At 69.1% G+C, this 55713-nt stretch carries 53 protein-coding genes (2 of these 53 only partly in view); 25 read left to right on the top strand and 28 right to left on the bottom strand.

Features of this window, described 5'->3' with window-relative positions:
- Together J8I82_RS07455 and J8I82_RS39055 are read right to left on the bottom strand one after the other, a co-directional pair.
- On the bottom strand, window positions 1-266 hold the 5' portion of the coding sequence (locus J8I82_RS07455) for an N-acetyltransferase (RefSeq protein WP_209755876.1). The gene continues 367 nt to the left of window position 1, outside the view; the window shows 266 of its 633 coding nt (coding positions 1-266); the start codon lies at window positions 264-266; its stop codon lies beyond the left edge, outside the window.
- A 9-nt stretch (window positions 267-275) separates the two neighbouring features.
- Window positions 276-407: a hypothetical protein gene (locus J8I82_RS39055; RefSeq protein ID WP_255519863.1), complete on the bottom strand. Its 132-nt coding sequence runs from the start codon at window positions 405-407 to the stop codon at window positions 276-278.
- 416 nt (window positions 408-823) lie between these two features.
- Here J8I82_RS39055 and J8I82_RS07450 point away from each other — a divergent pair, with 416 nt between their 5' ends.
- The 3 genes from J8I82_RS07450 (at window position 824) to J8I82_RS07440 (ending at window position 3360) form a co-directional block, all read left to right on the top strand.
- A complete protein-coding gene (locus J8I82_RS07450) occupies window positions 824-1972 on the top strand; it encodes a beta propeller repeat protein (RefSeq protein WP_245179517.1) in 1149 nt (382 codons plus the stop codon).
- Between the two features lie 14 nt (window positions 1973-1986).
- A complete protein-coding gene (locus J8I82_RS07445; RefSeq protein WP_209755874.1) occupies window positions 1987-2247 on the top strand; it encodes a MoaD/ThiS family protein in 261 nt (86 codons plus the stop codon).
- A gap of 156 nt (window positions 2248-2403) precedes the next feature.
- Window positions 2404-3360, top strand: a complete 957-nt coding sequence (locus J8I82_RS07440) for a chemotaxis protein (protein ID WP_209755872.1) — start codon at window positions 2404-2406, stop codon at window positions 3358-3360.
- A gap of 354 nt (window positions 3361-3714) precedes the next feature.
- On the opposite strand, the gene J8I82_RS07435 is transcribed toward J8I82_RS07440, so the two are convergent.
- Together J8I82_RS07435 and J8I82_RS07430 are read right to left on the bottom strand one after the other, a co-directional pair.
- A complete protein-coding gene (locus tag J8I82_RS07435) occupies window positions 3715-4371 on the bottom strand; it encodes a peroxiredoxin (protein ID WP_133095899.1) in 657 nt (218 codons plus the stop codon).
- 82 nt (window positions 4372-4453) lie between these two features.
- Window positions 4454-4891: a universal stress protein gene (locus tag J8I82_RS07430; RefSeq protein ID WP_209755870.1), complete on the bottom strand. Its 438-nt coding sequence runs from the start codon at window positions 4889-4891 to the stop codon at window positions 4454-4456.
- 289 nt (window positions 4892-5180) lie between these two features.
- Here J8I82_RS07430 and J8I82_RS07425 point away from each other — a divergent pair, with 289 nt between their 5' ends.
- Window positions 5181-6890: a SulP family inorganic anion transporter gene (locus J8I82_RS07425; protein ID WP_209755868.1), complete on the top strand. Its 1710-nt coding sequence runs from the start codon at window positions 5181-5183 to the stop codon at window positions 6888-6890.
- A gap of 1 nt (window position 6891) precedes the next feature.
- Here J8I82_RS07425 and J8I82_RS07420 read toward each other — a convergent pair whose 3' ends face one another.
- The 5 genes from J8I82_RS07420 to J8I82_RS07400 all read right to left on the bottom strand — a co-directional run bounded on the left by J8I82_RS07420 (window position 6892) and on the right by J8I82_RS07400 (window position 11600).
- Window positions 6892-7086: a CopG family transcriptional regulator gene (locus J8I82_RS07420; protein WP_209755866.1), complete on the bottom strand. Its 195-nt coding sequence runs from the start codon at window positions 7084-7086 to the stop codon at window positions 6892-6894.
- A 204-nt stretch (window positions 7087-7290) separates the two neighbouring features.
- Entirely contained in the window at window positions 7291-8409 is a 1119-nt protein-coding gene (locus J8I82_RS07415) for a dihydrolipoamide acetyltransferase family protein (RefSeq protein WP_209755865.1), read from the bottom strand.
- A gap of 55 nt (window positions 8410-8464) precedes the next feature.
- The gene (locus J8I82_RS07410) at window positions 8465-9442 is read right to left on the bottom strand and encodes an alpha-ketoacid dehydrogenase subunit beta (RefSeq protein WP_209755862.1); all 978 of its coding nucleotides are present in this window, start codon (window positions 9440-9442) and stop codon (window positions 8465-8467) included.
- 46 nt (window positions 9443-9488) lie between these two features.
- Window positions 9489-10574, bottom strand: coding sequence for a pyruvate dehydrogenase (acetyl-transferring) E1 component subunit alpha (gene pdhA / locus J8I82_RS07405; protein ID WP_209755859.1), 1086 nt, complete (start codon window positions 10572-10574; stop codon window positions 9489-9491).
- A 210-nt stretch (window positions 10575-10784) separates the two neighbouring features.
- Entirely contained in the window at window positions 10785-11600 is an 816-nt protein-coding gene (locus tag J8I82_RS07400; RefSeq protein WP_209755857.1) for a MetQ/NlpA family ABC transporter substrate-binding protein, read from the bottom strand.
- Between the two features lie 193 nt (window positions 11601-11793).
- Here J8I82_RS07400 and J8I82_RS07395 point away from each other — a divergent pair, with 193 nt between their 5' ends.
- The 3 genes from J8I82_RS07395 to J8I82_RS07385 all read left to right on the top strand — a co-directional run bounded on the left by J8I82_RS07395 (window position 11794) and on the right by J8I82_RS07385 (window position 14406).
- Window positions 11794-12135 carry a hypothetical protein gene (locus J8I82_RS07395; protein ID WP_209755855.1) on the top strand — a complete coding sequence of 114 codons (342 nt, stop codon included), beginning with the start codon at window positions 11794-11796 and terminating at the stop codon, window positions 12133-12135.
- 64 nt (window positions 12136-12199) lie between these two features.
- Window positions 12200-13417: a cardiolipin synthase ClsB gene (gene clsB, locus J8I82_RS07390; protein WP_209755853.1), complete on the top strand. Its 1218-nt coding sequence runs from the start codon at window positions 12200-12202 to the stop codon at window positions 13415-13417.
- Window positions 13417-14406, top strand: coding sequence for a lysylphosphatidylglycerol synthase domain-containing protein (locus J8I82_RS07385; protein ID WP_209756188.1), 990 nt, complete (start codon window positions 13417-13419; stop codon window positions 14404-14406). The genes clsB and J8I82_RS07385 overlap by 1 nt, the downstream gene beginning before the upstream one ends.
- A gap of 44 nt (window positions 14407-14450) precedes the next feature.
- Here J8I82_RS07385 and J8I82_RS07380 read toward each other — a convergent pair whose 3' ends face one another.
- The gene (locus J8I82_RS07380; protein ID WP_209755851.1) at window positions 14451-15725 is read right to left on the bottom strand and encodes an O-acetylhomoserine aminocarboxypropyltransferase/cysteine synthase family protein; all 1275 of its coding nucleotides are present in this window, start codon (window positions 15723-15725) and stop codon (window positions 14451-14453) included.
- Window positions 15726-16077: 352 nt separating this feature from the next.
- Between J8I82_RS07380 and J8I82_RS07375 the strand changes: the two genes are divergently transcribed.
- From J8I82_RS07375 to J8I82_RS07355, 5 genes are all read left to right on the top strand, one after another.
- On the top strand, window positions 16078-17013 hold the full coding sequence (locus tag J8I82_RS07375; protein WP_209755849.1) for a TauD/TfdA dioxygenase family protein: 936 nt from the start codon (window positions 16078-16080) through the stop codon (window positions 17011-17013).
- A gap of 78 nt (window positions 17014-17091) precedes the next feature.
- Window positions 17092-18102, top strand: a complete 1011-nt coding sequence (locus tag J8I82_RS07370) for an ABC transporter substrate-binding protein (RefSeq protein WP_209755847.1) — start codon at window positions 17092-17094, stop codon at window positions 18100-18102.
- A 2-nt stretch (window positions 18103-18104) separates the two neighbouring features.
- The gene (locus J8I82_RS07365) at window positions 18105-18944 is read left to right on the top strand and encodes an ABC transporter ATP-binding protein (protein WP_209755845.1); all 840 of its coding nucleotides are present in this window, start codon (window positions 18105-18107) and stop codon (window positions 18942-18944) included.
- Between the two features lie 27 nt (window positions 18945-18971).
- Window positions 18972-19889: an ABC transporter permease gene (locus tag J8I82_RS07360; protein WP_245179516.1), complete on the top strand. Its 918-nt coding sequence runs from the start codon at window positions 18972-18974 to the stop codon at window positions 19887-19889.
- Between the two features lie 60 nt (window positions 19890-19949).
- On the top strand, window positions 19950-20720 hold the full coding sequence (locus J8I82_RS07355) for a class I SAM-dependent methyltransferase (RefSeq protein WP_209755843.1): 771 nt from the start codon (window positions 19950-19952) through the stop codon (window positions 20718-20720).
- 11 nt (window positions 20721-20731) lie between these two features.
- Here the strand turns inward: J8I82_RS07355 and J8I82_RS07350 are convergent, their stop codons facing one another.
- Window positions 20732-21094 (bottom strand): helix-turn-helix domain-containing protein, encoded by a 363-nt coding sequence (locus tag J8I82_RS07350; RefSeq protein WP_209755841.1) that lies wholly within the window; start codon window positions 21092-21094, stop codon window positions 20732-20734.
- Window positions 21095-21295: 201 nt separating this feature from the next.
- On the bottom strand, window positions 21296-21529 hold the full coding sequence (locus J8I82_RS07345; protein ID WP_195430021.1) for an IclR family transcriptional regulator: 234 nt from the start codon (window positions 21527-21529) through the stop codon (window positions 21296-21298).
- Window positions 21530-22038: 509 nt separating this feature from the next.
- Between J8I82_RS07345 and J8I82_RS07340 the strand changes: the two genes are divergently transcribed.
- On the top strand, window positions 22039-23277 hold the full coding sequence (locus J8I82_RS07340) for a GGDEF domain-containing protein (protein WP_209755839.1): 1239 nt from the start codon (window positions 22039-22041) through the stop codon (window positions 23275-23277).
- Window positions 23278-23398: 121 nt separating this feature from the next.
- The gene (locus J8I82_RS07335; RefSeq protein ID WP_209755838.1) at window positions 23399-24655 is read left to right on the top strand and encodes an Hsp70 family protein; all 1257 of its coding nucleotides are present in this window, start codon (window positions 23399-23401) and stop codon (window positions 24653-24655) included.
- A 34-nt stretch (window positions 24656-24689) separates the two neighbouring features.
- On the opposite strand, the gene J8I82_RS07330 is transcribed toward J8I82_RS07335, so the two are convergent.
- From J8I82_RS07330 to J8I82_RS07315, 4 genes are all read right to left on the bottom strand, one after another.
- Window positions 24690-25379, bottom strand: a complete 690-nt coding sequence (locus tag J8I82_RS07330; RefSeq protein WP_209755836.1) for a phosphorylase — start codon at window positions 25377-25379, stop codon at window positions 24690-24692.
- The gene (shc, locus tag J8I82_RS07325) at window positions 25376-27412 is read right to left on the bottom strand and encodes a squalene--hopene cyclase (RefSeq protein ID WP_209755834.1); all 2037 of its coding nucleotides are present in this window, start codon (window positions 27410-27412) and stop codon (window positions 25376-25378) included. Before shc ends, J8I82_RS07330 begins: the two co-directional genes overlap by 4 nt.
- 88 nt (window positions 27413-27500) lie before the next feature.
- Window positions 27501-28373 carry a presqualene diphosphate synthase HpnD gene (gene hpnD / locus J8I82_RS07320; RefSeq protein ID WP_209755832.1) on the bottom strand — a complete coding sequence of 291 codons (873 nt, stop codon included), beginning with the start codon at window positions 28371-28373 and terminating at the stop codon, window positions 27501-27503.
- 248 nt (window positions 28374-28621) lie between these two features.
- The gene (locus J8I82_RS07315) at window positions 28622-28825 is read right to left on the bottom strand and encodes a cold-shock protein (RefSeq protein ID WP_029045406.1); all 204 of its coding nucleotides are present in this window, start codon (window positions 28823-28825) and stop codon (window positions 28622-28624) included.
- A gap of 354 nt (window positions 28826-29179) precedes the next feature.
- Between J8I82_RS07315 and J8I82_RS07310 the strand changes: the two genes are divergently transcribed.
- The 4 genes from J8I82_RS07310 to J8I82_RS07295 all read left to right on the top strand — a co-directional run bounded on the left by J8I82_RS07310 (window position 29180) and on the right by J8I82_RS07295 (window position 34813).
- A complete protein-coding gene (locus J8I82_RS07310; protein ID WP_209755831.1) occupies window positions 29180-29386 on the top strand; it encodes a hypothetical protein in 207 nt (68 codons plus the stop codon).
- A gap of 547 nt (window positions 29387-29933) precedes the next feature.
- On the top strand, window positions 29934-30662 hold the full coding sequence (locus J8I82_RS07305) for a response regulator transcription factor (RefSeq protein ID WP_209755830.1): 729 nt from the start codon (window positions 29934-29936) through the stop codon (window positions 30660-30662).
- On the top strand, window positions 30655-32364 hold the full coding sequence (locus J8I82_RS07300) for a FecR domain-containing protein (protein ID WP_209755829.1): 1710 nt from the start codon (window positions 30655-30657) through the stop codon (window positions 32362-32364). The genes J8I82_RS07305 and J8I82_RS07300 overlap by 8 nt, the downstream gene beginning before the upstream one ends.
- Window positions 32342-34813 (top strand): CHASE2 domain-containing protein, encoded by a 2472-nt coding sequence (locus J8I82_RS07295; RefSeq protein ID WP_209755828.1) that lies wholly within the window; start codon window positions 32342-32344, stop codon window positions 34811-34813. The genes J8I82_RS07300 and J8I82_RS07295 overlap by 23 nt, the downstream gene beginning before the upstream one ends.
- Before the next feature lie 226 nt (window positions 34814-35039).
- On the opposite strand, the gene J8I82_RS07290 is transcribed toward J8I82_RS07295, so the two are convergent.
- Window positions 35040-36452: a heavy metal sensor histidine kinase gene (locus J8I82_RS07290; protein ID WP_209755827.1), complete on the bottom strand. Its 1413-nt coding sequence runs from the start codon at window positions 36450-36452 to the stop codon at window positions 35040-35042.
- Entirely contained in the window at window positions 36449-37141 is a 693-nt protein-coding gene (locus J8I82_RS07285) for a heavy metal response regulator transcription factor (RefSeq protein WP_209755826.1), read from the bottom strand. The genes J8I82_RS07290 and J8I82_RS07285 overlap by 4 nt, the downstream gene beginning before the upstream one ends.
- 157 nt (window positions 37142-37298) lie before the next feature.
- Here J8I82_RS07285 and J8I82_RS07280 point away from each other — a divergent pair, with 157 nt between their 5' ends.
- From J8I82_RS07280 to copD, 4 genes are read left to right on the top strand one after another with little or no spacing between them, the layout of a single operon-like run.
- Window positions 37299-39185 (top strand): copper resistance system multicopper oxidase, encoded by a 1887-nt coding sequence (locus tag J8I82_RS07280; protein WP_245179515.1) that lies wholly within the window; start codon window positions 37299-37301, stop codon window positions 39183-39185.
- 8 nt (window positions 39186-39193) lie between these two features.
- The gene (locus tag J8I82_RS07275; protein ID WP_209755823.1) at window positions 39194-40228 is read left to right on the top strand and encodes a copper resistance protein B; all 1035 of its coding nucleotides are present in this window, start codon (window positions 39194-39196) and stop codon (window positions 40226-40228) included.
- A gap of 43 nt (window positions 40229-40271) precedes the next feature.
- Complete coding sequence (copC, locus tag J8I82_RS07270) at window positions 40272-40658, top strand: copper homeostasis periplasmic binding protein CopC (protein WP_209755821.1); 387 nt, start codon at window positions 40272-40274, stop codon at window positions 40656-40658.
- A 9-nt stretch (window positions 40659-40667) separates the two neighbouring features.
- A complete protein-coding gene (copD, locus tag J8I82_RS07265) occupies window positions 40668-41594 on the top strand; it encodes a copper homeostasis membrane protein CopD (RefSeq protein ID WP_209755819.1) in 927 nt (308 codons plus the stop codon).
- A gap of 90 nt (window positions 41595-41684) precedes the next feature.
- On the opposite strand, the gene J8I82_RS07260 is transcribed toward copD, so the two are convergent.
- From J8I82_RS07260 to J8I82_RS07250, 3 genes are all read right to left on the bottom strand, one after another.
- On the bottom strand, window positions 41685-42197 hold the full coding sequence (locus J8I82_RS07260) for a DUF6644 family protein (protein WP_209755817.1): 513 nt from the start codon (window positions 42195-42197) through the stop codon (window positions 41685-41687).
- A 15-nt stretch (window positions 42198-42212) separates the two neighbouring features.
- The gene (locus J8I82_RS07255) at window positions 42213-42575 is read right to left on the bottom strand and encodes a DUF6152 family protein (protein WP_209755815.1); all 363 of its coding nucleotides are present in this window, start codon (window positions 42573-42575) and stop codon (window positions 42213-42215) included.
- 113 nt (window positions 42576-42688) lie between these two features.
- Window positions 42689-44014 (bottom strand): tetratricopeptide repeat protein, encoded by a 1326-nt coding sequence (locus J8I82_RS07250; RefSeq protein ID WP_209755813.1) that lies wholly within the window; start codon window positions 44012-44014, stop codon window positions 42689-42691.
- 218 nt (window positions 44015-44232) lie between these two features.
- On the opposite strand from J8I82_RS07250, the gene J8I82_RS07245 reads away from it, so the two are divergent.
- On the top strand, window positions 44233-44703 hold the full coding sequence (locus tag J8I82_RS07245; protein WP_209755811.1) for an FKBP-type peptidyl-prolyl cis-trans isomerase: 471 nt from the start codon (window positions 44233-44235) through the stop codon (window positions 44701-44703).
- Window positions 44704-44722: 19 nt separating this feature from the next.
- Here J8I82_RS07245 and J8I82_RS07240 read toward each other — a convergent pair whose 3' ends face one another.
- On the bottom strand, window positions 44723-45532 hold the full coding sequence (locus tag J8I82_RS07240) for an MlaA family lipoprotein (RefSeq protein ID WP_209755809.1): 810 nt from the start codon (window positions 45530-45532) through the stop codon (window positions 44723-44725).
- 2 nt (window positions 45533-45534) lie between these two features.
- Window positions 45535-48177, bottom strand: a complete 2643-nt coding sequence (gene hpnN, locus J8I82_RS07235) for a hopanoid transporter HpnN (RefSeq protein WP_209755806.1) — start codon at window positions 48175-48177, stop codon at window positions 45535-45537.
- Window positions 48178-48379: 202 nt separating this feature from the next.
- On the opposite strand from hpnN, the gene J8I82_RS07230 reads away from it, so the two are divergent.
- Window positions 48380-49012, top strand: coding sequence for an MlaC/ttg2D family ABC transporter substrate-binding protein (locus tag J8I82_RS07230; protein WP_209755805.1), 633 nt, complete (start codon window positions 48380-48382; stop codon window positions 49010-49012).
- 131 nt (window positions 49013-49143) lie between these two features.
- Here the strand turns inward: J8I82_RS07230 and hpnH are convergent, their stop codons facing one another.
- Window positions 49144-50319, bottom strand: a complete 1176-nt coding sequence (gene hpnH, locus J8I82_RS07225; protein ID WP_209755803.1) for an adenosyl-hopene transferase HpnH — start codon at window positions 50317-50319, stop codon at window positions 49144-49146.
- Window positions 50320-50340: 21 nt separating this feature from the next.
- The gene (gene ispH / locus J8I82_RS07220; protein ID WP_209755801.1) at window positions 50341-51366 is read right to left on the bottom strand and encodes a 4-hydroxy-3-methylbut-2-enyl diphosphate reductase; all 1026 of its coding nucleotides are present in this window, start codon (window positions 51364-51366) and stop codon (window positions 50341-50343) included.
- 233 nt (window positions 51367-51599) lie between these two features.
- Between ispH and hpnA the strand changes: the two genes are divergently transcribed.
- Window positions 51600-52604 (top strand): hopanoid-associated sugar epimerase, encoded by a 1005-nt coding sequence (hpnA, locus tag J8I82_RS07215; protein WP_209755799.1) that lies wholly within the window; start codon window positions 51600-51602, stop codon window positions 52602-52604.
- 32 nt (window positions 52605-52636) lie between these two features.
- Here hpnA and J8I82_RS07210 read toward each other — a convergent pair whose 3' ends face one another.
- From J8I82_RS07210 to J8I82_RS07200, 3 genes are all read right to left on the bottom strand, one after another.
- A complete protein-coding gene (locus tag J8I82_RS07210) occupies window positions 52637-53785 on the bottom strand; it encodes a glycosyltransferase (RefSeq protein ID WP_209755796.1) in 1149 nt (382 codons plus the stop codon).
- Window positions 53786-53947: 162 nt separating this feature from the next.
- Window positions 53948-55327, bottom strand: a complete 1380-nt coding sequence (locus J8I82_RS07205; RefSeq protein WP_209755794.1) for an amino acid permease — start codon at window positions 55325-55327, stop codon at window positions 53948-53950.
- Window positions 55328-55676: 349 nt separating this feature from the next.
- A protein-coding gene (locus J8I82_RS07200) for a helix-turn-helix transcriptional regulator (RefSeq protein WP_209755792.1) crosses the window boundary here: on the bottom strand, window positions 55677-55713 show its 3' portion. It continues 734 nt past the right edge of the window; the window shows 37 of its 771 coding nt (coding positions 735-771); the start codon falls outside the window, past its right edge; it ends in the stop codon at window positions 55677-55679.

Genomic DNA, 55713 nt, shown 5'->3' with positions numbered 1-55713 from the left:
GCCAGGCGCCGCTGCATCACGTCTTCCACATACACGTAGTATTCGCCGTCGGCTTCGCGGTAGCGCAGCCGCAGCGCCGGCATGCCCGCGGGCAGCGCGGGCATGTCGTGCAGGCGGTCGCCGGGCCGTTGGATGCGCTCGTGGAGCGCGTCCAGTTCACGCTCGATCTCACCCGGTGCGAGTTCCACGTCGATGCGCAAGGCCAGCGGACGCGTCAGGGCCGAGGTCGGGGCCACCATCGGGCCCAGTGAAGGTAACGAAACCATGGCAGCGCCTCAGGCTTCGAGGAGCAGGTAAAGGGCGGCAAGCGCCACCATGGCAAGAAGGGTCTGGCGGTAGAGTTGGGGCATGGCTGGCTTTCTCCTGGCTGCATGATCAAGCGGATGCCGGATGGCGATCCGCGCCATGTGCCGTGCGGGAAAGCTCAGGTCTGCTGGAGGGTAGTGTCCCGAGCTGCCCGCACGGCCAGGAAAAGCACGGCGCTGCGGACCGCGCGGTGAGCGTGGTCAATGGCGTAGCCCGGTTGCCGCGATGTCACGGCGAACGCCGCCGCCGGCAGGGCCGGGCGGTTCAATGCGGCGAAGCGGACGATGCGAGACATAGAGCGTGTTGCGTCGGATTCGGGAGAACCATGCTTATGCCATATATTTGTGGCGATGTCGAGCTAACGCAGCGATATCCGCTTTTATCTTCTGGCTACCTGCTCGCCGTATACATATAAGCTGCAACTTCACATTTCCGAGCTCATGCCGATCTCAATTGTGAACACTGTCTACATGTACTAGACTCGGATGCATCGTTCAACGGCCTTCCCACAGGAGCCATGATGACGACGTCCCCCGACACCGGCCCGATCACGCTGCTGGTCGCCACCACCAAGGGTGCGTGGACCCTGACCAGCGACGCCGCCCGCGGCCACTGGCAGCTGGCAGGTCCCACCTTCCTTGGCCACACCATCCACCACATCGTTCAGGACCCTCGCGACCCGTCGCGGATGCTGATGGCCGCGCGCACCGGCCATCTTGGCCCGACGGTGTTCCGCTCCGCCGACGGCGGGCGCAACTGGACCGAGGCGACGCGTCCGCCCGCTTTCGACAAGGCGGCTGAAGGCGAGACCGGCCGCGTGGTCGACCACGTATTCTGGCTGACCCCCGGCCACGCCAGCGAACCCGGCGCCTGGTACGCCGGCACCTCGCCGCAGGGGCTGTTCCGCAGCACCGACCACGGCGCCACGTGGGAGACAGTGTCGGGCTTCAACGACCACCCGATGTGGCGCAACTGGACCGGCGGCGAGCAGGACGGCACTCCCGACGGCCCCAAGATGCACTCCGTGCTGGTCGATCCGCGCGACCAGCGCCATCTCTATATCGGCATGTCCAGCGGCGGCGTGTTCGAGAGCACGGACGCGGGTGCCGACTGGAAACCGCTGAACCGCGGCAGCCTGGCCACCTTCCTGCCCGACCCCAACCCGGAATACGGCCAGGATCCGCACTGTGTGCTGCAGCACCCGGCCAACCCCGACATCCTGTACCAGCAGAACCATTGCGGCATCTATCGCATGGACCGGAGCGAAGGCATATGGAAGCGCATCGGCGAGGCGATGCCGGCCGAGGTGGGCGACATCGGCTTCCCGATCGTCGCGCACCCGCGCGATGCGCGCACAGTGTGGGTGTTCCCGATGGACGGCAGCGATGTCTGGCCGCGCGTCAGTCCCGGCGGCCACCCCGCGGCCTATGTCACCCGCGACGGCGGCGAGACCTGGCAGCGCCAGGACCGCGGCCTGCCGCCCGAGCAGGGCTGGTTTACGGTCAAGCGGCAGGCCATGGCCACCGACCGCCACGGGCCGGTGGGCGTGTACTTCGGCACCACCGGCGGCGAGATCTGGGCCAGTGTCGACGAAGGCGAGCACTGGCGCTGCATCGCCAGCCACCTGCCGCAGGTCTACGCCGTCAGCGTGGCGCGGCCGGCCTGAGTCGGAGGGCTGCCATGCAAGTACGCATTGCCACGCCGCTGTTCTCTTACACCGGGCAGCGCGAGTATGTGGAAGCTCACGGGGCGAGCATCGGCGCGCTGCTGGATGATCTGGACCGGCAGTTTCCGGGGATGCGGTTCCGCATTGTCGACGAGCAGGGGAAGTTGCGGCCGTACATCCGGGTGTTCGTGAACCGGACGCAGCTGATGCAGCTGGATGCGCCGCTCCAGGAAACGGATGAGGTGCATATATTGCAGGCGTTGGCGGGAGGGTAACGACCTCAGCCCCTCCGCGTGGCCGCCTCCCTCAACTCTCCAGTCCCCCGCGCCGATATCCAGTCATGACCCCTGCCGTCCGCCAGCCGCCGCGGCGGCAGGGCAATGCACACACGGCGGCCACAGACCATCCAACGCACGGCACGGGAGCGACGCATGAGCAGTTCCATGAGGGACATCGACGAACGGACTAACCTCACCAACAACAACCAGTTCGAACTGCTGCTGTTCCGGCTGGGCGATGCCGAGCACAGCGGACAGTCCGAGTTGTTCGGCATCAACGTCTTCAAGGTGCGCGAGATCCTGGTAATGCCGCCGGTGACGACCGTGGTCGGGGCCGACCCGTCGATCCTGGGCATGGCCGATATCCGCGGCCAGGTGATCCCCGTGATCGACCTGCCCAGGCTGGTGGGATGCAAGCCGCGCAACGGGCTCGGCATCCTGCTGGTGACCGAGTACGCACGCTCGACGCAAGGCTTCGCGGTCGAGGCGGTGGAGGAAATCGTGCGCCTGGAGTGGAACCAGGTGCACTCGGCCGAGGCCAGCGTGCGCACCGGCCACGTCACCAGCATTGCCAAGCTGGATGCCGGCACGGAGCAGGCGCGCCTGGTGCAGGTGCTGGACGTGGAGCAGATCCTGCGCGATGTGCTGCCGACGCGGCAGCCGGATGTCGAGCCGGGCTCGGTCGGCCCGCGGTTGAACCTGCGCCCGGGTCTCAAGGTAATCGCCGCCGACGATTCCGCGCTCGCTCGCGGCCTGATCGAGCAGGGCCTGAAGGCGCTGGGCGCTCCGGTGCTGATGACCAAGTCGGGCAAGGAAGCGTGGGAACTGCTCGACCGCATCGCCGGTGAGGCGGCCAGCCACGGCAAGTCGGTGCAGGACGAAGTGGCGCTGGTGCTGACCGACCTGGAAATGCCGGAGATGGACGGCTTTACGCTGACGCGCAAGATCAAGGCCGACAGCCGCTTGAAGCAGCTGCCGGTGGTGATTCATTCGTCACTGTCGGGCGAGGCCAGCGAGGAGCACGTGCGCAAGGTGGGCGCGGATGCCTACGTGGCGAAGTTCGTCGCCAGGGAACTGGCCGACACCATCCGCGAGGTGCTGACGCGCTGAGCGGACGCTGTCTGAGTTTGGTCATGAGTTCGGTGCCCGAGGCCATAACTGGTGTGGCCTTAGGCAGCACAAGGCACAAAATCATTCAGGCTGCAAGCATTCCCGTATGTTTACGGTTTGCCTATAAAACGGGCACTCCAGTACGAGCCAAGGCCGGCGCGCCCTTGGCGGTTGTCAAGAGGGGGGATATCCACCGAAGCTGTGGATAGATCCTGTGGACAAGTCAGGCGTCCCGGCCGAACTGCCCGGGACGCCTGCCGGCGGTCCTGCGTGACCTCCACGCCCTGCCGCGCTCCCTCGCTCGCTCTCTCCCTTGTCTGGTCTGGCCCGGTCGCTCCCGGGGCCTCTCCTCCGCTACTTGGGCTGCTCCACCGTGCGCAGGTAGGGCTTCAGCGTCTTGAACCCTTGCGGGTATTTCTTCTTCGCATCTTCGTCCGAAACCGATGTCGGAATGATGACGTCCTCGCCCGGCTTCCAGTTCACCGGCGTGGCGACGGTGTGCTTGGCGTTGAGCTGCAGCGAGTCGAGCAGGCGTAGCACTTCATCGAAATTGCGCCCCGCGGTCATCGGATACACCAGCATCGCCTTGACCTTCTTGTCCGGGCCGATGATGAACACCGAGCGGATGGTGGCGTTGTCCACCGCCGTGCGCGGTCCGGCGCCGCTGGCTTCAGGGTGGATCATGTCGTAGAGCTTGGCCACGGTCAGGTCGGCATCGCCAATCATCGGATAGTTGATGGCGGCGCCCTGGGTCTCTTCGATGTCCTTGGCCCAGCGCTGGTGGTCGCTGACGGGATCGATGCTCAGGCCGATGATCTTGGTGTTGCGCTTGTCGAATTCTGGCTTGAGCCGCGCCATGTAACCCAGTTCGGTGGTGCATACCGGCGTGAAGTCCTTGGGGTGCGAGAACAGGATCGCCCAGCTGTCGCCGATCCATTCATGGAAGCTGAGCTTGCCTTCCGTGGTGTCTGCGGTGAAATCCGGGGCTTGTTCGCCCAGTCGAATCGCCATGGTTGCGCTCCTTGCAGTTGGCATGGGTGGAAAATGCGCGCTGCCGGCGTGCCGGCCGGCAACGCGCGCGATTGCCTGGTGCCTAGCGCAAGACCAGCACCGGGATCGCGCTGTGCGTCAGGACCTTTTGCGTTTCACTGCCGATCAGCAATGCCTGCAACCCGCGCCGCCCGTGCGACGACATCACGATCAGGTCGCAGCCGCGCTGCTCGGCGCACTGGATGATGGCCTGCCACGGGTGGTCGTCGGTGGCGGTGACGGTGTCGCACGGCACGCCGGCCTGGCTGGCGGCACGCGTGACCGCGGCCAGGAAGGTATCGGCATGGCGTGCGGCCTCGGCCGCGAACGAGTCTCGGGTGTCCTGCTGGCTGGTCAGCCGGTACGTCAATACGTGGTACTCGGGAATCACATGCAGGCCGGTCGCGCGTGCGCCGATGCGGCTGGCGAAGGTCATGGCGCGGGCTACCGTCGCTTCGGCGCGTGCGGAGCCGTCGGTGGGGACAAGGAGGTGCTTGAACATGATGGCCTCCGATTGCAGTGAATAGCCGCGTCCGCCGGGCCGTTCCGCCCGGACCGTCCGGACGAGCCACTCAAGTATAGGAATTGGCCGGTGATAGCGACAGGTCGCGTGCAGGCCCGGCGGCGTCCTCGCGCGGCCTTCTTGCGCCGGCCCTTGATGGCGCGATGCCGCGAGGTCGGCGCAGGCCGCAAGTGCCGGGGTGGCATGTCACTTTTATTAACATGTTGTTATCATTCGATGCACCTGCGCCCCCTCCCTCCGGCGTTGACCCACTGCAAGGATCCTCCGCATGATCGCGCTGCGCGAAGCATGGCAGGCCGGGCTGTTCCGCCGCGCCAACTGGCTGCCTAACCTGGTGTCGGGCGTGATCGTCGGTGTGGTGGCGTTGCCGCTGGCGATGGCCTTCGCGATCGCATCCGGCGCCAAGCCGGAGCAAGGGCTGTACACGGCCATCGTGGCCGGGCTGGCGGTGTCGATGTTCGGCGGCAGCCGCCTGCAGATCGCCGGGCCCACCGGCGCGTTCATCGTGGTGCTGTCCGCCATCACCGCGCGCCATGGGATCGGGGGGCTGCAACTCGCCACGCTGATGGCCGGGCTGATCCTGCTGGCGCTGGGCCTGGCGCGGCTGGGCGGCGTGATCCGCTACATTCCCGCGCCGGTGATCGTGGGCTTTACCGCCGGCATCGGCGTGATCATCTTCGTCGGGCAATGGCGCGACTTCTTCGGGCTGCCGCCGGTAGCCGGCACCCACTTCCATGAAAAGTTGTGGCACCTGCTGCAGGCGCTGCCGCAGTGGCATGCGGCCACGACCGCGCTCGCGCTGGGGAGCCTGCTGCTGGTGCTGGGCGCACCGCGGGTCCGCTGGCTGCATCGCATTCCCGGCCCGCTGGTGGCGCTGGTGGCGGCCACCGTGCTGCAGGCGCTGTTCCGCTTCGATGGCGTGGCCACCATCGGCAGCGCCTTCGGCGGCCTGCCGCGCGGCCTTCCGGCACCGTCGCTGCCGGAGATCTCGCTGGCGCGCATGATCGAGCTGGCAGGACCCGCCTTCACCATCGCCATGCTGGGCGCGATCGAATCGCTGCTGTCCGCGGTGGTGGCCGACGGCATGGCCGGCACCCGGCACGATTCCAACCAGGAGCTGGTGGGGCAGGGCATCGCCAATATCCTGGCGCCACTGTTCGGCGGGTTTGCCGCAACCGGCGCCATCGCCCGCACCGCCACCAATATCCGCAACGGCGGCAATAGCCCGCTGGCCGGCATCGCGCATGCACTGACGCTGGTGCTGGTGCTGCTGTTCCTGGCACCGCTGGCAGCGAGCGTGCCGCTGGCAACGCTGGCCGCGATCCTGTTCGTGGTGGCGTGGAACATGAGCGAGGCGCGCCAGTTTGCGCGCATGGTGCGGCGCGCGCCGCGCGCCGACGTGGCGATCCTGCTGATCACCTTTACGCTGACCGTGCTGACCGACCTGGTAGTCGCGGTCAACATCGGCGTGATCCTGGCCATGCTGCAGTTCCTGCGGCGCATGTCGGCGTCGGTGGAGGTGACACGCCAGGACGTGACGGGCATCGAGCGCGAGCTAAGCGCCGAAGCGGGCGCAGCCGATTCCCTGGCGGCGCGGATGCCGCCGGGCGTGCTGGTCTACGCCATCGACGGCCCGTTCTTCTTCGGCGCGGTCGAAGCGTGCGAACAGGCGCTGGTGCACACCCATACCGAGCCGCGCGTGCTGCTGATCCGACTGGGCCGGGTGCCGTTCATCGACATGACCGGCTTGCAGACGCTCGAAGCCGTGATCCGCACGCTGCGCCGGCGCGGCGTGGCGGTGGTGCTGGCCGAGGCCAATGCGCGCGTGCGGCAGAAGCTGGAGCGGGCCGGGGTGCTTGCGGTGCTGGGGCAGGAAAATTACGCGGATGCGCTGGCGCAGGCGCTGCGGCGCTGCGGCGTGCTGGCGGAAGAGGGCGGTACGGAACCGGATCGCGAGGACACGCGCGCCTCGCACTGACCTACTTCTTTTGCCGGCCGCTGCCGGCGGGCCGTGCCTTGGTGGCGTATTCCACGCCGTGCTGGGCCAGGTATTCGCGGATCAGCTGGCGCACCACCTGCGACGGCGTCAGGTCCTGCGCGGCGCACAGGGTTTCGAAGGCCTTCTTCTTGACCGGGTCGATCAGGACGGTGAGGCGGGCGGTCTTGGATTCCATGAGGGGGCAGGCGGTCCGGCGGCGGCGATCGACGGCATTATATACAGCGCAAACCTCGCCAAACCGCGCCGGTTTGCTTCCCTCTCCCGCCTGCGCGAGAGGGGCAGGGGTCCGGCCCTCACCCGCACCCCTCTCCCACTGCGCGGGAGAGGGGTGCGTTCACAAGGGACGGCAGGAATTGCTGGCGCTTTTTCCGGCGTCCCGCTAGGCCGGCATCTCCAGATCCGCAATCACCGCCGCCAGAAACCGCGCCGCCTCTCCCCCTGTCACCACCCTGTGATCGAATGTCAGGCTGAGCGGCATCACCCTGTGCACCGCCGGCGCACCGCCAGCCGCGACCACTTCGTCGCGTATCCGTCCAGCCCCAAGGATCGCCACCGTCGGTGGCACCACGATGGGCGCCGCATAGCGCCCCGCAATCATGCCGAAGTTGGACAGCGTGATGGTATTGCCGCGCATCTCCTCCGGCGCGATGGTGCGCGCCCGGATGTCCGCGCGCATGCGGTCCAGCCCATGGCGCAGGTCGGCCGCGTCGCGGTTGCCCACGTCGCGCAGCACCGGCACGAACAGCCCTTCGGGCAGGTCGGCGGCAATGCCCACGTCGATCTTCTTCAGCACGTGGCGGCGTCCGGTCTGGCCTTCGTACCAGGCGTTCAGGCCCGGCTCGGCGCGGCAGCCGGCCACCAGCGCGCGCACCAGGCGGATGGTGACATCGGCGCCCGCCTGCCAGGCGTGGATATCGGCATCGTCCATCACCGTGGCCGCGGCGACCTCGTTCTGCGCGCGCGCCATGTTCTGCGCCATCGCGCGGCGCACGCCGCGCAGTTCTTCGGGCGCGCCGAGTTCGGCCAGCGTGGCGGCCACGCGTTCGACGTCTGCTGCGGTGACGGTGCCCTCCGGCCCCGACGCGGTGGCCATCGCCAGGTCGACGCCGAGGCGCCGCGCCAGCGCGCGCACCGCGGGCGTGGCCTTGATGCGCGCGGCCATGCCGGCACCAGGCGCGGCCGCGACCGGCGGCGCCGCTTCGCTGGCCACGCGCGTGCCGACCTGCACAGAGCCGACCACCGTGCCGGCATCGGCGTCCTCGCCCGCGCCCTCGAAGCCGACCAGCGGCGCGCCTAGGTGGACGATATCGCCAGGCTGCGCGTGCAGCCTGGCGATGGTGCCCGCATAGGGCGAGGGGATCTCGACGATGGCCTTGGCGGTCTCCACCGACAGCAGCGGCTGGTCCGCGACGACCGCATCCCCCACCTTGACGTGCCAGGTCACGATCTCGGCCTCTTGCAGGCCTTCGCCCAGGTCGGGCAGCTTGAAGACTCTCATCGGCGCTTCCTCGGCTCGGTGTCGCTCGGTGTCGCTTGGAGATGCCCGGCGCCAGTCACGCGGCCATGGCCTTGCGTGCCGCGTCGGCGATGCGCGCCGCGCTGGGGAGGTAGGTGTATTCCAGCCGCGCCAGCGGCACCACGGTATCGAAGCCGGCCACGCGCTGCACCGGCGCCGCCAGCGAATACAGTCCTGCATCGGCCAGTTCCGCCGCGATCTCGGCGCCGAAGCCGGCGGTGCGCGGCGCCTCGTGCACGATCACGCAGCGCCCGGTGCGCCCCACCGCTTCGAGGATGGTCGGCATGTCGAGCGGCTTGAGCGTGGCGACGTCGATCACGGTCGCGCTCACGCCTTCGGCGGCCAGCTCGTCGGCAGCGGTCAGTGTTTCCTGCACCATCGCGCCCCAGGTCACCAGCGTGATGTCGTTGCCTTCGCGCAGCGTGAAGCAGGTATCGAGCGGCAGCGCTGCGCCGTCATCGGCGACCTCCTGGCGGAACAGCCGGTACAGCCGCGTGGGCTCGAGGAAGATAACGGGGTCGGGGTCGGCGATTGCGGCCAGCAGCAGCCCGTAGGCGCGCGCCGGCGACGACGGCACCACCACGCGTAGCCCCGGCATATGGGCGAACATCGCTTCCGGGCTTTCCGAATGATGCTCGGGCGCATGGATGCCCGCGCCGCACGGCGAGCGCACCACCAGCGGGCAGCTCAGCCGCCCGCGCGTACGGTGGCGCATGCGCGCGGCGTGGTTGATGATGTGGTCGATGGCCGGATAGATGAAGCCGGTGAACTGGATCTCGGCCACCGGCCTGAGCCCCATCGCCGCCATGCCGATCGCGGCGCCGACGATGCCGCCCTCGGCCAGCGGCGTATCCATGACCCGCGCCGCGCCGAAGCGCGCCTGCAGTCCGGCGGTGGCGCGGAACACGCCGCCGTTGACGCCAATGTCCTCGCCCAGCAGCAGCACGTCGGGATCGCTTTCCAGCGCGTGGCCCAGTGCCAGGTTGACTGCTTCGACCAGATTGATTTCCGCCATGGTTTGCTCGCTTTGGTCGTTGAGGGCCAAGGGGACGATGAAAGCGTCAGCCGTGCTGCGCGGGATAGCGCCGCGCGGTCTCCAGTTGGGCCTGCAGCGCTGGCGGCATGGTGGCGTACAGGCAGTCGAACATCGCCGCGGGGTCCGGCGGCGGCAGCGCCAGGTAGGCTTCCACGGCTTGCGCCACCTGTTGCGAGCACGCCTTGACCAGTGCCTCTTCGCGCGCCGCGTCCCATGCGTTCAGCGACAGCAGATGCGTGCGCAGGCGCAGCAGCGGCTCTTCCTGCCAGTGCGCCTTGACGCTGGCCTCGTCGCGGTAGCGCGAGGCATCGTCGGCGGTGGTGTGGTCGCCCAGCCGGTAGGTGATGGCCTCGATCAGCGCGGGCCCGCCGCCCGAGCGAGCGCGTTCGATGGCCTCGCCCACGCGGTGCCGCACCGCGACCACGTCGTTGCCGTCGACCTGCTCGCCAGGTATGCCGGCCGCGATGGCCTTCTGCGCCAGTGTCTGCGCCGCGGTCTGGCCGCTGCGGGGCATCGAGATCGCCCACTGGTTGTTGTTCACCACGATCACCATCGGCGCGCGCCACGCGCCGGCCATGTTCATGCCTTCGTAGAAGTCGCCCTTGGAGGTCCCGCCGTCTCCGAGCAGGCACACCGCCACCCTTGGCTCGTTGCGCAGCAGGAAGGCATAGGCCGCGCCCGCGGCATGGCACACCTGGGTACCGATCGGCACGCAGTTGGCAAAGTCATGCGGCGCCGCCGCAAAACCGCTGCCGCGTTCGTCGCCGCCCCAGTACAGCAGGCTCTCGGTCATCGTGACGCCCCGCACAAACTGCGCCGCGTGGTCGCGGTACGAGGGCACCAGCACGTCTTCGGGCCGCATCGCAAAGGCCACGCCGACGCCGATGGCTTCCTGTCCGAGCGCCGAGGCAAAGGTGCCGATCTTGCCGGTGCGCTGCAGCGCGATCGCCTTCAGGTCGAACTGGCGCGTCAGCACCATGGCCTGGTACAGCGGCAGCAGCGCATCAGGGTCGCTGGCAAAGGGCGGGGGCGGGGAGGTGGGGGAAGGGGGGTCGCCCGGCGGGGCGAGATAACGCGTATAGCCGATCTCGAAGCTCGCAACCATGGACATGGCAGGTCTCTCGATGCGCGTGTCGTGTTGTGATCCCGGGCGTGCTTTGTGGGCGCGCGCGGCATGTGTAGTCGAGTGTAGGGTATTTGCGGCGCAATGGCGGCGGCAATTGTCTTGCTGTGCACAAGGAAGGAGAAGCCGTGGTCCAGGCGCGGCCAACGAAAAAAGGGTTCCCGTGCGGGAACCCTTTCGCAGGGGATTCGAGCCGGATCAGCGCTGGTACGGCGGCGGCACGAAGCCCGCGAAGCGCTGCTGCGTCACCGCCTTGAACTCGGCCGACTGGTAGGCTTCCCTGATGTCCCTGACGAACGGCTTGTTGACGTCGGCCGTCTTCACCGCCACCAGGTTCATGTAGTAGTCGGGAATCTTCTCCAGCGCCAGCGCTGTGGTGAGCTTCAGCCCGGCGGCCAGCGCGAAGTTGCCGTTGACGAAGGCGTAGTCGACGTCGTCGAGCGAGCGAGGCAGTTGCGCGGCCTCCAGCTGGATCAGCTTGAGCTTGTGCGGATTGGCATCGATGTCGCGCTCGCTGGCGCGGATCGGGTCGGTGCCGGGCTTGAGTGTGACCCAGCCCACCTGCTGCAGGATGGCAATGGCCCGCGCCAGGTTGGTGGGGTCGTTAGGCAGCGAGACGGTATTGCCCGGCTTCACCTCTCCCAGTGTCTTGTGCTTGTGGCTGTAGATGCCGATCGGCGCGGTGGGGACCTGGATGATGTCGGTCAGCTGCAGCTTGCGGTCGGCCGAGAACTTCTTCAGGTAGGCCACGTGCTGGAAGGCGTTGGCGTCGATGGCGCCGTCGGCCAGCGCCAGGTTGGGCTGCACGTAGTCGCTGAACTCGATGATGGTGACCTTGTAGCCGCGCTTTTCCAGCACCGGCTTCACGCCGTAGCGGATCTGGTCGGCGTACGGGCCGGCGGTGGCGCCGAAGCGGATTTCCTTCTTGTCCGGATCGGCGGCGCTTGCGCCCTGCACCACGCCCAGCGCCAGCACCGCCGCGGCTACCGCCAAGCCGAATCTCCCGTATCGCATCAAGACGCTCCCCTGTTTGTTCGTTGATCGTTCGTCGATCGTTCGTTGGAGAGCCCATTGTATGGAAGCCAGGTCACCTGGCGAACGAGTACTTAATCATGCCGATATGCCTGAAGCGCATATAGGCCGGCTGCAGGCACCGCGGTGCGCTACGCTGAAGGACCGCAAGCCCGATCCTTGCACGGAGGCCGCCATGCCCGAACAACTGACCCGGCATCCCGATGTCACGCTGCAGGTCCTGCGCAGCGCCGGCGCCCGCTGCGGCGAAGGCGTGCCGCAGGAAATCCTCAAGTCCTGCCCGCGTGAGCGCTTCTGCAAGCTGCCCGGCGGCGAACTTTGCGTATACGGCCTGGATAACGCCATCACCATGACCCAGATAACAGCAGCCGACTGGCGCGCGCTGGCACAGCAGACGGCTCCACCGCCCGGTTCCGGCATGCCGCCGCTCACCATGGCAGGCGTGGGCACGGCGGGCCTGCTGGCGGGGGTGCTGCTGACGGCCCTGGTGGTCCGCCGACGACGCGGCCCGCGCTAAGCGGCCTCAGGCGCTCCTGGCGACACTCCGGCGCTGGCATGGTGTTTGCGGGGCCTCTCGGGCCATGACACCGTTGCCGTCCGCCGCTGACAGCATCCGCCTGCTGGAGAACGGAGAAGAGTACTTCCCGCGCGTATTCGAGGCGATCGCGCGAGCGCGCCAAAGCGTGCTTGTGGAAACTTTTATCCTGTTCGACGACGAGGCAGGAAAGAAATTGCACGCCGCGTTGCTGGCCGCCGCGCGGCGTCGCGTGCGCGTGGCCGTCACCGTGGACGGCTTCGGCTCGCACGACCTGCCCCCTGCATTCATTACAGAGCTGGTCAAGGCGGGCGTGCACTTCTGCACATTCTCGCCGCGCCGCCGCCTGCTCGGCGTGCGCACGCATATCTTCCGACGCATGCATCGCAAGCTGGTCGCGATCGACGGGGAGGTGGCTTTTGTCGGCGGCATCAATTTCTCGGCGCAGCACCTGTATGGCTACGGGCCACGGGCCAAGCAGGACTACGCGGTCGAGATCACCGGTCCCGCTGCACGGCAGGTGCATGACTTCCTGGCGCGGGCCATCCCCGGGGCATGCCTGCAGGGCAGGCTGGCACCGCCGCCGCTGGGACGCACCACGGCGCCGCCGGGTCCGGTGCGGCTGGTCACGCGCGACAACCATCGCCATCGCAACGACATCGAGGTTGCCTACCTCGATGCGATCCGCGCCGCGCGGCACGAGGTGGTCATCGCCAACGCATATTTCCTGCCGGGCTACCGGTTGCTGCACGCGTTGTGCGAAGCCGCCGCGCGCGGCATACAGGTGCGCCTGCTGCTGCAGGGCAAGCCCGACATGCCCTGGGTCGCGCGTGCCGGCGGCCTGCTGTATTGCCATCTGCAGGACGCGGGGGTGCAGATCCTCGAGTATGTCGAGCGCCCGTTCCACGGCAAGGTCGCAGTCGTCGACAAGCAATGGGCTACGGTGGGTTCGAGCAATCTCGACCCGCTCAGCCTGTCGCTGAACCTCGAAGCCAACCTGGTGATCCGCGACACCGCCTTCGCGCAGCGGCTGCACGGCAGGCTGCAGGCACTGATCGCCGAACGCTGCCGCGAGGTGCCGCCGCGCCGTCATGAGCGCTCGCTGCTGGACGCGGCCGGTGCCACGATGATGTTCCACTTCCTGCGCCGCTTCCCGGCGTGGGCCGGCTGGCTGCCCGCGCATACGCCGCGGCTGGTGACACCGCAAGCGGGCGACCCGCGCGGGCGCCGCCGCGTACTCGTGCTGGAACGGGAGGCCGAGTGATGGTCGCGCAGGCGCTTTCGGCCATCCGGCACCACGCGCGCTGGCCGATGTGGCGGCGCGCGATTGGCATCCTCTTCATCGCGGCTGTGCTTGCGCTGATCGCGCGCAAGCTCGGCACCATCGACTGGGACGCGGTGCTTGCCGCGCTGCGCGGCTTTGACCGCCGCACGCTGTTGCCCGCCGCGGGGTTCGTGGTGCTGACGGGCTTGCTGTACAGCCAGTTCGACGTACTGGGCTGCCGCTACGCCGGCCATCCGCTGCCGGTGCACAGGGTGATGGCGATCGCCTATGTCAGCTACACCATGAGCCTGAACCTGGGCGCGACGCTCGGCGGCGCGGGCGTACGCTACCGGCTGTACTCGCGCGCCGGACTGAGCCCGCCGCAGATCTGGAGTGTGTTCGCGGTGGCGGTCAGCAGCAACTGGCTTGGCTACGCGCTGCTGGCGGGCATCATTCTGGCCGGCCACCTGGTGGTGCTGCCGCCCGAGTGGGGCATTCCGCCGGCGGCAACGCGCCTGATCGGCGTAGTGATGCTGGCCGCGCCGGCTGGCTACCTGGCGGCATGCGCGGCGTGGCAGGGACGGCACCGTACTGTGCGCGATCATGACATCTACGTGCCCTCACCGCGCTTCGCGCTGTTGCAGATCCTGGTGTCGGCGGGCAACTGGGCGGCGGTGGCGGCCATCCTGCATGCCTTCCTGCATGCGCAGGCGGACTATTACACGGTGCTGGGCGTGTATCTCGCGTCCGGACTGGCGGGCGTGGTGATCCGCGTGCCGGGCGCGCTGGGAGTCGTCGAGACGGTGTTCCTGACGATGCTCGGCGGACAGGTGCCGCACGGGTTGTTGCTGGCGGCGTTGATCGCGTACCGGGCGTTGTATTACCTGATACCGCTGGCGGTGGGGACGGTGGGGTACTTCCTGCTGGAGGCGCGGGGGAAGAAGCTGGCGCAGGGAACGGCGCTGGAAGGAAAGCAACGCCGGCCGTGAACGCTCCCCTCTCCCGCGGGCAGGAGCGGGGAGCAAACCTGCGCTTACGCTGCCGCCAGCGCGCGATCCAGGTCCTCGATCAGGTCATCGATATGCTCGATGCCCACCGACAGGCGCACCATATCCTCGCTGACGCCAGCCGCCTTCAGTTCCGCGGCATTGAGCTGGCGATGCGTGGTCGATGCCGGATGCGTTGCCAGCGACTTGGCATCGCCGATATTGACCAGCCGCGTGAATAGCTGCAGCGCATCCAGGAAACGCGCCCCGCCTTCGCGGCCGCCTTGCTTCAGGCCGAACGACAGGATGCCGGGGCCGCGGCCGCCCAGGTACTTCTGCACCAGCGCATGGTCCGCATGCTCGGGCAGGCCGGCAAAGTTGACCCATTCCACCTTCGGGTGCTGCTGCAGGTGGCGCGCGATCGCCAGCGCATTTTCGGTAATGCGGTCCAGCCGCAGTGCCAGCGTCTCGATGCCTTGCAGGATCAGGAACGCGTTGAATGGCGACAGCGCCGCGCCGGTATTGCGCAGCGGCACCACGCGCGCGCGCCCGATATAGGCCGCCGCCCCCAGCGCCTCGGTGTAGACCACGCCGTGGTACGACACGTCCGGCTCGTTCAGGCGCCTGAAGCGCGCCTTGTGCTGCGCCCACGGGAACTTGCCGCTGTCGACGATGGCGCCGCCGACGCTGTTGCCATGGCCGCCCAGATACTTGGTCAGCGAATGCACGACGATGTCGGCGCCATGCTCGAATGGCCGGCACAGGTAGGGCGAGGGCACGGTGTTGTCGACGATCAGCGGCACGCCGTGGTTATGCGCCACGCGCGCGATCGCCTCGATGTCGACCACGTTGCCCAACGGGTTACCCACCGACTCGACGAACACGGCCTTGGTGCGTTCGTCGATCAGGTCGCCGAAGCTCGACGGATTGCGGCCGTCGGCGAAGCGGGTCTCGATGCCGGATTGCGGCAGCGTGTGCGCCAGCAGATTGTAGGTGCCTCCGTACAGCTGGCTCGACGAAACGATGTTGTCGCCCGCTTCCGCAATGGTCTGGATCGCATAGGTGATCGCGGCCATGCCAGATGCCAGCGCCAGCGCGCCCACGCCGCCCTCGAGCGCGGCCAGGCGCTGCTCGAGCACATCGTTGGTCGGGTTCATGATGCGGCTATAGATATTGCCCGCGACCTTCAGGTCGAACAGGTCGGCGCCATGCTGCGCGTTGTCGAAGGCGTAGGCCACCGTCTGGTAGATGGGCACCGCCACGGCGCGGGTAGTCGGATCGGGCGAGTAGCCGCCATGGACGGCCAGGGTTTCGAGTCTCATGTTTTTCTCTGGGTTGTGTGCCGGACATGCCTGGCGACGCGGCGCATGCAAATGCGCGCCGACGGGCCGAACGATGGTACCAGCCGGGCGCCGCACCGCCCAGGCAGTTCGGGTAGCCATGGTCACGGACCGCACCCGGCGACGCAAGGAAGCTGATCGCATTTGTATATGCGGCCGGCGAGCCCATGCCATGAATGGGCACGCGCAGCCAATGTGCAGACATGAATATGCGCTAAGCGGATAAGCGCCAGCGATTTGATTCGTTGACCGCGCTTGTGACGGGTCTCTACAGTGCGGGCTTGTACGCGGCATCCGCTGCCGCGCAGGCTTACCCCGAATTGCCAGAGCTGCCATGACGCCCGCAACCGCCCACGCCATAGTTTCGCGCCAGCAGAGCGCACCGCCTGCCGCCGCTCCCGCCTTGATCGATGCCGGCCAGGATTTCGAGATCCGCGCGCTGAACGCGCCGCTGGGCGCCGAGGTACTCGGCCTCGACCTGTCCCGCCCACTGTCCGACAGCGATTTTGCGCGCATCCATCGCGCCCACCTCGACTACCACGTGGTGGTGTTCCGAGACCAGCAGATCAGCCCGTCGCAGCAGATCGACTTCAGCCGCCGCATCGGCCCGCTACAGATCCACGTGCTGCACCAGTTCCAGCTGCGTGGCCATCCCGAAGTGCTGGTGGTGTCCAACGTGGTCGAGAACGGCAAGCCGATCGGACTCGGCGACGCCGGCCACTTCTGGCATTCGGACCTGTCGTACAAGGAAAAGCCGAGCCTGGGTTCGCTGCTGCATGCACGCGAGCTGCCCGCCGAAGGCGGCGATACGCTGTTCGCCAACATGCACCTGGCATGGGACACCTTGCCCGCGGAACTGCAGCGCGCCGTCGACGGCCTGTACGCCGAGCACACCTACCTGGCGCGCTATGCCGAACTGCAGCAGCGCAGCCCGTGGCGTCCCAACCTGAGGCCCGAGCAGATCGCGCAGGTGCAGCCGGTATTGCAGCCGGTGGTGCGCACCCATCCCGAAACCGGCCGCAAGGCACTCTTCGTCAGCGAGCACTTCACCACGCGCATCGCCGGCCTGCCCGAGGACGAGAGCCGCGGCCTGCTCGACCGGCTCTTCGCGCACAGCGTCAGGCCGGAACACGTCTATCGCCACCAGTGGCAGTCGCATGACCTGGTGTTCTGGGACAACCGCTCGCTGCTGCACCTGGCCGCGGGCTGTCCGGGCCACCTGCGCCGCGTGATGTACCGCACCACCATCGAAGGCGACGTGCCGCGCTGACGCGGCCATTGCTTCGCCATGCATGCCGGGCGCGCGCATGTCGCGTGTGTCCCTTCCACGATTTCCCGGAGTTCATTCATGTTCCAACGTTTTTCCCGCAAGCTGGGCCTGCTCGCGCTGAGCGCCGGCCTGGCGATTTCCGGCGCCGCGCACGCCGAAGGCAGGCTGCGCATCGCCGAGCAGTTCGGCGTGGTCTACCTGCTGCTCAACGTGGCGCGCGACCAGCAACTGATCGAAAAGCACGGCAAGCAGCAGGGCGTCGACGTCAAGGTCGAATGGACCCAGCTGTCCGGCGGTGCCGCGGTCAACGACGCGCTGCTGTCCGGCGCGATCGACATCGCCGGTGCCGGTGTCGGCCCGTTGCTGACGCTGTGGGACCGCACCCACGGCAAGCAGAACGTGCGCGGCGTGGCCTCGCTGGGCAACTTTCCGTACTACCTGGTGAGCAACAACCCCAGGGTGAAGACCATTGCCGACTTTACCGAGAAAGACCGCATCGCATTGCCAGCGGTCGGCGTGTCGGTGCAGTCGCGCGTGCTGCAGCTGGCAGCCGCCCGGCAATGGGGCGACAAGGAGTACAACCGGCTCGACAAGTGGACCGTGGCGATGCCGCATCCCGATGCCGCTGCCGCGATCATCTCGGGCGGCACGGAAATCACCGGGCATTTCGGCAACCCGCCGTTCCAGGAGCAGGAGCTGGCCGGCAACCCGAACGCGCGCATCGTGCTGAATTCGTATGACGTGCTGGGCGGACCGAGCTCGTCGACGGTGCTGTACGCGACCGAGAAGTTCCGCAACGAGAATCCCAAAACCTACCGCGCCTTTGTCGATGCGCTGGCCGAAGCCGCGGCGTTCGCCACCGCCAATCCCGAGGCCGCGGCCGACATTTACCTGCGCCAGACCAAGGCCAAGACCGACCGCGCGCTGCTGGTGCGCGTGCTGAAGAACCCGCAGGTGCAGTTCAAGGTGGCGCCGCAGAACACCTTCGTGCTGGCCTCGTTCATGCACCGCGTGGGCGCGATCCGCAACCAGCCGAAGTCCTGGCAGGATTATTTCTTCCAGGACCCGGTCACCGCGCAGGGGAGCTGACCATGGCCACGCACAGCCTGCGCGTTGTATCCGACCGCGCCGCGCCGCTGTTGCAGGTCGACAGCGTGTCGCTCGAGTTCCGCACGTCCGGGCGCATCGTGCGCGCCACGCACCGGGTCAGCTTCGACGTGCACGCGGGCGACCGCTTCGTGCTGCTGGGCCCGTCCGGCTGCGGCAAGTCGACGCTGCTCAAGGCGGTGGCCGGCTTCGTCGCGCCCGCCGAGGGTGAGATCCGGCTGGAGGGCCGGCGCGTGCAGCAGCCCGGGCCGGACCGCATCGTGGTGTTCCAGGAGTTCGACCAGCTGCCGCCATGGAAGACCGTGGTGCAGAACGTGATGTTCCCGTTGCGGCAGGCACGCGGCTTGTCGCGTGCCGAAGCGCGCGAGCGCGCGCTGGACAGCCTGGAGAAGGTGGGCCTGGCCGATTTCGCCGATGCCTACCCGCATACGCTGTCGGGCGGCATGAAGCAGCGCGTGGCGATCGCGCGGGCGCTGGCGATGCGGCCCAAGGTGCTGCTGATGGACGAGCCCTTTGCCGCGCTCGACGCGCTGACGCGCCGGCGCATGCAGGAAGAACTGCTGGCGCTGTGGGACAACGCGGGTTTCACGCTGCTGTTCGTCACCCATTCGATCGAAGAAGCGCTGGTGGTGGGCAGCCGCATCCTGCTGCTGTCGCCGCATCCGGGCCGCGTGCGTGCCGAACTGAACAGCCACCAGTTCAGCCTGGCCAGCCAGGGTGGCACGGAATTCCAGGCGGCCGCGCAACGCATCCACACCATGCTGTTCGGCGAGCCCGCCGCCGAGCCGCAGCCGCCGCGCGCGCGCCGCGCCGTTGGCCGTTAGCAAGCCGACCGCCGCCATACACAGATCATGACGCAATCCACATCCACCCTGGCGCTCACCGAGCCGCCCGAACTCCGCCCCGACTTCCGGCCGCCGGTGCGCCCGGAATACGAGCGCGACATCGAACCCTTCACTGAAGCGCCGCTGGCGCGCGCGCTGCCGTGGCAGCAACGGCTGTGGCAGCACGGCTGGCTGCGCAAGGCCGTGATCCTGCTGGCGCTGGCACTGGTATGGGAAATCGTGGCACGCGTGCAGGACAACGACCTGCTGCTGCCGACCTTCCTGGCGACACTGCGCGCCTTCGCGCAGGACGTGGCCAGCGGCGAACTGCCGGGCAAGGCGGCGGTGTCGCTGTCGGTGCTGCTGCGCGGCTATGCCGCGGGCATCGTGCTGGCGTTCGTGCTGACTTCGCTGGCGGTATCGACGCGCTTCGGCCGCGATGTGCTGGACACGCTTACCGCCATGTTCAACCCGCTGCCGGCGATCGCGCTGCTGCCGCTGGCGCTGCTGTGGTTCGGGCTGGGAACGAAGAGCCTGGTATTCGTATTGGTCCACTCGGTGCTGTGGCCGCTGGCGCTGAACATGTATGCCGGCTTCCAGGCAGTGCCGCAGACGCTGCGCATGGCCGGACGCAACTATGGCCTGCGCGGGCCGCGCTACGTCGCGCTGGTGCTGGTGCCCGCCGCGCTGCCGGCGATCCTGTCGGGGCTGAAGATCGGCTGGGCCTTTGCCTGGCGCACGCTGATCGCGGCCGAGCTGGTGTTCGGCGCGTCGTCGGGGAAGGGCGGGCTTGGCTGGTTCATTTTCCAGAACCGCAACGAGCTCTATACGGACCGCGTGTTCGCGGGCCTGGCGGCGGTGATCCTGATCGGCCTGCTGGTGGAAGGACTGGTCTTCACCACGCTGGAGCGGCTGACCGTACGCCGCTGGGGCATGCAGCACTAGCCTTGCCGCGCGCGGACTTCCGGCGTAGCCTACGGCACCGGAAAGCCAACCGGAGCCGCCATGACCGCCATCCACCAGGCCGCCGCGCAGGGATTCGCCAGCCAGGCCGATGCCTACGCGCGCGGACGCCCCGAATATCCCGAAGCTATCGATGGCTGGCTGCGCGCGACGCTCGGTTTGGGCCCGCACCGCACCGTGCTGGACCTGGGCGCAGGTACCGGCAAATTTACGCGCCGGCTGGCCGAAACCGGCGCGGCCGTGATCGCGGTTGAGCCGGTGGCGCAGATGCGCGCGCAGCTGGCCAATGCGCTGCCGGCCGTGCAGGCGCTCGCGGGTAGCGCCGAAGCGATACCCTTGTCCGATGCCAGCACGGACGCCGTGGTCTGCGCGCAGGCGTTCCACTGGTTCGCCAACGACCGCGCCATCGCCGAGATCCGCCGCGTGCTGCGGCCAGGCGGCCGGCTAGGGCTGGTCTGGAACGTTCGCGATGAAAGCGTGGACTGGGTCGCGCAGCTGACCGCCATCATGACGCCCTACGAGGGCGACGCGCCGCGCTTCTACAAGGGCGACTGGAAGCGGGTCTTTCCCGCGGAGGGCTTCGGCCCCATGGCGCTGCACAGCCTGCCGTACACGCACGTGGGCCCGCCGCGGCAGGTGATCGTCGACCGGGTGATGTCGGTGAGCTTCATTGCCTCGCTGCCCGGCGCGGAGCAGGAGCGCGTGCGCGCCGCGCTGCAGGCTGTCATCGACGGCCATCCGGCGCTCGCCGGACGTCAGGAAGTCGCCTTTCCCTATCGCACCGAAGCCTACAGTTGCGCACGCCTGGCCTGAGTCGCGCCGCGCTACATCGTCGCGTGCCGGATCCAGAACGGCGGGCCGCGGCGCGCGGCGTCGCTGAACTCCGGCGGCGCCAGGCCGTTGCGGCCGGCGCATGGGCGCGGCGCAATCTGTTCCCAGATGCGCAGCATCGCCATGACCTTGGGCAAGGCCTTGACGCCGGCGGGCGTGGGCAGCCAGCTGGGGCCGCCTACGCTGAACAGCGGCGTGCCGAGCACGGCCTCGAGGCCGCGGATCTGGTAATGGAGTCGCTGGCGCTGGATGCCCAGCGCTTGCGCGGCGCGGGCGGTGTCGCGGTGCTGCGTCAGTGCGACGAAGGCGCGCAACGACAGGAAGCTGACGCGCCTGTTGTTGACAACGTATGCCATGAGTGTGCCCTTGCCGGGACGGACACTGGCGGCGCGCTGGGCACCGTTGCGCGGCAGGGAGGCGATGCATCCCGGGGTGCGCGGCCTGTTGCCGGCGGATCGAAGTGGATCGATCGTAGCGGCGCGCGCACGGGGGTAGGGCGGTGAAGCTTCCGAGTTAAGGTAGGAATGGTCTCGGTCAGATGGCGATGCCGGTGCGCTTCAGTGCATCGGCAAATGGCCGATTGCCGTCAGCGCCTGCATTACCTCGGGCGACAGGCGGCGTTCGCGGCACGGCACGCCGGCGGTCTCCAGCGTGGTCCACAAGTCGGCATCGCCGGTGACGATGCGTTGCCGCAGGTGCGCCAGATATGCGTACTCCGCGGATGTCAGCGGGCGCGGTGCGCTGCGCAGGTCATCCAGGATGGCGCCAAGCGAGAGGGCGGGAACGGTCATACCAGGGTCGGGGATAGCAGGGCGGGTCATTGATGCAGTATTGACGCGAGATTCTTGCGCGGTCGGCGCGGTAGGCAACGCATGATTTTATCCAGCCGGTGCAGTGCCTGCTTAACCAAATGCGGCCGACTTTTGCTGCAATTCCGCTTGCATGCCGGCGAGTGGCGATTGCGAGGTGGCAATGTGGCGCATGCTGAGGCTGGTGGGGCGCGCAAGCCGCTTGCGGGCCGCAGCCAGCCGTTAGAGGCATCCTTCGGCGCGCCCGTGGGTGTTGCATAAAAACGCCAGTGCGACAGAGCCGGGCAGCGGCGTCGGGTCCACAACAGGCCCGTCATGCACGCCCCCGGCTAGACGGGGGTGCCATCTGCCACCGTGCGCGGGCTATCATGCGCGTTTGCCGAGCGCCGGCGGCCTGCCCCGGCGTGTCGTGACCGTCGCCTGGCCGCAGTCCCGCCCAACGGATTGACGGCAAGGCGGACCGCCTCCTTGAGGCCTCCTTGAGGATTCCCGTGCACCTGGACCAGCAGACCATTGCGGTCGTGATGATGGTGTTTTCCTGCAGCACGCTGGTGATCGCGGCGGGGCTGGTGTTCGCGCTGCGCGCGAGCGAGGCGGGGCGCCTGTGGGCATCGGGGCATGTGCTGGCATCGGGCGCGGGCCTGGCGCTGGCGTTGAGCGCGGCCACCGGAACCCTTCACCTTGGCACGCCAGGGGCGGGTGCCTTCGTCATTGGCTGGCTGATGATCTACCGTGGCGTGCGTGTCTACTATGGTGTGCCGGCGCACCACGGCGCGCTGGCCGCCGCGGCCGCCATCGTGCTGGGCGTCATGGTGACCGCCGGCGGACTGCCCGAGGGGCCGCACCTGGTGCTGCGCGTGGTTTACGGCGTGCTGGCGCTGTTGTCGCTGGCCACCTTTGCCACGCTGGCGCGCGCCGGGCGTGGGCGGCGCAGCATCGGTGCCCCGCTGGTGCTGGTCGCGAGCCTGGTGCAGCTGGCCACGCAGCTGGCCGGCTTCAGCCATGCCATGCAGCCTGCCGGTGCCGGTGCCCCGCCGATGATCCTGTTCTTCGCCGGCCCTGCCGGCTCGGCCTGGATGCTGGCGCCGTTGATCGCGACGCTGCTGGGCCTGTTCGGCTTCACCGTGATGGCGATGGAGCAGATCGTCGCGCACAACGAGAGCGGCGCGCGCGTCGATGCGCTGACCGGCCTGCTCAACCGCGGCGCGCTGGAGATGTCGGCGCTGCAATTGGTGGCGCGCTGGCAGCGCGACGGGCTGCCGCTGTCCTGTCTGGTGATCGACATCGACTACTTCAAGCAGGTCAACGATACCTTCGGCCACCATGCCGGCGATGCGGTGCTGCGCGAAGTGGCGCACGCGCTGGACAACTCGCGCCGCGCCTCGGATGTGGCCGGGCGCTATGGCGGGGAGGAGTTCTGCATCCTGTGCCCGCACACCGATGAGCAGCAGGCGTCCGCGCTGGCCAACCGCATCCTGCGCAAGGTGCGCGGGATCGCGCTGCCCGGCGCGCAGGGCTTTGCCGGCGTCAGCATCGGCGTGGCGCAGCTGCGCGGCGGCCCGGGCAGCAAGGAGGGCCTGTGGCGCGCGCTGTTCGCCGATGCCGACCGCGCGCTGTACTGCGCCAAGGAACACGGGCGCGACCGCTATGTGCTGGCGTCGTCGATGGCCGCCCCGGTGCCGGGCCACGCCACGCCGATGCTGGAACCCGCCGCCGACCCCGTCGCCTGAAATCGGGGGGCTGCCGCGCGCCTGCCCTACAATGGCGCCCCCGCCCGGAACTCGCGTCCCAGCGGCGCTGCCCGCGGCCAGCGGCAACTGATGTGGTGTCTTGCAGGAAAACTTGGAATCAATGATGTCAAACGCATGCGGCCTGGACTTCGGCACGTCCAACTCAACTGTAGGCTGGAGCCGCCCGGACCGCCCCGCGGCACTGCTGCCGCTGGAAGACGGCAAGGCGACGCTGCCGTCGGTGATCTTCTTCCACGCCGAGGATCCACTGGTCAGCTATGGCCGCGCCGCGCTCGGCGACTACCTGGCCGGCTATGAAGGGCGGCTGATGCGCTCGCTCAAGAGCCTGCTCGGCACTTCGATGATGGACGACAGCACCGAGGTGATGGGACAGGCCATGCCGTTCCGCAAGCTGCTGGCGCATTTCATCCGCGAACTGAAGTCCCGCGCCGAGCAGGCCGGTGGCACTACCTTTTCGCACGCGGTGCTGGGCCGCCCGGTGTTCTTCATTGACGAAGATCCGGCCGCCGACCGGCTCGCCGAAGAAACGCTGGCCGAGATCGCGCGCGACGCGGGTTTTGCCGAGATTGCGTTCCAGTACGAACCGATTGCCGCGGCGTTCGACTACGAAGCCGGCATCTCGCGCGAGGAGCTGGTGCTGGTGGCCGATATCGGCGGCGGCACCTCGGACTTCTCGCTGGTGCGCCTGTCGCCCGAACGCGCCCGCAAGACCGACCGCAGGGAGGATATCCTCGCCAATGGTGGTGTGCATATCGGTGGTACCGACTTCGACCGCGCTCTCAGCCTGGCGCGCGCCATGCCGCTGCTCGGGCTGGGCAGCCAGCTGCGCAACGGCAAGGCGATGCCGTCGAGCCAGTATTTCGACCTGGCCAGCTGGCACACCATCAACTATGTCTACACGCGCAAGGCCTGGTCGGTGGTGATGGACAACTACCGCGATGCCGCCGACACCGTCAGCCTCGACCGCCTGGTGCGGCTGATCCGCGAGCGTGCCGGCCACTGGCTGGCGATCCAGGTGGAAGGCGCCAAGATCGCGCTGTCGGATGCGGCCAGCACCGAGGTCGACCTGCACCGGCTGGAGCAGGGGCTGATGCTGACGATCACACGCGACGAGTTCGATGCGTCGATCGAGAAGCTGGTCGCCAGGACCGAGAAGACCGTCCAGCAACTGCTGGTTGATGCCGGCGTGGCCGGCAACGGCGTCGATACCATCTTCTTCACCGGCGGTTCCAGCAGCGTGCCGTTGCTGCGCCAGCGTCTGGCGGCGCTGCTGCCGCAGGCGCGCTGCGTCGAAGGCGACCGGTTCGGCAGCATCGGCAGCGGGCTGGCGCTGGATGCGGTGAGGAAGTTCGGCTAAGGCAGTCTGGAGGAAGCGCGGCTGAACCGGCGCGCTACTGCTGCAGCACGTCGCGCAGCGCAAAGCCGTCGCCCACCGCCAGCCTGGCCGCCCGCAGCGCGCCCCGCGCCGCGGCGGCATCGCCCGCCAGCCGCAGCAGCGCCGGCAATTGCCACGGCGCGCGCAGCAGCCCGCCCACCACCGCCGCCACATCGGTCCTGCCGCCTTCCCCCATCCCCGCCGCCGCGGCGGCGGGCACGGCGCGGCTGGCCGGGTCGATGACCACGCGGCAAGCCGCGAACGGCAGCCGGCAGGCGGCGGCCATGCGCGCGGCGAGATGCGATTCCATGTCGACGCACAGCGCGCCGCTGGCCTGCCGCAGCGCCTGCTTGGCGGCGACGCCGAGCACCGGCTCGTCCGTGCCGGCGATAGGGCCGACCCGGGCATGCGGCAGCGCCGCGTGCAGCGCGTGGGTCCAGTCGGGCGCGGTGTCGTAGCGTTCGCCGGCCGCGCGGACCTCAGCGGCAATGACCAGGTCGCCCGGCGCCAGCGCCGGATCCAGCCCGCCGGCGACGCCGAAGCTGACGATGCCCCGGCACGCGCGGCTGGCCATGGCCGACACTTCCTGTTCCAGCGCGATGCCGCGCAGCCCGTGCACCACGCGGCAATGCGGGCCGGCGGCGATGCCGGCCTCGAAATCCATGCCGGTGACGACCATGACGAAGGGCGCGAAGGGTGCGTTCATAGGCCCCACGCCACGCGGCCGCCACCGCCGCGCTGCAGGTTGCGGTAGCGCGCCAGCGCCCACAGCGGGAAATAGCGTGCGTAGCCGTGATAACGCAGGTAGAACACGCGCGGGAAACCCACGGCGGTGAAGCGCGGCTCGTGCCAGAGCCCGCCTTCCCGCGCCGGGCGCTGCGTGCGCAGCAGGTAGCCGATGCCGCGCGCGACCGCCGGGTGCTGCACGGCGCCGGCTGCCATCAGCGCCAGCAAAGCCCACGCAGTCTGCGATGCGACGCTGGGCGCGGCCTCATAGCCGCGGTAGTCGAGCCGGTAGCTGGCGCCGTCTTCGCCCCAGCCGCCATCGTCGTTCTGGATGCCGGCCAGCCAGTCGGCGGCGCGCCGCACCGCGGGCGCGTCGGGCCCAAGGCCGGCCGCGTTCAGCGCGCACAGCGCGCTCCAGGTACCGTAGATGTAGTTGGTGCCCCAGCGGCCGAACCAGCTGCCATCCGGCATCTGCTCGGCCAGCAAATAGCGCAGCGCGCGCGCGGCGGGCTCGCTGCAGGCGGGCGTGGCGCCGGTCTGGCACAGCATCGACAGGCAGCGCGCCGAGACGTCCGCGGTGGGCGGGTCGAGCAGCGCGCCGTGGTCGGCGAACGGGATGTTGTTCAGGTACAGGTGCGTGTTCTCGGGTTCGAACGCCCCCCAGCCGCCGTTGCCGCTCTGCATGCCGACGATCCATTCGGCGGCGCGCGCCACCGCTTCGCCGTAGCGGCCCGGCGCGGCGTGCTCGCGCATGTAGCGGTCCATCGCCGCCGCCACCACGGCGGTGTCGTCGACATCCGGGTAATGCGCGTTGGCGTACTGGAAGGCCCATCCACCCGGACGCACGCGCGGTCGGCGCACGCTCCAGTCGCCGCGCAGGTCCAGCACCTGCAGCGGCTTGAGCCAGTCGAGCGCGTGGCCCACGGCCGCGGCCGCGCGCGCCTCGCCGGTCTCGAGCAGCGCTTGCGCGGCCAGCGCGGTGTCCCACACCGGCGACAGGCAGGGCTGGCAGTAGGCCTCGTCGCCATGCTCGGCCAGCAGCCGCTCGACCGAGCGCCGCGCCACCGCGCGCGCGGGATCGTCGGCCGGCACGCCCAGCACGTCGAACATCATCACGCTGTTGGCCATCGCCGGAAAGATCGCGCCGAGCCCGTCGTCGCCATTCAGCCGCTCGCGCACGAACCGTTGCGCCGCGGCGATGGCGCGCCGGCGCAGCATGCGCGGGAACGCCGGCTCGGCCACGCGCAGCAGCGCGTCGAGCCCCCGGAACAGGTTGTACCAGCCGGCATGCTGGTGCGGCGCGCGCGGCGCCAGGCCGACGCTGCGGCGCGGGTTGGAAAAGAGTTCGTCGATGCCGACACCGCGCGGGTTGCGCGCGCGCGGGCGCAGGCTGTTCAGTACCAGCAGCGGCACGATCACCGTGCGCGCCCAGTAAGAGACCTTGGACAGGTGGAATGGGAACCAGCGCGGCAGCAGCATGATTTCCACCGGCATCATCGGCACCGCCGACCACGGCATCACGCCGTACAGCGCCAGCAGCGTGCGCGTGAACACATTGCTGGCCGCGGCGCCGCCCATGGCCTGGATGGCCTGGCGCGCGCGCGCCATGTGCGGCGCCTGCGGATCGTCGCCCGCCATCTTCAGCGCGAAGTACGCCTTGACGCTGGCGCTGATGTCCGCCTTGCCGTCCTGGAACAGCGGCCAGCCGCCATCGGCGTTCTGGATGCGGCGCAGGTAGCGCGCGATGCGGGCTTCGAGCGCCAGGTCGGGCGCCTCGCCCAGGTAGTGCACCAGCAGCACATATTCGGCCGGGATGGTGGCGTCGGCTTCCAGTTCGTAGACCCAGTGGCCATCGGGGCGCTGCTGGTGCAGCAGCGTATCGACCGCGAGGCCGATGCCGTGGTCGAGTTCCTGTGCGGCAGATCGCTGGGCCGGCGCAGAGGCGAAAGCGGGATCGGCGGCGATCCGGACGGGCGGGGCTGTCGTGCCGAAGGCGGTCTCGTTGATCGACATGCGGACTCCTTGTGCCGGCGCGGGCGGGACGATCCGCGCCCGGCCTCGGCTTGCATCGGCTTACATCGCCGGCAACGGCATGCCGCGCTCAGCCAATGGCGTGGCGCAGCATGATCCAGAGCAACTGCGCGCGCGGCAGGCGCACGCGCTGGCGCGGCGCCCGCCAGCCCTGCATGCGCAGGCGGGCGAGGATGCGGTGGTAGACGTCGGACATGATGCGCGGCGAGCGCACCAGCCGTGCCGGGCAGCGCGCCATGATGGCATCGGCCTGGTCGTAGTGCGCCTGCGCTTCCTGGGCCAGTGCCGCGCAGGCCTGGCCGATTGCCGCGTGCGCGACCACCGCCTGCGGCGTGGCGCCCGCGGCATCGATGCCGGCGGCGGCCAGCGCCTCGGCCGGCAGGTAAAGGCGGCCGATGGCGGCATCCTCGTCGATGTCGCGCAGGATGTTGGTCAGCTGCAGCGCGCGCCCCAGGTGGTGCGCCAACGCAATGCCGCACGAGGTTTCCAGGCCGAACACGCGCACCGCCAGCCGCCCAACGGCGCTCGCCACGCGGTCGCAATACAAATCGAGGGTGGCGGCGTCGGGGGCGCGGATGTCCTGCACCACGTCCATGGTCATGCCGTCGATGACGGCGAGGAAATCCTGCTGCTGCAGGTCAAAGGCGCGGATCTGCGCGGCCAGCGCCTGCAGCGCCGCGGGCGGACTGCCGGCGTAGCAGGCGGCGATGTCGCAGCGCCACGCATCGAGACCGGCCAGGCGCTCGGCATGCGGGGCGCTGCCGTCGGCAATGTCGTCGACCGCGCGGCAGAACGCGTAGATCTCGAACATGGCCTGGCGCTGGTGCGCCGGCAGGATGCGCAGCGCGGCATGGAAGGAACTGCCGGCAGACGCGGCAGCTCCTGCGCTGGAGCCGGCCACGGCTGCGGGGGTGTCTTGCGTTGCGATCTGAGTACCGGCCACGTAACTCCTCGACACGCTGCACCCGCGCAGCGCACGCAACGGTGTGCGCGCCCACGCGCGGGCGGTGATTGTGGGTCGGGCGATTATAGCAACATCAACCCGCGCACCGCGGCGCCCTGGCAGGCGGCAGGCAGGCAGCGGCACAATGCCGGCGCGCAAAAGAAAAGCCCCGCGCCGGAGCTGCGGGGCTTGCTGGGCGGCGCAGCGTCGCGAGACGCCGCGGGACCGGCCCGGTCTTCAAACCGGTATCAGACGGCCTGAATCTTGGTGGCTTGCTCGCCCTTCTGGCCCATGGCCTTGACGTAGCGCACCTTCTGGCCTTCCTTCAACGACTTGAAGCCCGAGCCTTCGATTGCGGAGAAGTGCGCGAACAGATCGTTGCCGCCTGCATCCGGCGTGATGAAGCCGAAGCCCTTGGCGTCGTTGAACCACTTAACGGTACCGGTTTCCATATCTATCTCAACCTTGGATTTCAAAATGAGCGAAAAACGCTCGTTATACACCGTGTGCAACGCAGGCAACGGTTTCTTGAGTTCCGCTGCTGCATCCGTATCACCTCGATATGTCGCTGTCGTGACAACCGAAAACATCACGGAACAACACACCAAATGACACACCCCAAAGGGCGCTGCACAAGTGGGAATCATTCTGCCGAATTTTCCCGATGTGTCAATCAGGCGAAGCGCCTAATCATGATGAGAGGTTCCGATAGGAGATATTAACGTCTTCTACTTCGCATTCGATTCAGTGAATTCCCTGAGTGCGGCTGCCCTCGCGGTTTCGACTGAATTTCAGAGGAATGCACCTTGATTGCTGGCGGAATGGCGGTTCCTGGTGCGGAACGCTTGCATTTCGGTGCATTGTTTCGCTTTGTTTCAAATGGCATTACCACATTCGGGGGATGTTTTTATCCTTCGAGTGCGGCGGGCATCGATCCGGTGCAAATCCGGCGGGTAGAAACGCCGCATCGCCCCATTTCGAAGAACGATTCTCGCGCGACGTATATAGGGTGAACCCCTGTAAAAATGCTTCGACGTGGCGCTGTTGTCTCCGGCAGGGTAAGTCCCGATTGCCGGTCGGTGTTGTCTGCCGTCCGGATGCGGCGCCGAGGTCGATGCCCGCAGTTGCGATTGCCCGGCATGCCAAAGAATGGCTGCAAAGGAAAGACGCTGACCGCCTGCCGAAAGCTGAACGACCTGGTGACCACTGCCGACGTCGACTTATCCGCTTCCCAGCCGCGCGCCTGCGCGACTCCCCGGCTCCCTCTCTCCTGGTCGTCAGCTATCAGGCGCACCGATCTCCCCGCCTCCGCGCGATCATTGCCATTGGCCGGTTTTTCGCCACGGATCGATGGCCGATCCCGGCATGTTGCACCATGCCCCTCGTCGGGAGCCTCGACGGCGGGTGTCGCTGTTAGGTAACATTGCAGCTTCCGGCTTGCTTCGGCCACGCTTGCCGCGCGATTGACCATGGGCCGCGCCCGCCAGGGTGGATATCAGAGCCGTCAGTATTGCCCGGCGCGCAGTCGCAGTGGCAGTCGCAGTAGGCAGGGGGGAGTGGATGAGAATTGCCTCGGTGGAGGACGATCCGGATCAGGCCGAGCTGATCCGGCAGATTTTGAGCGAGGCCGGTTTCGAGTGCGAATCGTTCGCCAATGGCGCCGATTTCCTGCGCGCGCTGCGCGAACGGGCGTTTGACCTGCTGATGGTCGACTGGCAGCTGCCCGGCACCAGCGGCTATGAACTGGTCAGCTGGGTGCGCCAGAAATCCGGCAACATGCCGCCGATCCTGTTTGTCACCAGCCGTACCGGCGAGGCCGACATCGTCGCCGGCCTGAGTGTCGGCGCCGATGACTACATGCTCAAGCCCATCCGTGCCGGCGAGCTGGTCGCGCGCGCGCGCTCGCTGCTGCGCCGCGCCTATCCCGAGGCCGCGCAGGAAGTCGAGCTGATCCGGCGCGGCAACTACACCGTCGATCCCCATACCCGCGCCATCACCATCGGCGGCCAGCCAGCGCAGCTGTCGCCGCGCGAGTATGAGCTGGCACTGTTCCTGTTCCGCAATACCGGGCGCCTGCTGGCGCGCGAGGTGGTGGAGCAGGCGGTCTGGGGCCGTGCCATGGGCGCCGGCTCGCGCACGCTCGATACCCATATCTCGCGGCTGCGGCTGAAGCTGGCGTTGCGCCCCGAAAACGGCGTGCGGCTGACGTCGGTGTATTCGCATGGCTATCGCTTTGAGGAAATTTCCGCGGCCGAAGCGGAAGCTGACGAGGCCGGGGCGGATGCGTAAGTGGATCGGCACGGCTGCGCTGGCCTGGATGGCCGGCGTGGCAAGTCCGGCCCAGGCCGGGCCGGCGGGCGCGGAGGGCGCCGATTTCCTGTACGTGGTTGAGCCGGGCGATACCCTGATCGGCCTGGCCGAGCGCTACATGGCGGCGCCCGACGGCTGGCGCACGCTGCAGCGGCTCAACGGCGTGGCGGACCCCTACCGGCTGGTGCCCGGCTCGCGGCTGCGCATCCCGCTGAGCCAGATCCCCGAGCAGGCCGCGTCGGCGCGCGTAGTCTATGTCAACGGCGCAGTGCGCGCTAACGGCCGTCCGGTGCAGGTGGGCATGTCGCTGGACGAATCGGCACGGATCGAGACTCCGGCGGTCGGCTCGGTCACGCTGGAACTGCCCGATCGCAGCCGCATCACATTGCCGCCAAATACCGCGGTGGCCGTGCACCGGCTGCGTACGTTCACGCGCAGCGGCCTGACCGATACCGTGATCCGCATCGACCAGGGCGGCACCGATACCCGCGTGGCGCCCGAGGGCAGCGGGGTGGGCCGCTTCGAGTTGCACACGCCGATGATGGTCACGGGCGTGCGCGGCACCAGCTACCGGGTCGCGGCCGATGCCGCCGGCAGCCGCAGCGAGGTGCTGGAAGGCCGCGTCGGCGTCAGCGCGGCGCGCCAGGCCAGGCCTGTACCCGCCCCCGCCGGTCGCGCCATGACGGCGTCGGCGCAAGTGAGCGCCGGCTACGGCGTCGGTGTGTCGGACCGTGGCCGGCTGTCGCAGCCGGTGGCGCTGCTGCGGGCGCCGGTGCTGCTGCCTCCGGCCGATACCGTGCTGGGCCCGGCCTTCGACGCGGCCTGGCAGCCGGTGCCCGGCGCCAGCGCATACCGCGTCACGGTGGCGCGCGACGCGGCGCTGACAGAGCTGGCCTGGAGCGGCACCACCACCGACACCCGCGCGCGTCCGGAGGGCCTGCCGGAAGGCACGCTCTATCTTGCTGTCAGCGCCATCGATGCCAACCGGCTGACCGGGCTTGCCGCGCAGGCGCCGGTGGCCGTGCGGCTGAATCCGCCGGCGCCGTTTACGCTGCAGCCCGCCGCCGATGCGGTGCGCTACGGCGAGACAGTGGCGTTCGCGTGGGCGACGGTGCCCAGCGCCGGCAGCTACGAACTGGCCGTGGCCACAGATGCCGGCTTCGCCGGCGAGGTGGCACTGCACCCCGCCGACGGCCCCGCCAGCGCGCAGCCGCAGGCGCCTGGCCAGTACTGGTGGCGCGTGCGCAGCGTCGACGCCGCGGGCCGGCCGGGCCCCTGGTCGGCGCCGGTCGCCTATCGCGTCGAGCCACCGGGTCCGGTGCCGTCGATGCAGGACGACGGCAAGACGCTGCAGATCGGCTGGCCAGCGGACCGTGGCGCGGGCACCGGCTACCGGGTCCAATTGTCCGCCGATGCCGGCTTTGCCACGCTGCTGGCGGACCAGCACAGCGAAACCAACGCCATCGAGCTGCCGCGCCCGGCGCCCGGTATCTACTACGTGCGGGTTGCCCGCGCGGCGCCGGGCACGGTGCCTGACCCGGCGGCATTCTCCGCGCCGCAGCGCATCGAGATCGTCCCCTACCTGATGGACGGCACTGGCGGTGCCATCGGCGCTGGCGGCGGGACGGGCGGCGGGACGGGCGGCGGGACGGGTGGCGGTGGCCGCATCCGCCTCCACTGAACCGGCCGAGGCGCCTGAACCAGGCGCGCCGGTTGCGCCGGGGCGCGCCTTCGGCCGCCGCACGCTGGCCGAATGGTGCGTGCTGGTCGCGGCGGTGCTGGCGCTGGTGCTGCTGGCCGCGCGGCAGGGCTGGACCGAGCGCGCCGACCTGGCCGCCTACGACACCGCCATCGCCGCCCAGCACCATCCCGCCCGCGACGACATCGTCATCGTCGCCATCGACGACGCCAGCATCACCGCCATCGGCCGCTGGCCCTGGCGCCGCGCGGTGCTGGGGCAGCTGGTCGAGCGCATCGCCGCCGGCGGCCCGCGCGCGGTCGGCGTCGACGTGATCCTGTCCGAGCGCGATACCCGCTATCCGCAGGACGACGCGCTGCTGGCGCGCAGCCTGGCGCTGGCGGGCAACGTGGTGCTGCCGGTGGTGGCCGAGCCCGGCATCGGCGGCATGCTGGTGCGCTATCCGCTGGCCGGGCTGGGCGCCGCGGTCGGCCATATCAACATGGTGGTCGATACCGACGGCGTGGCGCGCCAGGTCTGGCTGCGCGAAGGGCCGCAGCCGGTCGAGGCCGCCGGCGTGCCGCACCTTGCGGCGGTGATGGCCGACATGCTCGCAGGACCGGGACGCGCACCGCGGGCGCTGGACAGCTATCGCCAGGAAGCCGCACGCGTCACCGAAAGCAACGGCTGGGAGCGCAGCGGCCGCGTGCGCATCCCCTACGCCGGCCCGCCCGGGACCTTTGCGCGCGTGTCGGCGCGCGACGTGCTGGAAGGCCGCATCGATCCCGCGCGCTTTGCCGGCAAGGCGGTTCTGGTCGGCGCCATGGCCACCGGCATGGGCGACGTGCTGCCCACGCCGGTGTCGCGCGATGGCCGCGGCATGAGCGGCGTCGAGATCCTGGCCAATACGCTGCAGGCGCTGACCGACGGCGACGCCATCCTGGCGGTGCCGCGCGGCTGGCAGCTCGCGGGAACGCTGCTGGCGGTGCTGCTGGCGGCGCTGGCCGCGCTGCGGCTGCCGCCGCGCGGCGCGCTGGTCGCCACCGGGCTGCTGCTGGCGGCCCTGCTGTGCGGCTCGCTGGCGCTGCTGGCGCTGGCACGGCTCTGGTTCGCCCCGGCCGCGGCTGCGCTGGGCTGCCTGCTGTTCTACCCGTTATGGGCGTGGCGCCGGCAGGAAGCGGCGCTGCGCTTCCTGACCGACGAACTCGCGCGGCTGGAGCGCGAGCCGGGACTGATGCCGGCGCCGCACTACACCGGCGCCACGCTGGACAGCCGCATGCGCGCCGTCTATGGCATGAGCGCCAGGCTGCGCGGCATGCGCCGCTTCCTTTCCGACGGCCTGGAAAGCCTGCCCGATGCCACCGCCATCTGCGACCTGGGGGGCGGCGTGATGCTGGCCAACCGCCGCTGCGTGACGCTGGCGCCGGCGGTGCTCGCAGGCATGGCCGCGGCAGGAGATACCGGCCAGCCGCGTCCGCCGATCCGCGACGTGATCGAGGCGCTGTTCCCGGCGCCCGCGCCGGTGCTGGCGTACTGGCACGCGCTGCATGACCGCCATGCCGGGGTCCGGCCGGGCCCGGAGCCCGTGCCCGAAGGCGGCATCGAGGTGGCCGGGCGCGGCGACCGACGCTACCTGGTGCATGGCGCGCCGCTGCACGGAGAATCCGGCGCGGTGGCGGGGCTGATCGTCAGCGTCACCGACATCACGGCGATCCGCGTGGCCGAGCGCCAGCGCGAGCAGATGCTGCGCTTCCTGTCGCATGACATGCGCTCGCCGCAGGCATCGATCCTGGCGCTGATCGAGCTGCACGAGCGCCGCGCCCGCCGCAGCGCCGCCGACACTGACGACGGCCCCCATCGCCCCGCGCAGGCCGGAAGCGCCGGCGACAGCAACAGCGCCGTGCTGCACCGCATCGCCGCCCACGCGCGCCGCACCATGACGCTGGCCGACGATTTCATCAGCGTGGCGCGCGCCGAGTCGCAGTCGCTGGCCTTTACCGAGGTCGAACTTGGCGGCCTGGTGCTGGATGCCACCGACCAGTTGTGGGCGCTGGCCAACGCCCGCAGCTTGTCGCTGCAAGTCGACCTGCCCGACGAGCCCGCCGTGCTGAGTGGCGAGCCCGCGCTGCTGGTGCGGGCCATTGCCAACGTGGTCAGCAACGCCATCAAGTTCAGCCCGAACGGCGCCGAGGTGACGGTGACGCTGACGCACGCGCACGGGCATTTCGTGATCGCGGTGCAGGACCATGGCCCCGGCATCGACGCGGCCGACCAGGCGCGGCTGTTCGAGCCCTTCGTGCGCCTGCACGAGGGCCGGCAGGGCGCGCCGGACGGCACGGGGCTGGGCCTGGTGCTGGTGCGCGCGGTGGCCGAGCGGCATGGCGGCAAAGTCACGGTGCAAAGCGCGGCAGGTGCCGGCGCGACTTTCCGGATCGAATTGCCGGCGGGTTAGGAGCGGGGCCATGACAGCGCGGGCCAGAGCAGCGCGGGTCGGAGCACTGCAGGTCGGTGCAGCGCGGCGTCCGCCGACACAATTGTTGCCATTCAACCAGTCCGGAATTGCGTAGCATCGGACCGCCGCTGGAGCCGCATCCGGCGGTCTTTGCGCCCTTGCCAGCTTCCCCCAACGGCCTTACTGGCTCGGGCGTTTTTTTCGCGCGCCGTGCGGCCTGCAGGCATCACACTTGCGCGGTGTCCGGTTCGCGCCGAGCGCGGAACGTCAGCACGAAGCGCGTCCTGCCCGCGGCCGATTCGGCGGCGATGGCACCGCCGTGCGCGGCCATGATCGCCTGCGTGATCGCCAGGCCCAGCCCGGTGCCGTCCGAATCCGGACGCGCGCGCGATTTGTCGGCGCGCGAAAAGCGGTCGAACAGCGATGGCAGGAAGTCGGGCGGAATGGTTTCGCCTTCGTTTTCGACCACGATATCCAGCGCCTGCGCACCCTCCTGCGCGTCGGCGCGCGACACGATCGTCACCATGATCGCCTTGCCCGCTGTGGCGTGCCGCAGCGCGTTGGACAGCACGTTGCTGAGCGCGCGCCGCACCATCAGCCGGTCGCCGGTGATGCGGCCGCTGCCGCGCTGCCGCAGCTGCACGCCCTTGTCCTCGGCCAGCGCATCGTAGAAGTCGAACAGCGCGGCGACTTCCTGCTCGACCGCGATGGGCTCGGCGCTGGGCAGCGTGATGCCGTGTTCCATCTTGGCCAGGAACAGCATGTCGGACACCATGCGCGAGAGCCGCTGCAGCTCCTCGGCGTTGGACGCCAGCACCTCGCGATACTTGGCCGCATCGCGCGGCTGCGACAGCACCACATCGGTCTGCGTCATCAGGTTGGTGATCGGTGTGCGCAACTCATGCGCGAGGTCCGACGAGAATTCCGACAGGCGCCTGAAGTCGTCCTGCAGCCGTGCGAGCATGGCGTTGAGCGTGGCGGCCAGGTCGGCCATTTCCACCGGCACCGCTTCCACCGGCATGCGCTCGTCGAGCTTGTGCGCGGTGACCGCGCGCGCGCGCGATGCCATCGTGCGCAGCGGCGCCAGCCCGCGCCGCGCCGCCCACCAGCCCAGCAACCCGCTGGCCAGCGCCGCGAGCGCGGTGTAGAAAGCCAGCGACCGGCGGAACGCCTGCATGAAGTGAGCATGCTGCGCGGTGTCCATGCCGACCACGATGCGCAGCGCGCCGGCACCCGGCACCTGCGCCACGGCGCGCAAGCCGCGGTAGGCCTGCCCGCGCTGCTCCCAGGCGAAGGTATCGCGATCCGCCGGCAGCGCTGCTGCGGTGGCCTGCGCGGGGCCGAAATCGAAACCGTGCGTTGCGTACACGCGTTGGCCATCTGCGTTGCGCACCTCGGCGATGAAGCCGGGATGGTGCTCCAGCGCCTGTCCCAGCCGCTGCGGCAGCGACGCCATCGGGCCTTCGGCCGCGATCTTGCGTACCAGGCGCACGTTGTCGTCAAGCACGGCATAGTCCTCGTCGGCGAAATGGCTGTCCATCGCCAGCCAGATCAGCACGCCCAGCCCCAGCAGCACCGCCGCCGACGACAGCGAAAACAGGATCGTGAGCCGCGCCGTCAGCGACAGCCCGGCCTTCATGCCGCATCCTCCGGGTCGGGCGCCTCCAGCACATAGCCCATGCCGCGCACGGTCTGGATCAGCCGGGGCTCGAAGCCGTCATCGATCTTGGCGCGCAGGCGGCGGATGGCCACGTCGATCACGTTGCTGTCGCTGTCGAAGTTCATGTCCCACACCTGCGAGGCGATCAGCGAGCGCGGCAGCACTTCGCCGCGACGCCGCGCCAGCAGCTCGAGCAGCGCGAACTCCTTGCTGGTCAGCGTGATGCGGCGCCCGGCCCGGGTGGCGCGCCGGCGGCCCAGGTCGAGCACGAGATCGGCCACCTGGATCCGGTCGAGCGCCATCTGCGCGGCGCCGCGCCGCAGCAGGGTGCGTACGCGCGCCAGCAGTTCGGAGAAGGCGAACGGCTTGACCAGATAGTCGTCAGCGCCGAGCTCCAGGCCCCTGACGCGGTCGGCCACGCTGTCGCGCGCGGTCAGGAACAGCACCGGCACGGCGTTTTCGGCCGCACGCAGAGCCTGCACGATGCGCCAGCCGTCCATGTCCGGCAGCATCACGTCGAGGATGACGAGGTCGTAGGGCTCGGTCATGGCCAGGTGCTGGCCGTCCAGCCCGTTGTGCACCAGGTCGACGACAAAGCCCGCTTCCGTCAGGCCCTGGCGAAGGTATTCCCCAGTCTTGGACTCGTCTTCCACTACCAGCAGCTTCATCGGCCCGGATTCCTTGTATTCGATGGTTGCGGCAACTCTACGCGCGCGCGGCGCGCGTGAACATGACCGGAAGATTACCGGATTGTCATGTTCCGGTCAGGCGAGGGTAGGGTGGCGCTGGCTACGCTTGCCTTGCCTTGATCGACACCTTGAAGCCATGCGACGCCACCGACCTACGGGCCTCTTGCTGCCCACGCCTCCCGACTTGCCACGCCGCCGTTTCGTCCAGGGACTGGTGGCCGGCGGCGTGGTCGCCGGGCTGGCGGGGTTTGGCGGCGCCAGCGCGCTGGCCAGCACGCCCGACCGCGCCACCGCCGCCGCCGCGGCGGCAGGAACCGCGCCGGTGCTGCGCGGCACCGAATTCGACCTCGTGATCGGCGAGTCGCTGGTCAACTTCACCGGCAAGCCGATGGTGGCGACCACCATCAACGGCATGCTGCCGGGCCCGACGCTGCGCTGGCGCGAAGGCGACACCGTCACCATCCGCGTCACCAACCGGCTGCGCGAGGCGACCTCGATCCACTGGCACGGCATCATCCTGCCGTTCGGGATGGACGGCGTGCCGGGCATCAGCTTTGCCGGCATCGCCCCGGGCGAGACCTTCACCTATCGCTTCAAGGTGGCGCAGCAGGGCAGCTACTGGTACCACTCGCACTCCGGCTTCCAGGAAATGACCGGGGTCTACGGCGGCATCGTCATCGACCCGGCCGCGGGTCGCGAGCACGGACACGCCGACCGCGACTACACCGTGCTGCTGTCCGACTGGACCGACGAAGACCCGATGCGGGTGCTGACCAAGCTCAAGGTGCAGAGCGACTACTACAACTACAACCAGCCGACCGCCGTCGACTTCTTCCGCGACGCGGCACGCGACGGGTTAAAGCAGGCGCTGGACAAGCGCCGCATGTGGAACCAGATGCGGATGAGCCCGACCGATCTCGCGGACTTGTCCGGCGCCACGCTGACCTACCTGACCAACGGCGTCACGCCGGCCGGCAACTGGACCGGGCTGTTCCGCCGCGGCGAAACCGTGCGGCTGCGCTTTATCAACGGCTCGGGCAATACGTTCTATGACGTGCGCATCCCGGGTCTGAAGCTGCGCGTGGTGCAGGCCGACGGGCAGGACCTGGAGCCGGTCACCGTCGACGAGTTCCGCTTCGGCCCCGGCGAGACCTGCGACGTCGTGGTCGCGCCGCAGGACGACGCCTACACCGTCTTCGCGCAGGCGATGGACCGCACCGGTTATGCGCGCGGCACGCTGGCCGTGCGCGAAGGACTGTCGGCACCCGTGCCCGCGCTGGACAAGCCGCAGTGGCTGACCATGACTGACATGATGGGCGACATGGGTGGCGGGGGTGGCATGGGCCATGGCAGTGCGCATGGCATGGACCACGGCAGCATGCATGGCATGGCAGCGACGAACCATGGCGCGATGCCGGGCATGGACCACCAGCACGGCATGGATCACAGCCAGCACGGCATGGCGGCGATGCCGGCCGAGCCGTCGCTCAAGGTGCCGAGCAAGGTCGCGCGCCACGCCCGCACCGAGTATGGCGCCGGCACCGACATGCGCGTCGACATGGCGCGCACCAACCTCGACGATCCCGGCATCGGACTGCGCAACAACGGCCGGCGCGTGCTGACGCTGGCCGACCAGCACACTGTCGGCGGCCCGATGGATCCGCGCGGCGCGGGCCGCGAAGTCGAACTGCACCTGACCGGCAACATGGAACGCTACACGTGGTCGTTCGACGGCGTGGAGTTCGGCAAATCGACGCCGATCTATTTCAAGTACGGAGAGCGGCTGCGCGTGATCCTGCACAACGACACCATGATGACCCACCCCATGCACCTGCATGGCATGTGGAGCGAACTGGAAGCGCCGGACGGCAGCTTCCAGGCGCGGCGCCACACCATCCCCGTGCAGCCGGCGCAGCGCATCAGCTTCCTTGTCACCGCCGATGCGCTGGGACGCTGGGCCTGGCATTGCCACCTGATGATGCATATGGATGCGGGCATGTTCCGCGAAGTGGTGGTGGCGTGATGACGGCAATGAAGAAGATTCCGCGTTCGCCGGCCAGGCCCGCCACCCGCGTCGTGGCCGCCGTGCTGGTATTGGCTGCGATGGGCACAGCGTCGGCGCAGGATCCGCATGCGGGCCACCAGGGCCATCAAGGCCAGCAGGCGCAGCAGGAGCACCAGGGTCATGGTGTGCCGGCGCAAATCGCCTCCCCGATGCAAGGCATGGAGCCGATGCAGCCCATGGAGGCGATGCAGCCCATGGAACCTATGCAGCCGATGCAGCAATCCGGTGCGATGGATCACGGCGACATGGAGGTGCAGGGGGGCAGCGCCCCGCCCGATGCGCGCGATCCGCACGCGTACTCCGGCGGCTACCAGCTCGGCACCGGCAAGTACGCGCTGGGCGACAAGCGCCAGTTGGTGATGGCCGACGAACACCTGTTCGCCTCCGTGCTGGTCGACCGGCTTGAGTGGGCCCATGCCAGCGGTGAAAATGCCGCGGCCTACGAGGTGCAGGCGTGGTTCGGCAACAGCTACGACAAGCTCGTGCTGAAGGCCGAGGGCGAGGCTGCGAAGGGAAAGGTGCATGACGCCCGCACGGAACTGCTCTGGGGTCATGCCGTGGCCAGCTACTGGGATACCCAGCTGGGCCTGCGCAACGATGCCGGCAGCGGCCGCCCCGCGCGCAACTGGCTGGCATTCGGCATCCAGGGGCTGGCGCCGTACTGGTTCGAGGTCGACGCCACCGCCTACGTCGGCACCAGCGGCCGCACCGCGTTGCGGCTTGCTGCCGAGTACGAGCTGCTGCTGACGCAGCGCCTGATCCTGCAGCCGCGCATCGAGGCGAGCCTGTACGGCAAGAACGACCCCGAGACCGGGATCGGCAGCGGCCTGTCCAGCGGCACCGTGGGCGTGCGCCTGCGCTATGAGATCAGCCGGCAGTTCGCGCCGTATGTCGGCGTCGAGCGCTACCAGGCCTTCGGCAACACGGCGGACATGATCCGTACGTCCGGCGGCCGCGCCGGCGAGACGCGCTTCGTGGCCGGCGTGCGCATGTGGTTCTGAACGGGCGCCACCTTTTTTCCCATTACCAATACGGAGCAGAACCATGCGAATCAAGCGCCCCCTGATCGCCACCATAGCCGCCGCGGCCGCCGCGCTGGCCAGCAGCGCGGCCCTCGCGCATCCGAGGCTGGTCACGTCCTCGCCCGCCGACAAGGCCGAGGTGGCAGCGCCGCAGAAGATCGAGCTGACCTTCTCGGAAGACCTCGTCACGCAGTTTTCCGGCGCCAACCTGGTGATGACCGGCATGCCCGGCATGGCCAGCCATGCGCCGATGAAGATGGCAGCCAGGGTATCCGCCAGCAGCGACCCCAAGGCCATGGTGATCACGCCGGCGCAGCCGCTGCCGGCGGGCAGCTACCGCGTCGAATGGCGCGCCGTGTCGGCCGATACGCATCCCGTCACCGGCAATTTCTCCTTCACCGTCAAGTGATGGCGGGCCATGGACTGGCTCGCCGTGGTGCTGCGCCTGGCGCTCTATGTCGTCCTGGGCCTGGCGTTCGGCCTGCCGCTGTTCTGCCTGGCTGCGCTGCGGCGCGATGAACACGGTGCCCGGTTCGCCGCGCAGTGCCGGGCCATTGCGCTGGGTTGCGCGCTGGCCGGCACCGCGCTGTCGCTGGCCGGGCTGTTGGTGATGGCCAGGACGATGAGCGGCGCGGCGTCGTACTCCGCATTGGACCGCGATGTCTTCGGCATGCTCCTGACCGGCACGGCGTACGGCATGGCCTGGTCGGTGCGCGTGGCGGCGCTGGTGCTGTGCCTGCCAGGGGCGCTGGCGCTGCGCGCCCGGCCTGTCGCGCAGGCCGTATTGCTGGCGATGCTGTCGGCGGTGGCGCTGGCATCGCTGCCCTGGGGCGGCCACGGCGCGATGAGCGAGGGCATCGGCCACTACGTGCACCTGGCTGCCGACGCGGCGCACTTGCTTGCCGCGGGCGCATGGGCTGGTGCGCTGGCCGCGTTCGTGCTGCTGTCGCGGGCACGGCCGGGATCCGATCCTGCCGCGCTGTCGCTGCTCAGCCGCACGGCCAATGGTTTTGCCCGTATCGGCACCGGCATTGTCGTCACGCTGGTGCTGACCGGCGCGCTGAACTATGGCTTCGTCGTCGGTCCGGTCCTGCCGGACATGTCGCCAACGGCGTACGGCGGCTTGCTGGCCGCCAAGCTGGCGCTTTTCCTGGGGACGCTGGCGCTGGCTGCCGCCAATCGCTTCCGCCACGCGCCGCGGCTGGAGCAGGACTTGCGCACGGAAGGGCAGCCAGCCATGGCGGCGCGCGCGCTGCGGCGCAGCGTGGCGCTGGAAGCGGTGGCGGGTACCGCGGTGCTGGCGCTGGTCGCGGCGCTGGGCACGCTTTCGCCAGTACCGGGATAACCGGGCTGAGCGGCGGTCGGACAATTCGCGGGCGGTTGCAGGGCGGCATCCGCGATCCGTGTTCCCGCGCCAGCCGGCGCGCGGAGCGCCTCAAACGTAGGCGATCAGGCGGCCGGCACAGATCACCAGCACCCACATCACCACCGACACGATCGCACTGAGGCGCGCACCGGCCGGCGGCGCGCGCTCCACGTCCCAGCCGAGCCGGCTGTCATGCAGCCGCCGGTACGGCACGGTGTGGAACCACGCGACGTTCAGCAGCGCCAGCGCGACCAGGCACAGCTTGGCGAGAAAGGCGGGATTGGTGGCCAGCTCGTCCGCATGCGCCATGAACAGCAGCACGCCGCTGGCGGCGACGGCAATAAAGGCCGTTACCGTGAACGGCAGTGCATGGCGCAGCAGCAGGCTGACCGGCAGCTGGCGCCCGAGCCCGGCCAGGCGCATGTCGACCACAACGATGGAGCCGAACAGCAGCGCCATGCCGGCGAGATGGACGATTTCCACCGCCGGGTAGGCCCACGCGGAGGCGCGCAACGATGCCGAGAACGGCAGCCGTGCCAGCCCGGCGGCCCATTCGCTCCATTGCGCCAGCAGTGCCGCCATCGCGCGCGTGGCGAATCAGCGCAGTTCGACGGTCTTGCCGTCCACCGTGATGCGCTCGGCGCGCAGCTCGTCGGCCTTTTCCTTGCTGGCATAGCCGACCAGCGTGACCTCGCGGCCCACGGCGACCTTGTCGGCGGTGGCGCCGCGGGCTTCCATGCGCGACACCGGCGCGAGGATGGCCAGCCAGCGCTTGCCGCTCGCATCGATGCGGATATGCGCGTGCGGGTTCTCGTAATGGCTCTCGACGATCTTGCCGGTCAGCGTCAGGGGCTTGGTCTCGTCGTAGGTCGACCAGCCGTGGTGGGCCAGGGCAGGTACACCGGCCAGCGCCAGCGTGGCGCTGGCGACGAGCATCAGCGAGCGGAAGCGGTTCGGCATGGGGCGGTCTCCGGTCAGGTGCGGGGTCGGGGCGGGGGTCAGATGCAGGCAGGTGCAGTCTGGGGCGAGCCAGGTGCAGTATAGGCGGCGCTGGAGCGCCTCGCTGTGACGCGTCATGGCCGGCAGCTGTCCGCGCGCTGCACCAGCCGGTGCAGGCTCGGGCTCATGGGCTTGAGCGCGGCACGCTCGGCCGTCAGCGCAATGGCCAGGTTGCGGCGGCCGGCACGCAGCGCCGACTCGAGCAGCGTCAGGCCGATCACGTCGCGCTGCGCATGGCTGCCACCGAAGCGATGGGCGATCAGCCGCACCGGCAGCAGCAGGTCGATCGCGCCCGCGTAATCGCGCTGCTCGAACGCAATCAGCGCATCGGCCAGCGGCAGGCCTACGTCGCGCGCCATCATGGCGTTGGTGCCGTTGCCCAGCGCGGCGCGCTCGAGCGCGGCACGCAGCTGGTCGACGGCCGCCGGCCGGTGCGCGCCCAGGCTCGCCATCACCGCATGGACGTCGTTGAAGGCGTAGTAGCCGGCCGCGCCGCGGCCCAGCCAGTCGTCCGCCACCGGCTGCCAGCGCGTGCCCACATCCACGCCGCGCAGGTGCAGCCGCCACAGCAGCGCGGAGGCATCCACCAGGTCCAGCGCGATCGCCGGCGCCGGGCGGCTGATCTCGCGGTCGTACAGCGCCAGCACGTCATCGGTGTTGCCTGCTTCGAGCTGGAACAATGCCAGGTGCCACCAGTTGTGCACAGCCAGCATGTTGTCCTCGGACCAGTCATCGCGGCGTGCGTTCAGCCAGGCGATGCCGTCGTCCAGCCGGCCCTGCATCTCCATCACGTGCGCCACCGCGTGCACGGCCCACGGGTCGCGCGGGTTCAGTTCCAGCGCGCGCCGGCCGCTTTCCTCGGCGCGGCCGTAGAGCTGGGTTTCTTCCAGCCCGAACGCATGCATGCCGAGCAGGTAGCCGTAGCCCGGCATGCCCTCGTCCCAGTGCGGCAGCACCTGCGCGACGCGGTCGCGCAGCATCGAACTCTGCCCCAGCAAAAAGTCGCCCAGGTGCGCCACCTGGATCGCCAGCAGGTCGCGTGGATAGTCGACCACGATATCGCCGTACAGCCGCAGCGAGCGCTCAAACTCGCCGTCCAGCCATGCGCGCGCGGCACCCAGGTGGCGCCGCTCGCGTTCGTTCAGCCTGCCAAGCGCCTCGCCGGCTTCCACGCTGTGGCGCAGCATGGGCTCGGCGGTGCCGTCGCCGGCGGTCAGCATCAGGCCCGCGCGCAACGCATGACCCATGGCGAAGCCGGGATCGGCGTCGAGCGCGGCGTCGATGACGCCGAGCGGGTCGCCATAGTAGCCGTTCAGCAGTCGCAATGCCGTCTCGTACAGCTCGACCGAACGCGCGTTTTGGGTGGTGACCGCGAGATCCCTTGAGTCCGTCAATGCCATGGCATCCTCCATGCGGCCCGGCCGCGCCGGGACTGTCAGAATCATCGTAGACCGCAAAACGGGGCATGCAACGGGACACGTGTCGCAATCCGGCGCATACGCCGAATACGCCGCATGGCACGGCCCGCCTGTGCGCCATCGGGCGCTGGCGGGCCGGGCGGGGTGCCGGACTCAGTTACACTGCCGCATCCAATCACGACAATACGATGGCCTTTCCCATGAAAACTCTCGCGCTTTTTGTCGGCTCCATTGTCGGTTCCCTGAGCCTGGCCTGTGCCGCCGGCTCTGCCATGGCGGCGGCTCCGGCGGCTTCCGCGCCGGCCGCCCCTGCCGCCCCTGCCGCTCCTGCGGCGCCGCAGACGCTGCCTTCGGGCATGACCATCCAGCACCTGGTCAAGGGCACCGGCGCTTCGCCCAAGGCCACCGACACGGTGCAGGTCCACTACCGCGGCACCCTCGCCGACGGCACCGAGTTCGACAGCTCATACAAGCGCGGCCAGCCGATCTCGTTCCCGCTCAACCGCGTGATCCCGTGCTGGACCGAAGGTGTGCAGGCGATGCAGGTGGGCGGCAAGGCCAAGCTGACCTGCCCGGCCTCGACTGCCTACGGCGCCCGCGGCGTGCCGGGCACGATCCCGCCGAACGCGGCCCTGACTTTCGAGGTGGTGCTGCTGGGTATCGGCAGCTGATCCGTGCGCCGGCGCCGCCTCAGCGCGGCGCCGGCGCAGCGGCTGGCGCGGCAGGCTTGCTATCCTTGTAGTCACCCTTGTCCTTGCCGTCCGCGTTGTCCTCGTCGTCCTCGCCATAGTCGGGCAGCGCCGTGCTTTCCCCCAGCAGGTAGCGCCTGCGCTGCAGGTACGCGTCGCGCACGAACGCATACTTGTCCAGCGCCGCCAGCGACAGCAGGTCGGTCGCGCCCAGCAGGTTGGTGCGCACGTCGACCACGTTGGCGGCAAACAGCGAATTCCGTACCGCCGGTTCGGCATAGGTGATGGGATCGAACTGGAAATTCACATACAGGCCAATGCCGTCGCGGAACGAACTCGGGCCGAACAGTGGCAGCACCAGGTACGGCCCCGACGGCACGCCCCACGTGCCCAGCGTCAGCCCGAAATCCTGCGAACGCTTTTCCAGGCCGGCCGGCGTGGCGATATCGATCAGCCCGCCCAGCCCAAGCACGGAATTGACCGCGACCCGCATAAAGCTCTCGGCCGCCGCCACGCCCTTGCCCTGCAGCAGGTTGTTGGTAAAGTTGCCGACGTCGGCGAGATTCGAGAAGAAGTTGGTGACGGCGTTGCGCACGGGCTCCGGCGTGACCGCCTTGTAGCCCTGCGCGACCGGCTTGGCCACGTACTGGTCGAGCTTGTCGTTGACCGTGAACACGGCGCGGTTCATCGGTTCGAGCGGATCGTCGGGGTTGGCCTGTGAGCCGGTGGCGCATCCCGCGAGCAGCGTCGCGGCAGTGGCAGCGCTGGCAAGGGACAAGGCAGGCGAACGCGGGCGGCGGTGTGAAAGCATCGTCAGGGGGAAGGCACGGCGGGATTGTCGTGGCCGGGATGCGCCTCTTCGCGCGGGCGGCCCATCAGGATCGGCTGGAAGAACACCGCGCCCACCAGCGTGCACGCCAGCGCCAGTGCCAGCAGCTTGCCCATGCTGGCCGTGCCGGGATGGTGTGACAGCCACAGGCTGCCGAACGCTGTGGCAGTGGTGGCGGCGCTGTACAGCACCGCATGGGTCAGGCTCGACTGCAGCAGCTTGGTCTTGCCGTGCCGCCAGGCGATCACGTAGTAGATCTTGAAGGCCACGCCGATGCCCAGCAGCAACGGCAGCGCGATCACGTTGGCGAAGTTCAGCGCAATGCCGAACAACACGCACAGCTCCAGCGTGACGATGGCCGACACCAGCAGCGGCACCAGCGTGCGCAGCACGTCGCCGAAGCGGCGCAGCGTGATCCACAGCAGCAGCGTGATTGACAGCACCGCCCAGGCGCCGGCTTGCCCGAACGCCGTCATGATGGTGTCGGCCGAACCGCGCACGGCGATCGGCCCGCCGGTGGCGGCAGGTTCCACGCGCTGCACCGCGGCGAGAAAGCGGTCCAGCGCGGCCTCGCGTTGCGCGCTGCCGGCCGGCGGCAGCTTCGGGCTGACGCTGACCAGCGCGCGGCCATCGGGCGTGACCCAGTCGTGCACCAGTTCACGCGGCAGCGTTTCGCGGCTGACCAGCTGCGGGCCGAGCGCGAGCCTGAGCCGGGCCAGCGCCAGTTGCAGCGGCAGCGCGATCGCGCGCTCGGCGCGGTCGCGCGTGGCCGCGTTGGCGCCGGCGAGATTCTTCAGCGTGGCCGACAGGTGCGCGGCTTCGGCCGCGCCTGGGCCGGGATGCTCGTCGGCGGCAATGGCAAGCTGGCGCGCCGCATTGCGCAGCGCATTGACGCGGGCGGTGTCGTTCGCGGGCGTGGCGGTGGGCTGCGTCAGCGCCGGCATCAGCGCGGCCGAAGCCTGCGCGAGCGCCTGCAGCTTGGGCGGCTGGTCATCGGGGATAAAGCTCTGCAGCGTGACCGCGCGCGCCACCTCCGGCAAGGCCGCAAGCCGGGCGGCGCTGTCGCGCGCCGCCTGCAGCGACGGCGCCAGCACGCTGACGTCCTCGGTGCCGGCCTGCGGCGCATCCTTCAGCGCCAGCAGCGTCGCCATCGATTCCGATTGCGGGTCTTTCAGGTGCAGCGGATCGAAATCGAAACGCAGGCCCGGTAGCAGCGGTGCGCCGGCGAGGATGGCCAGCAGCGTCACCAGCAGCACCGGCTTGCGGTAGCGCTCGAAGAACAGGTCCGCCGGCGCCAGCCAGGCAAAGCCGGGCGCCTCGGCTTCGCCGCCTGGCCGCAGCACGCAGATCAGCGCCGGCAGCAGCGTGAAGGTGGTGGCGAACGCGACCATCATGCCCACGCCGGCGATCAGGCCCAGCTCGGCCACGCCGCGGTAATCGGTTGGCAGGAAGCAGAAGAACGCTGCCGCGGTCGCGGCCGCGGCCAGCGCCAGCGGCGCGCCGACCGCGTGCGCGGCCATTGCCAGCGCCTCGACCACGTGGTCGCAGCCATGGCGCTCGGCGCGGTAGCGCACGCCGAACTGGATGCCGAAGTCCACGCCGAGGCCGACGAACAGCACCGCGAACGCCACCGAGATCATGTTCAGCGCGCCCACCATGGCCAGTCCCAGCGCCGCGGTGATCAGCAGCCCGGCGAACAGGCTTGCCAGCACGGCCACGATCAGCCGCGCCGAACGCAGCGCCAGCCACAGGATCAGCACCACCACCAGCACGGTCAGCGCCCCGTTGAGCATGGCGCCGTCGCTGACCGAGGCAAATTCATCATCGGCGAGCGCCTGCGGGCCGGTCAGCCGTACCGTCGTCTGGTAGCGCTGCGCCAGCTGCAGGTCGGCGGCCGCCTGCCGGATCGCGCGCGAGGCCGCGGCGCCGGCCTGCAGGTCGCTGTAGTCGAGCACCGGACTCACGGCGACGTAGCTGTAGGCATGGCCGTCCGGGCCGGGCTTGAGGCTGTCGTTGACCAGTCCGGCCCACGACAGTGCCGCGGGCTTGCCGGCCAGTACCTGGTCCAGTGCCTGCGCGCTGCTGCCGAGCAGCTTCGCCATGTCGCCAAGCTTGACCTGGCCCAGCTGCAACGGCAGCGTCAGCGCGGTGGTGAGGGTATCGGAGAGGCCACGCAGCGTGGGGTCGTGCGCCAGCGCGCTGACCAGCGAGCGCGCCTGCACGAGTTGCTGCGACAACTGTCGGACTTCGTCGGGACTCGCGAACAGCAGCCCGTTGCGCGCGAAGAACGCTCCTCCGCCAGGCTGGCTGACGGCGGTGAAGCTCGCCGGCTGGCGGCGCAGCGCCTCGGCCAGCGCGTCGGCGGCGGCATCGGCCAGCTCCGTCGCGGGCGCCCGGACCACCGCCAGGATCAGCTGGCTGCGTTGCGGGAAGGCGGCGTCGATGGTGGCATTGCGTTGTGCCCACGGTGCGTCAGATTCGAGCAGGCGGCCGATGTCGGTATTGATCGCGAAGTTGCGCGCCACGTAGACGCCGCTCGCCGTGCTCAGCACTGCCGCCAGCATGATGACCCGCCAGGGCAAGGCCGTGGCGAGCCGGACGATGCGTGTCAGCAGCGAAGTCAGCATGGGCGGGTCCGGAAGGAGCACGAACCGCGAGTATATCGGCTGGCGGGGTGGCACATGCGGCATGCCGGGGGGGCATTGGGGCCGGCGTGTTCCGCTATACTGGCCGCGTGCCTTCCAACCGCACTTGCCACCGCACTATCCCACCGCGCCTGACAGCTATGCGCCGCACGCGCGGCCACACTGTCCCTCCTGCACGAGATCCATGAAGAGCTACGGTTTGCTTCCCCTGGTGCCGCTTGCGGCGGTGGTCATGGTTGCAACGGCGCACGCCCAGGCGGTCCAGCCCGGCGCCAGCCCCGAGAAGCTGGTGCAGGCGGTGGTTGAAGGCGTGGTCGGCACGATCCAGTCCAACCCGGACACGCGCGCCGGCGACCTCGGCAAGATCACCGCGGTCGTGCGCAAGCAGTTCCTGCCTTATGCCGATTTCCGGCGCACCACGCGGCTGGCGGTCGGCAGCGCCTGGCGCAGCGCGACGCCCGAGCAGCAGAAGCAGCTCTACGAGCAGTTCGAGACGCTGCTGGTGCGCAGCTATGCGGTATCGCTGGCGCAGCTGCGCGAGCAGAACGTCAGGTTCCGCTACCAGCCGTCCAGGGCCGGCAGCGACGCCTCCGACGTGGTGGTGCAGACGCGCGTCATCAGCAACGCCGACGAGATGCAGATCGACTACCGGCTGCAGCGCACTGCCGCCGGCTGGCGCATCTATGACATCAACATGATGGGCGCGTGGCTGATCGAGGTGTATCGCAAGCAGTTCGCCGATATCGTCGCGCGCGGCGGCGTGGATGGACTGGTGAACTATTTGACCACCCACAACGCCCGGCAGAACGCCAACTAGGCGTTGCGCCGCGCACCCGCGGCGACAGCAGTGCCAGTTCGCCGGCGTGGCGGTAGCGCGCATCGACTGGGGCGATGGCCTCGCCCGACACCCCCGCCGGGTTGGCGGCGAGCATGGCACGGGGCCCGGGATCAGTGCGTGGCGGCGGCGCCGTTGGCCTTGGCTGCCTGCCGGCCCCGATTGGCGGGCGGATTTGCGCGCTGGATTTCCTCCAGCTTGATCTCGACGTGGCGCGAGAACACGAATTCCGCCGGTCGCTGCCGGTCCAGCGCGATGTCGGGCGCCATCGGCCCGCTGGTGCGCACGCCGCGCAGGCTGACGCCCAGCGCCTTGAGCGGATGGGCGAAGGTATCCGCCACCGCGGTGGCCTCGTAGCCGCTGTGCACCATGCAGTCGGCGCACTTCTCGTAGTTGCCGGTGCCGTAGGCGTCCCAGTCGGTCTCGTCCATCAGCTCGCGGAAGGTCTTGGCATATCCCTCGCCGACGAGGTAGCACGGCCGCTGCCAGCCGAACACCGTGCGCGCCGGGTTGCCCCACGGCGTGCAGTGGTAGGTCTGGTTGCCGGCCAGGAAGTCGAGGAACAGCGTCGACTGGCTGAAGGCCCAGTTCTTGCCGGCGCGGCCGCGGCCGAGGATGTCGCGGAACAGCTGCCGGGTCTTGCCGCGGTTCAGGAAATGCTGCTGGTCGGGCGCGCGCTCATAGGCATAGCCCGGCGATACGGTGATGCCGTCCACGCCCAGCGCCTTGACCGAGTCGAAGAAACTGGCCACGCGCCCGGGCTCGGCATCGTTGAACAGCGTGCAGTTGATATTGACGCGGAAGCCGCGTTCCTTGGCCTGCCGGATCGCCGCCACGGCCCGGTCGTAGACGCCTTCCTGGCATACCGAGCGGTCGTGCATCTCGCGGTCGCCGTCCAGGTGCACCGACCAGATGAAGTACGGGCTGGGCTGGTACTGGTCCAGCTTCTTCTCCATCAGCAGGGCATTGGTGCACAGGTAGACAAAGCGGCGCCGGGCGATGATGCCCTGCACGATCTCGGGCATGTCCTTGTGCAGCAGCGGTTCGCCGCCGGCGATCGAGACCACCGGCGCGCCGCATTCGTCGACCGCCTCAAGGCATTCCTGCACCGACAGGCGCTGGTTCAGGATGGGATCGGGGTAGTCGATCTTGCCGCAGCCCGAGCAGGCCAGGTTGCAGCGGAACAGCGGTTCCAGCATCAGCGCGAGCGGATAGCGTTTCTGCCGCGACAAATGCTTGCCGACGATGTAGGCGCCCACGCGGGCGACCTGCAGGAGCGGGATGGCCAAGGCAGCTTCCTCTGTTTGGGTTCAGCCGGCGATATTCTCGTTGGTGCCGGCAGCGGCAGGCGCGGTCTCGGCCTCGGAGCGGGCGGCGGCCTTGCCAGCCTTGCGTGGCGCGGCGGACGGCCTGACGTCGACCAGTTCGGCGGGCAGGCGGAATTCGGCATGCTCCTCGCGCCCGGCCATGGTGGTGACCTCGACCGGGCCCAGCTTGCGCAACGCGGCGATCACGTCCTCGACCATTTCTTCGGGGGCCGAGGCGCCGGCGGTGATGCCGACCACGTTGGCATCGCGCACCCAGGCCGGGTCCAGTTCGCTGCCGTCGGCGATCAGGTAGCTGGGCACGCCGCTTTCGGTGCCGATCTCGCGCAGGCGGTTGGAGTTGGAGCTGTTGGTCGCGCCGATCACCAGGATGACGTCGGCCAGCTTGCACAGGTCGCGCACGGCGCTCTGGCGGTTTTGCGTGGCGTAGCAGATGTCGCGCGTATCGGGGCCGACCAGGTTGCTGAAGCGGCGGGCCAGCGCGGCGATGATATTGCGGGTGTCGTCCACGCTCAGCGTGGTCTGCGTGACGTAGGCCACCGGCGTTTCGGGCGGCAGGTCGAGCTGCTCGACCTCGGCTTCGTTCTGCACCAGGATCACCTTGCCCGGGATCTGGCCCATGGTGCCTTCCACCTCGGGATGGCCGGCATGGCCAATCAGGATCACGGTGCGCCCGCTGGCAGCGTACTGGCGGCCCTGGGTATGGACCTTGATCACCAGCGGGCAGGTGGCGTCGATGGCATGCAGCTGGCGCTGGCTGGCGTCGGCGACCACCGCGCGGGAAACGCCGTGCGCACTGAAGATGGTCACGGCGTTGGCCGGGACTTCGTCGAGTTCTTCGACAAAACGCGCGCCTTTTTCCTTCAACCCCTCCACTACGTGCTTGTTGTGCACAATCTCATGCCGCACGAACACCGGCGCGCCGTGCTTGACGAGGGCGCGGTCGACGATCTCGATCGCCCGCACCACGCCGGCACAGAAGCCGCGGGGCTGAGCCAGAATCACCTGCATAGAGTAGACCCCCTGACCCTTTGCAACGGGTTTCAGCGATTGGGATGGCAGGATTTGCGATCCACGATCCGGCGCCGCACCGGAGATTCATCAGGATCACATTTCCGTCTCACGATGGTTACTATATACCCGACACGCGCGCTTTGTCTGGCAGCCCCGCCGGCCGGCGGGGCGGACCACGAGCGCTGCCGGCCGCCTTTGCGGCGCTTGTGCCTCACCGGGAAAACGGCTTTATGACGAGAAACGATGACGTGCTGGTGACGGGGGCCTCGGGTTTCCTCGGGTCCGCTGTAGCGCGGCAGGCGCTGGCGCGGGGTTTCAGCGTGCGCGTGCTGGTACGACCGCAGAGCCCGCGCACCAACCTGGCCGGCCTGCCGGTGACAGTGGCCGAAGGCGACATGCGCGATGCCGCCGCCGTGGCCGCCGCGCTGCAGGGCGTGCGCTACCTGTTCCACGTTGCCGCTGACTACCGGCTGTGGGCGCCCGATCCTGAGGAGATCGTACGCACCAACGTCGATGGCACGCTGGCGGTGATGGAGGCCGCGCAGGGCGCCGGCGTCGAGCGCGTGATCTATACCAGCAGCGTCGCCACGCTGCGCGTCGCCGGCGCGCTCGCGCCGGTGGACGAAACCGCGATGCTGCATCCGCACGAGGCCATCGGCGCCTACAAGCGCAGCAAGGTGCTGGCCGAACGCGTGGTGGAAAGGCTGGTGGCCGAGCGCGGCCTGCCCGCGGTGATCGTCAACCCGTCGACGCCGATCGGACCGCGCGACGTCCGGCCCACGCCGACCGGCCGCATCATCGTCGAGGCGGCGACCGGCAAGATCCCGGCCTTTGTCGACACCGGGCTGAACCTGGCCCATGTGGACGACGTTGCCGAGGGCCATTTCCTGGCGCTGGAGCGCGGCCGCATCGGCGAGCGCTACATCCTGGGCGGTGACGACGTGATGCTGCAGCAGATGCTTGGCGATATCGCCGAGCTGTGCGGTCGGCGTCCGCCTGCCATGCAACTGCCGCGCTGGCCGCTGTATCCGCTGGCGCGTGCGGCGGAAGCGGCGGCGCGGGTGACCGGCAAGGAGCCGTTGATTACGGTTGACGGGCTCAACATGTCGCGGTACCGGATGTTCTTTACCTCGGACAAGGCGCGCCAGCAGTTGGGCTATGCGCCGCGCCCCTATCGCGAAGGGCTGAGCGATGCGCTGGCGTGGTTCCGCACGCAGGGGTATCTGGGGAAGTGAGCCGCAAATGAGCGGCAAATGAGCGCTTCGGCTCAGGACCGCACCGGCGCCTGCGGGCGCCCCTTCCACTGCCCGCCGCGGCGCAGCCAGTAGCGCCGCGCCGAGTCGATGGTGGCGCCCAGGTAGAACAGCGCCGTCACCGGCAGCAGCGGCGCCAGCCATGCCGGCTGGCGGTACTCGCGCAGCATCGGCAGGTAAGCGAACGCCATCGCGCCCCATGCCAGCCACGCCGGCCACAGCCTCCAGCCGCCGGCCAGCGCCAGCAGCGGCGGCGCCAGGTAAGTCAGGGCCATGCCGGCCACCGCGCCCGCCAGCAGCAGCGGCGAATAGCGCAGCTGCGTATAGGCGCTGCGCGCGATCATGTCCCACAGGCTGCGCCAGTCTTCATAGGGACGCAGCGACAGGCTGTCGTCGGCCAGGTCCAGCCGGATCGCACCGCCGGGCTTGATGCGCGCCGCCAGGCTGCAATCGTCGATCAGCTCGCCGCGGATCGCGGCAAAGCCGCCGATGCGCACCAGCGCCGCGCGCCGGGCCAGCATGCAGCCGCCCGCCGCGGCGGCCACGCGCGAGCGCGGATCGCGCACGCGCGCAAAGGGGTAGAGCTTGGCAAAGAAAAAGACAAAGGCGGGCACGACCAGCCGTTCCCACGCCGATTCGCAGCGCAGCCGCACCATCAGCGAGACCAGGTCGCGCCGCTCGTGCTCCGCGCGCGCCACCAGCGATGCCAGCACGCCGGGGCCGTGCCAGATGTCGGCATCGGTCAGCCAGACATAGCGGGCATGCGCGGCGATGCGGTCCGCTTCGGCCAGCCCCTCGGACTGGGCCCAGACCTTGCCGCTCCAGCCGGGCGGCAGCTCGCGCGCGCCGATCACCGACAGCGCCTGGGGGCGTGTGGTGGTCGCTGCGGCTGCGCGGGCGAGATCGGCGGTGCCGTCCTGGCTGTGGTCGTCGACCACCACCAGCGTGAGCCGTCCCGGATAGCGCTGGCCGAGCACGCCCGCCACCGCGCGCGCGATCACTGCGGATTCATTGCGTGCCGGGATGATGCAGACCACGTCCGGCCATTGCGCCGGCGCCGGTGCGGCGGCCGGCTTGTGCACACGCCAGAAGCCGGCGCGCAGCCACAGCAGCCCGCACCAGGCTGCCAGCGTCAGCCACGACAGCGCCAGCGCGATATCCATGGCGATTTCAGCAAGTGGCGCGACGGCACGCCTTGGCGTCGAGGCGGCGTGGCGTGGCGCGGTGCGGCGCAGGTGTCAGGCGTCTCGGACATTCGGCCCCCTGGCAATGGATTGCCCGGGGCCATTGTAGCGAGGCGCGCCATGACGCGCACTCGCGCTCGTTCAGGTGCGGTAGCTGACCGGCCCGCGCGAGCGCATGTCAAGCGCGTAGTAGCAGATCGTCAGCAGCACCAGCCAGCCCGGGCCCACGTACAGCGCCACGCGCGTTTCCGGGAAATAGGCCATCAGCGCCACCACCAGTGCCAGGAAGGCCAGCGCGATGTACGAACCATACGGCCAGAACGGCATGCGGAAGGCCAGTGCCTTGCGCTCGGCCGCCGACAGGCTGCGGCGGAAGTTGATCTGCGTGACCAGGATGATGGCCCACGTCCAGACCGCGCCGAAGGTGGAGATCGCGGTCACCCAGACGAACACTTTCTCCGGCACCAGGTAGTTGAGCAGCACGCCGCACAGCAGCGCGGCAATCGACACCAGCAGCGCGCGGCGCGGCACGCCGTTGCGGTCTACCCTGGCGAAGGCCGCGGGGGCCTGGCCCTGCAGCGACAGGTTGTACAGCATGCGCCCGGTGCTGAAGATGCCGCCGTTGCACGACGACAGCGCCGCGGTCAGCACCACGAAGTTGATGATGCCCGCGGCGGTCTTGATGCCCAGGCGCTCAAAGGTCAGCACGAACGGGCTGCCCTGCGCGCCGATCTCGTTCCACGGGTACAGCGACAGGATCACGAACAGCGCGCCGACGTAGAAGATCAGGATGCGCCAGAACACTGAGTTGATTGCGTCCGGGATCGACTTCTTCGGGTTGCGCGCCTCGCCGGCGGTCAGGCCGATCATCTCGACGCCCAGGTAGGCGAACATTACCATCTGCAGCGACATCAGCACGCCCGAGGCGCCGTTGGGCATGAAGCCGCCATGCGCCCACAGGTTGGAGAAGCCGGTGGCGACACCGCCGTTGCCGAAGCCGAACACGATCATCGCTCCGCCGCCGAACAGCATCAGCACGATGGTGACGATCTTGATCATGGCGAACCAGAACTCGAACTCGCCATAGGCCTTGACCGCCATCAGGTTGACCGAGCCCATCGCCGCCAGCGCGGCCAGCGCCCAGATCCAGCGCGGCACGTCGGGGAACCACATGCCCATGTAGATGGCAACCGCGGTGATCTCCGCCACGCACGTCACCAGCCACAGGAACCAGTAGTTCCAGCCGGTCAGGTAGCCCGCCAGTGGGCCCATGTGGTCCTGCGCGTAGCGGCAGAAGGAGCCGGCCACGGGATTGTGCACGGCCATCTCGCCCAGCGCGCGCATGATCAGGAAGATCATCGCGCCGCCGATCAGGTAGGCCAGCATGATGGCGGGGCCGGCCATCTTGATGGCGCTGCCGGCACCCAGGAACAGGCCCACGCCGATGGCCGAACCCAGCGCCATCAGGCGGATATGGCGTTCACCCAGGCCGCGTTGCAGATGCTCTGCGCTTGCACTCATGTCTCGTTGTCTCCGTGTGATCAGAATGGCCGCGCCGGTCCTTGTGCGGCCGGCGGGAGCAGCTTATTTTCGCGTTCGCGGAGACAGTGGCAGAGGCAGGCAAATCTTCACACCGCGCAATTCCCAAGCGGGTTCATGCCTTGTGCCGTGATCCGGTTGCCGATACAGGCTGCGCCGCAAACGGAAAATAGCGGGCAGGTTAAACAGAATGGCTCGGTATTTGTTGCTGAATTCGCAATAGAATTCAGAAATAAATGCTGGCTGTGCCGAAACTTCCGGCGAGCGCGCAATCTCCTGCCATGTGGGTGGCGCTTCTCGCGGCGTGGCGCGAGCTGGCGGACCGCGCGGGTCAGGCAGTCTGGTGGCGCACCGCTGCCCGCCACGCG

Source organism: Cupriavidus consociatus (genome assembly GCF_017814975.1).
Classification (GTDB): Bacteria; Pseudomonadota; Gammaproteobacteria; order Burkholderiales; family Burkholderiaceae; genus Cupriavidus; species Cupriavidus consociatus.
This window is presented reverse-complemented; position numbering and strand designations above follow the sequence as displayed.

Excerpts from the sequence above, each read along its gene's own strand:
- J8I82_RS39055 (WP_255519863.1), bottom strand. The coding sequence starts at position 407 with ATGGCGCGGATCGCCATCCGGCATCCGCTTGATCATGCAGCCAGGAGA.
- J8I82_RS07450 (WP_245179517.1), top strand. The coding sequence starts at position 824 with ATGATGACGACGTCCCCCGACACCGGCCCGATCACGCTGCTGGTCGCC.
- J8I82_RS07445 (WP_209755874.1), top strand. The coding sequence starts at position 1,987 with ATGCAAGTACGCATTGCCACGCCGCTGTTCTCTTACACCGGGCAGCGC.
- J8I82_RS07440 (WP_209755872.1), top strand. The coding sequence starts at position 2,404 with ATGAGCAGTTCCATGAGGGACATCGACGAACGGACTAACCTCACCAAC.
- J8I82_RS07435 (WP_133095899.1), bottom strand. The coding sequence starts at position 4,371 with ATGGCGATTCGACTGGGCGAACAAGCCCCGGATTTCACCGCAGACACC.
- J8I82_RS07430 (WP_209755870.1), bottom strand. The coding sequence starts at position 4,891 with ATGTTCAAGCACCTCCTTGTCCCCACCGACGGCTCCGCACGCGCCGAA.
- J8I82_RS07425 (WP_209755868.1), top strand. The coding sequence starts at position 5,181 with ATGATCGCGCTGCGCGAAGCATGGCAGGCCGGGCTGTTCCGCCGCGCC.
- J8I82_RS07420 (WP_209755866.1), bottom strand. The coding sequence starts at position 7,086 with ATGGAATCCAAGACCGCCCGCCTCACCGTCCTGATCGACCCGGTCAAG.
- J8I82_RS07415 (WP_209755865.1), bottom strand. The coding sequence starts at position 8,409 with ATGAGAGTCTTCAAGCTGCCCGACCTGGGCGAAGGCCTGCAAGAGGCC.
- J8I82_RS07410 (WP_209755862.1), bottom strand. The coding sequence starts at position 9,442 with ATGGCGGAAATCAATCTGGTCGAAGCAGTCAACCTGGCACTGGGCCAC.
- pdhA (WP_209755859.1), bottom strand. The coding sequence starts at position 10,574 with ATGTCCATGGTTGCGAGCTTCGAGATCGGCTATACGCGTTATCTCGCC.
- J8I82_RS07400 (WP_209755857.1), bottom strand. The coding sequence starts at position 11,600 with ATGCGATACGGGAGATTCGGCTTGGCGGTAGCCGCGGCGGTGCTGGCG.
- J8I82_RS07395 (WP_209755855.1), top strand. The coding sequence starts at position 11,794 with ATGCCCGAACAACTGACCCGGCATCCCGATGTCACGCTGCAGGTCCTG.
- clsB (WP_209755853.1), top strand. The coding sequence starts at position 12,200 with ATGACACCGTTGCCGTCCGCCGCTGACAGCATCCGCCTGCTGGAGAAC.
- J8I82_RS07385 (WP_209756188.1), top strand. The coding sequence starts at position 13,417 with ATGGTCGCGCAGGCGCTTTCGGCCATCCGGCACCACGCGCGCTGGCCG.
- J8I82_RS07380 (WP_209755851.1), bottom strand. The coding sequence starts at position 15,725 with ATGAGACTCGAAACCCTGGCCGTCCATGGCGGCTACTCGCCCGATCCG.
- J8I82_RS07375 (WP_209755849.1), top strand. The coding sequence starts at position 16,078 with ATGACGCCCGCAACCGCCCACGCCATAGTTTCGCGCCAGCAGAGCGCA.
- J8I82_RS07370 (WP_209755847.1), top strand. The coding sequence starts at position 17,092 with ATGTTCCAACGTTTTTCCCGCAAGCTGGGCCTGCTCGCGCTGAGCGCC.
- J8I82_RS07365 (WP_209755845.1), top strand. The coding sequence starts at position 18,105 with ATGGCCACGCACAGCCTGCGCGTTGTATCCGACCGCGCCGCGCCGCTG.
- J8I82_RS07360 (WP_245179516.1), top strand. The coding sequence starts at position 18,972 with ATGACGCAATCCACATCCACCCTGGCGCTCACCGAGCCGCCCGAACTC.
- J8I82_RS07355 (WP_209755843.1), top strand. The coding sequence starts at position 19,950 with ATGACCGCCATCCACCAGGCCGCCGCGCAGGGATTCGCCAGCCAGGCC.
- J8I82_RS07350 (WP_209755841.1), bottom strand. The coding sequence starts at position 21,094 with ATGGCATACGTTGTCAACAACAGGCGCGTCAGCTTCCTGTCGTTGCGC.
- J8I82_RS07345 (WP_195430021.1), bottom strand. The coding sequence starts at position 21,529 with ATGACCGTTCCCGCCCTCTCGCTTGGCGCCATCCTGGATGACCTGCGC.
- J8I82_RS07335 (WP_209755838.1), top strand. The coding sequence starts at position 23,399 with ATGATGTCAAACGCATGCGGCCTGGACTTCGGCACGTCCAACTCAACT.
- J8I82_RS07330 (WP_209755836.1), bottom strand. The coding sequence starts at position 25,379 with ATGAACGCACCCTTCGCGCCCTTCGTCATGGTCGTCACCGGCATGGAT.
- shc (WP_209755834.1), bottom strand. The coding sequence starts at position 27,412 with ATGTCGATCAACGAGACCGCCTTCGGCACGACAGCCCCGCCCGTCCGG.
- J8I82_RS07315 (WP_029045406.1), bottom strand. The coding sequence starts at position 28,825 with ATGGAAACCGGTACCGTTAAGTGGTTCAACGACGCCAAGGGCTTCGGC.
- J8I82_RS07305 (WP_209755830.1), top strand. The coding sequence starts at position 29,934 with ATGAGAATTGCCTCGGTGGAGGACGATCCGGATCAGGCCGAGCTGATC.
- J8I82_RS07300 (WP_209755829.1), top strand. The coding sequence starts at position 30,655 with ATGCGTAAGTGGATCGGCACGGCTGCGCTGGCCTGGATGGCCGGCGTG.
- J8I82_RS07290 (WP_209755827.1), bottom strand. The coding sequence starts at position 36,452 with ATGAAGGCCGGGCTGTCGCTGACGGCGCGGCTCACGATCCTGTTTTCG.
- J8I82_RS07285 (WP_209755826.1), bottom strand. The coding sequence starts at position 37,141 with ATGAAGCTGCTGGTAGTGGAAGACGAGTCCAAGACTGGGGAATACCTT.
- J8I82_RS07280 (WP_245179515.1), top strand. The coding sequence starts at position 37,299 with ATGCGACGCCACCGACCTACGGGCCTCTTGCTGCCCACGCCTCCCGAC.
- J8I82_RS07275 (WP_209755823.1), top strand. The coding sequence starts at position 39,194 with ATGAAGAAGATTCCGCGTTCGCCGGCCAGGCCCGCCACCCGCGTCGTG.
- copC (WP_209755821.1), top strand. The coding sequence starts at position 40,272 with ATGCGAATCAAGCGCCCCCTGATCGCCACCATAGCCGCCGCGGCCGCC.
- copD (WP_209755819.1), top strand. The coding sequence starts at position 40,668 with ATGGACTGGCTCGCCGTGGTGCTGCGCCTGGCGCTCTATGTCGTCCTG.
- J8I82_RS07260 (WP_209755817.1), bottom strand. The coding sequence starts at position 42,197 with ATGGCGGCACTGCTGGCGCAATGGAGCGAATGGGCCGCCGGGCTGGCA.
- J8I82_RS07255 (WP_209755815.1), bottom strand. The coding sequence starts at position 42,575 with ATGCCGAACCGCTTCCGCTCGCTGATGCTCGTCGCCAGCGCCACGCTG.
- J8I82_RS07250 (WP_209755813.1), bottom strand. The coding sequence starts at position 44,014 with ATGGCATTGACGGACTCAAGGGATCTCGCGGTCACCACCCAAAACGCG.
- J8I82_RS07245 (WP_209755811.1), top strand. The coding sequence starts at position 44,233 with ATGAAAACTCTCGCGCTTTTTGTCGGCTCCATTGTCGGTTCCCTGAGC.
- J8I82_RS07240 (WP_209755809.1), bottom strand. The coding sequence starts at position 45,532 with ATGCTTTCACACCGCCGCCCGCGTTCGCCTGCCTTGTCCCTTGCCAGC.
- hpnN (WP_209755806.1), bottom strand. The coding sequence starts at position 48,177 with ATGCTGACTTCGCTGCTGACACGCATCGTCCGGCTCGCCACGGCCTTG.
- J8I82_RS07230 (WP_209755805.1), top strand. The coding sequence starts at position 48,380 with ATGAAGAGCTACGGTTTGCTTCCCCTGGTGCCGCTTGCGGCGGTGGTC.
- ispH (WP_209755801.1), bottom strand. The coding sequence starts at position 51,366 with ATGCAGGTGATTCTGGCTCAGCCCCGCGGCTTCTGTGCCGGCGTGGTG.
- hpnA (WP_209755799.1), top strand. The coding sequence starts at position 51,600 with ATGACGAGAAACGATGACGTGCTGGTGACGGGGGCCTCGGGTTTCCTC.
- J8I82_RS07210 (WP_209755796.1), bottom strand. The coding sequence starts at position 53,785 with ATGGATATCGCGCTGGCGCTGTCGTGGCTGACGCTGGCAGCCTGGTGC.
- J8I82_RS07205 (WP_209755794.1), bottom strand. The coding sequence starts at position 55,327 with ATGAGTGCAAGCGCAGAGCATCTGCAACGCGGCCTGGGTGAACGCCAT.